Annotated in this window: 55 protein-coding genes and 1 tRNA gene (1 of these 56 running past the window's edge); 27 read left to right on the top strand and 29 right to left on the bottom strand. The window is 46.4% G+C overall.

From position 1 onward, the window contains the following. A protein-coding gene (locus EHO60_RS03585) for an HDOD domain-containing protein (protein ID WP_135766815.1) crosses the window boundary here: on the top strand, nucleotides 1-1500 show its 3' portion. The gene continues 24 nt to the left of window position 1, outside the view; the window shows 1500 of its 1524 coding nt (coding positions 25-1524); its start codon lies off the left edge, out of view; it ends in the stop codon at nucleotides 1498-1500. 48 nt (nucleotides 1501-1548) lie between these two features. Here the strand turns inward: EHO60_RS03585 and rsmA are convergent, their stop codons facing one another. The 8 genes from rsmA to EHO60_RS03545 all read right to left on the bottom strand — a co-directional run bounded on the left by rsmA (nucleotide 1549) and on the right by EHO60_RS03545 (nucleotide 10034). Then, nucleotides 1549-2421, bottom strand: a complete 873-nt coding sequence (gene rsmA / locus EHO60_RS03580) for a 16S rRNA (adenine(1518)-N(6)/adenine(1519)-N(6))-dimethyltransferase RsmA (RefSeq protein ID WP_135766814.1) — start codon at nucleotides 2419-2421, stop codon at nucleotides 1549-1551. Beyond that, nucleotides 2393-4294, bottom strand: a complete 1902-nt coding sequence (locus EHO60_RS03575) for a ComEC/Rec2 family competence protein (RefSeq protein ID WP_135766813.1) — start codon at nucleotides 4292-4294, stop codon at nucleotides 2393-2395. The genes rsmA and EHO60_RS03575 overlap by 29 nt, the downstream gene beginning before the upstream one ends. A 177-nt stretch (nucleotides 4295-4471) precedes the next feature. Further along, nucleotides 4472-5440 (bottom strand): tryptophan--tRNA ligase, encoded by a 969-nt coding sequence (gene trpS / locus EHO60_RS03570; protein WP_135766812.1) that lies wholly within the window; start codon nucleotides 5438-5440, stop codon nucleotides 4472-4474. Beyond that, the gene (locus tag EHO60_RS03565) at nucleotides 5437-7281 is read right to left on the bottom strand and encodes a hypothetical protein (protein WP_135766811.1); all 1845 of its coding nucleotides are present in this window, start codon (nucleotides 7279-7281) and stop codon (nucleotides 5437-5439) included. The genes trpS and EHO60_RS03565 overlap by 4 nt, the downstream gene beginning before the upstream one ends. Before the next feature lie 3 nt (nucleotides 7282-7284). Beyond that, complete coding sequence (locus tag EHO60_RS03560; RefSeq protein ID WP_135766810.1) at nucleotides 7285-7875, bottom strand: LolA family protein; 591 nt, start codon at nucleotides 7873-7875, stop codon at nucleotides 7285-7287. Nucleotides 7876-7907: 32 nt separating this feature from the next. Further along, nucleotides 7908-8867, bottom strand: a complete 960-nt coding sequence (locus tag EHO60_RS03555; protein ID WP_135766809.1) for an electron transfer flavoprotein subunit alpha/FixB family protein — start codon at nucleotides 8865-8867, stop codon at nucleotides 7908-7910. Nucleotides 8868-8878: 11 nt separating this feature from the next. After that, nucleotides 8879-9640, bottom strand: a complete 762-nt coding sequence (locus tag EHO60_RS03550) for an electron transfer flavoprotein subunit beta/FixA family protein (RefSeq protein ID WP_135766808.1) — start codon at nucleotides 9638-9640, stop codon at nucleotides 8879-8881. A 97-nt stretch (nucleotides 9641-9737) separates the two neighbouring features. Beyond that, nucleotides 9738-10034 carry an LIC10362 family protein gene (locus EHO60_RS03545; protein ID WP_135766807.1) on the bottom strand — a complete coding sequence of 99 codons (297 nt, stop codon included), beginning with the start codon at nucleotides 10032-10034 and terminating at the stop codon, nucleotides 9738-9740. Nucleotides 10035-10264: 230 nt separating this feature from the next. Between EHO60_RS03545 and EHO60_RS03540 the strand changes: the two genes are divergently transcribed. From EHO60_RS03540 to EHO60_RS03500, 9 genes are all read left to right on the top strand, one after another. Next, a complete protein-coding gene (locus tag EHO60_RS03540) occupies nucleotides 10265-11449 on the top strand; it encodes an acyl-CoA dehydrogenase family protein (RefSeq protein WP_135766806.1) in 1185 nt (394 codons plus the stop codon). 111 nt (nucleotides 11450-11560) lie between these two features. After that, on the top strand, nucleotides 11561-12649 hold the full coding sequence (locus EHO60_RS03535) for an LIC_10091 family lipoprotein (RefSeq protein WP_135766805.1): 1089 nt from the start codon (nucleotides 11561-11563) through the stop codon (nucleotides 12647-12649). Nucleotides 12650-12714: 65 nt separating this feature from the next. Beyond that, nucleotides 12715-13803 (top strand): CapA family protein, encoded by a 1089-nt coding sequence (locus EHO60_RS03530; RefSeq protein WP_246028228.1) that lies wholly within the window; start codon nucleotides 12715-12717, stop codon nucleotides 13801-13803. Between the two features lie 204 nt (nucleotides 13804-14007). Next, entirely contained in the window at nucleotides 14008-14847 is an 840-nt protein-coding gene (locus tag EHO60_RS03525) for an aldo/keto reductase (RefSeq protein WP_246028119.1), read from the top strand. Between the two features lie 84 nt (nucleotides 14848-14931). Beyond that, a complete protein-coding gene (locus tag EHO60_RS03520) occupies nucleotides 14932-15822 on the top strand; it encodes an alpha/beta fold hydrolase (protein ID WP_135766802.1) in 891 nt (296 codons plus the stop codon). 60 nt (nucleotides 15823-15882) lie between these two features. Further along, nucleotides 15883-16704, top strand: a complete 822-nt coding sequence (locus EHO60_RS03515; protein ID WP_135766801.1) for a histone deacetylase — start codon at nucleotides 15883-15885, stop codon at nucleotides 16702-16704. 110 nt (nucleotides 16705-16814) lie between these two features. Next, nucleotides 16815-17171: a PilZ domain-containing protein gene (locus EHO60_RS03510; protein ID WP_135766800.1), complete on the top strand. Its 357-nt coding sequence runs from the start codon at nucleotides 16815-16817 to the stop codon at nucleotides 17169-17171. Nucleotides 17172-17267: 96 nt separating this feature from the next. Continuing rightward, nucleotides 17268-18047: a GNAT family N-acetyltransferase gene (locus tag EHO60_RS03505; RefSeq protein ID WP_135766799.1), complete on the top strand. Its 780-nt coding sequence runs from the start codon at nucleotides 17268-17270 to the stop codon at nucleotides 18045-18047. Between the two features lie 229 nt (nucleotides 18048-18276). Beyond that, nucleotides 18277-19371, top strand: a complete 1095-nt coding sequence (locus EHO60_RS03500; protein ID WP_135766798.1) for a hypothetical protein — start codon at nucleotides 18277-18279, stop codon at nucleotides 19369-19371. Nucleotides 19372-19455: 84 nt separating this feature from the next. Here the strand turns inward: EHO60_RS03500 and EHO60_RS03495 are convergent, their stop codons facing one another. From EHO60_RS03495 to EHO60_RS03485, 3 genes are all read right to left on the bottom strand, one after another. Then, complete coding sequence (locus tag EHO60_RS03495) at nucleotides 19456-22803, bottom strand: efflux RND transporter permease subunit (protein ID WP_135766797.1); 3348 nt, start codon at nucleotides 22801-22803, stop codon at nucleotides 19456-19458. 185 nt (nucleotides 22804-22988) lie between these two features. Next, on the bottom strand, nucleotides 22989-24089 hold the full coding sequence (locus EHO60_RS03490) for a DegT/DnrJ/EryC1/StrS family aminotransferase (protein WP_135766796.1): 1101 nt from the start codon (nucleotides 24087-24089) through the stop codon (nucleotides 22989-22991). Nucleotides 24090-24265: 176 nt separating this feature from the next. Beyond that, a complete protein-coding gene (locus tag EHO60_RS03485; protein ID WP_135766795.1) occupies nucleotides 24266-24487 on the bottom strand; it encodes a hypothetical protein in 222 nt (73 codons plus the stop codon). 158 nt (nucleotides 24488-24645) lie between these two features. Between EHO60_RS03485 and EHO60_RS03480 the strand changes: the two genes are divergently transcribed. Then, nucleotides 24646-25677: a helix-turn-helix transcriptional regulator gene (locus tag EHO60_RS03480; protein WP_135766794.1), complete on the top strand. Its 1032-nt coding sequence runs from the start codon at nucleotides 24646-24648 to the stop codon at nucleotides 25675-25677. A gap of 9 nt (nucleotides 25678-25686) precedes the next feature. Here EHO60_RS03480 and EHO60_RS03475 read toward each other — a convergent pair whose 3' ends face one another. Next, the gene (locus EHO60_RS03475) at nucleotides 25687-26109 is read right to left on the bottom strand and encodes a VOC family protein (RefSeq protein ID WP_135766793.1); all 423 of its coding nucleotides are present in this window, start codon (nucleotides 26107-26109) and stop codon (nucleotides 25687-25689) included. Between the two features lie 517 nt (nucleotides 26110-26626). On the opposite strand from EHO60_RS03475, the gene EHO60_RS03470 reads away from it, so the two are divergent. Both EHO60_RS03470 and EHO60_RS03465 read left to right on the top strand, forming a co-directional pair. Then, a complete protein-coding gene (locus EHO60_RS03470; RefSeq protein WP_135766792.1) occupies nucleotides 26627-26962 on the top strand; it encodes an LIC10421/LIC12816 family protein in 336 nt (111 codons plus the stop codon). Nucleotides 26963-27156: 194 nt separating this feature from the next. Beyond that, nucleotides 27157-28737: an LA_3751/LA_3752 family putative glycosyltransferase gene (locus EHO60_RS03465; protein ID WP_135766791.1), complete on the top strand. Its 1581-nt coding sequence runs from the start codon at nucleotides 27157-27159 to the stop codon at nucleotides 28735-28737. Nucleotides 28738-28746: 9 nt separating this feature from the next. Here EHO60_RS03465 and EHO60_RS03460 read toward each other — a convergent pair whose 3' ends face one another. After that, nucleotides 28747-29673 (bottom strand): NAD-dependent epimerase/dehydratase family protein, encoded by a 927-nt coding sequence (locus tag EHO60_RS03460; RefSeq protein WP_246028118.1) that lies wholly within the window; start codon nucleotides 29671-29673, stop codon nucleotides 28747-28749. 172 nt (nucleotides 29674-29845) lie between these two features. Between EHO60_RS03460 and EHO60_RS03455 the strand changes: the two genes are divergently transcribed. The 10 genes from EHO60_RS03455 to EHO60_RS03410 all read left to right on the top strand — a co-directional run bounded on the left by EHO60_RS03455 (nucleotide 29846) and on the right by EHO60_RS03410 (nucleotide 39548). Then, the gene (locus EHO60_RS03455; RefSeq protein ID WP_135766790.1) at nucleotides 29846-30799 is read left to right on the top strand and encodes a helix-turn-helix transcriptional regulator; all 954 of its coding nucleotides are present in this window, start codon (nucleotides 29846-29848) and stop codon (nucleotides 30797-30799) included. A 60-nt stretch (nucleotides 30800-30859) separates the two neighbouring features. Next, nucleotides 30860-31753 carry a 4-(cytidine 5'-diphospho)-2-C-methyl-D-erythritol kinase gene (locus EHO60_RS03450; protein ID WP_135766789.1) on the top strand — a complete coding sequence of 298 codons (894 nt, stop codon included), beginning with the start codon at nucleotides 30860-30862 and terminating at the stop codon, nucleotides 31751-31753. Between the two features lie 10 nt (nucleotides 31754-31763). After that, nucleotides 31764-31839 (top strand) — tRNA-Gln (locus tag EHO60_RS03445). Nucleotides 31840-31864: 25 nt separating this feature from the next. Further along, entirely contained in the window at nucleotides 31865-32620 is a 756-nt protein-coding gene (locus EHO60_RS03440; protein WP_135766788.1) for a sugar phosphate nucleotidyltransferase, read from the top strand. Then, entirely contained in the window at nucleotides 32620-33555 is a 936-nt protein-coding gene (locus EHO60_RS03435) for a ribose-phosphate diphosphokinase (RefSeq protein ID WP_135766787.1), read from the top strand. The genes EHO60_RS03440 and EHO60_RS03435 overlap by 1 nt, the downstream gene beginning before the upstream one ends. A gap of 18 nt (nucleotides 33556-33573) precedes the next feature. Further along, nucleotides 33574-34209 (top strand): 50S ribosomal protein L25/general stress protein Ctc, encoded by a 636-nt coding sequence (locus tag EHO60_RS03430; protein ID WP_135766786.1) that lies wholly within the window; start codon nucleotides 33574-33576, stop codon nucleotides 34207-34209. Nucleotides 34210-34252: 43 nt separating this feature from the next. Further along, entirely contained in the window at nucleotides 34253-34816 is a 564-nt protein-coding gene (gene pth, locus EHO60_RS03425; protein WP_135766785.1) for an aminoacyl-tRNA hydrolase, read from the top strand. A gap of 242 nt (nucleotides 34817-35058) precedes the next feature. Next, nucleotides 35059-37026: an ATP-dependent zinc metalloprotease FtsH gene (ftsH, locus tag EHO60_RS03420; protein WP_135766784.1), complete on the top strand. Its 1968-nt coding sequence runs from the start codon at nucleotides 35059-35061 to the stop codon at nucleotides 37024-37026. Beyond that, a complete protein-coding gene (locus EHO60_RS03415; protein WP_135766783.1) occupies nucleotides 37023-37502 on the top strand; it encodes an EVE domain-containing protein in 480 nt (159 codons plus the stop codon). Before ftsH ends, EHO60_RS03415 begins: the two co-directional genes overlap by 4 nt. Nucleotides 37503-37511: 9 nt before the next feature. Then, complete coding sequence (locus tag EHO60_RS03410; RefSeq protein ID WP_135766782.1) at nucleotides 37512-39548, top strand: PP2C family protein-serine/threonine phosphatase; 2037 nt, start codon at nucleotides 37512-37514, stop codon at nucleotides 39546-39548. Here the strand turns inward: EHO60_RS03410 and EHO60_RS03405 are convergent. The 7 genes from EHO60_RS03405 to EHO60_RS03375 all read right to left on the bottom strand — a co-directional run bounded on the left by EHO60_RS03405 (nucleotide 39523) and on the right by EHO60_RS03375 (nucleotide 47220). After that, the gene (locus EHO60_RS03405) at nucleotides 39523-39909 is read right to left on the bottom strand and encodes a hypothetical protein (RefSeq protein ID WP_135766781.1); all 387 of its coding nucleotides are present in this window, start codon (nucleotides 39907-39909) and stop codon (nucleotides 39523-39525) included. The two genes, EHO60_RS03410 and EHO60_RS03405, sit on opposite strands and share 26 nt — an antisense overlap. A 90-nt stretch (nucleotides 39910-39999) precedes the next feature. Continuing rightward, a complete protein-coding gene (locus tag EHO60_RS03400) occupies nucleotides 40000-41499 on the bottom strand; it encodes a polyamine aminopropyltransferase (RefSeq protein WP_135766780.1) in 1500 nt (499 codons plus the stop codon). A gap of 1 nt (nucleotide 41500) precedes the next feature. Continuing rightward, nucleotides 41501-41698: a hypothetical protein gene (locus EHO60_RS03395; RefSeq protein ID WP_135766779.1), complete on the bottom strand. Its 198-nt coding sequence runs from the start codon at nucleotides 41696-41698 to the stop codon at nucleotides 41501-41503. 4 nt (nucleotides 41699-41702) lie between these two features. Further along, nucleotides 41703-43676, bottom strand: coding sequence for a DUF4178 domain-containing protein (locus EHO60_RS03390; protein WP_135766778.1), 1974 nt, complete (start codon nucleotides 43674-43676; stop codon nucleotides 41703-41705). Between the two features lie 76 nt (nucleotides 43677-43752). Further along, nucleotides 43753-44598, bottom strand: a complete 846-nt coding sequence (locus EHO60_RS03385) for an adhesin OmpL37 family surface protein (RefSeq protein ID WP_135766777.1) — start codon at nucleotides 44596-44598, stop codon at nucleotides 43753-43755. A gap of 122 nt (nucleotides 44599-44720) precedes the next feature. Next, on the bottom strand, nucleotides 44721-46979 hold the full coding sequence (locus EHO60_RS03380) for a heavy metal translocating P-type ATPase (protein WP_135766776.1): 2259 nt from the start codon (nucleotides 46977-46979) through the stop codon (nucleotides 44721-44723). Nucleotides 46980-47013: 34 nt separating this feature from the next. After that, nucleotides 47014-47220: a heavy-metal-associated domain-containing protein gene (locus EHO60_RS03375; RefSeq protein ID WP_135766775.1), complete on the bottom strand. Its 207-nt coding sequence runs from the start codon at nucleotides 47218-47220 to the stop codon at nucleotides 47014-47016. Between the two features lie 164 nt (nucleotides 47221-47384). Between EHO60_RS03375 and cueR the strand changes: the two genes are divergently transcribed. Next, a complete protein-coding gene (gene cueR, locus EHO60_RS03370; RefSeq protein ID WP_135766774.1) occupies nucleotides 47385-47780 on the top strand; it encodes a Cu(I)-responsive transcriptional regulator in 396 nt (131 codons plus the stop codon). 20 nt (nucleotides 47781-47800) lie between these two features. On the opposite strand, the gene EHO60_RS03365 is transcribed toward cueR, so the two are convergent. The 5 genes from EHO60_RS03365 to EHO60_RS03345 form a co-directional block, all read right to left on the bottom strand. Continuing rightward, nucleotides 47801-48184 (bottom strand): PilZ domain-containing protein, encoded by a 384-nt coding sequence (locus EHO60_RS03365; protein ID WP_135766773.1) that lies wholly within the window; start codon nucleotides 48182-48184, stop codon nucleotides 47801-47803. A gap of 7 nt (nucleotides 48185-48191) precedes the next feature. Next, on the bottom strand, nucleotides 48192-48938 hold the full coding sequence (locus tag EHO60_RS03360) for an NRDE family protein (protein WP_135766772.1): 747 nt from the start codon (nucleotides 48936-48938) through the stop codon (nucleotides 48192-48194). Nucleotide 48939: 1 nt separating this feature from the next. Beyond that, a complete protein-coding gene (gene lsa66 / locus EHO60_RS03355; protein WP_135766771.1) occupies nucleotides 48940-50703 on the bottom strand; it encodes a fibronectin-binding adhesin Lsa66 in 1764 nt (587 codons plus the stop codon). A gap of 91 nt (nucleotides 50704-50794) precedes the next feature. Next, on the bottom strand, nucleotides 50795-51349 hold the full coding sequence (locus EHO60_RS03350; protein WP_135766770.1) for an NUDIX hydrolase: 555 nt from the start codon (nucleotides 51347-51349) through the stop codon (nucleotides 50795-50797). Beyond that, nucleotides 51346-53196: a carbon starvation CstA family protein gene (locus EHO60_RS03345; RefSeq protein WP_135766769.1), complete on the bottom strand. Its 1851-nt coding sequence runs from the start codon at nucleotides 53194-53196 to the stop codon at nucleotides 51346-51348. Before EHO60_RS03345 ends, EHO60_RS03350 begins: the two co-directional genes overlap by 4 nt. Before the next feature lie 104 nt (nucleotides 53197-53300). Between EHO60_RS03345 and EHO60_RS03340 the strand changes: the two genes are divergently transcribed. Next, nucleotides 53301-54203 (top strand): J domain-containing protein, encoded by a 903-nt coding sequence (locus EHO60_RS03340; RefSeq protein WP_135766768.1) that lies wholly within the window; start codon nucleotides 53301-53303, stop codon nucleotides 54201-54203. A gap of 36 nt (nucleotides 54204-54239) precedes the next feature. On the opposite strand, the gene EHO60_RS03335 is transcribed toward EHO60_RS03340, so the two are convergent. From EHO60_RS03335 to EHO60_RS03320, 4 genes are all read right to left on the bottom strand, one after another. Continuing rightward, nucleotides 54240-54698, bottom strand: a complete 459-nt coding sequence (locus EHO60_RS03335; protein WP_135766767.1) for a YHS domain-containing (seleno)protein — start codon at nucleotides 54696-54698, stop codon at nucleotides 54240-54242. A 90-nt stretch (nucleotides 54699-54788) separates the two neighbouring features. Continuing rightward, complete coding sequence (locus EHO60_RS03330) at nucleotides 54789-55355, bottom strand: hypothetical protein (RefSeq protein WP_135766766.1); 567 nt, start codon at nucleotides 55353-55355, stop codon at nucleotides 54789-54791. Beyond that, on the bottom strand, nucleotides 55300-55806 hold the full coding sequence (locus EHO60_RS03325; protein ID WP_135766765.1) for a Panacea domain-containing protein: 507 nt from the start codon (nucleotides 55804-55806) through the stop codon (nucleotides 55300-55302). The genes EHO60_RS03330 and EHO60_RS03325 overlap by 56 nt, the downstream gene beginning before the upstream one ends. 56 nt (nucleotides 55807-55862) lie before the next feature. Then, nucleotides 55863-56783 carry an IS1595 family transposase gene (locus EHO60_RS03320; RefSeq protein WP_135766764.1) on the bottom strand — a complete coding sequence of 307 codons (921 nt, stop codon included), beginning with the start codon at nucleotides 56781-56783 and terminating at the stop codon, nucleotides 55863-55865. A gap of 40 nt (nucleotides 56784-56823) precedes the next feature. Here EHO60_RS03320 and EHO60_RS17080 point away from each other — a divergent pair, with 40 nt between their 5' ends. After that, nucleotides 56824-57000, top strand: a complete 177-nt coding sequence (locus EHO60_RS17080) for a hypothetical protein (RefSeq protein WP_167880147.1) — start codon at nucleotides 56824-56826, stop codon at nucleotides 56998-57000. Further along, nucleotides 56987-57343, top strand: a complete 357-nt coding sequence (locus EHO60_RS03315; protein WP_135766763.1) for a hypothetical protein — start codon at nucleotides 56987-56989, stop codon at nucleotides 57341-57343. Before EHO60_RS17080 ends, EHO60_RS03315 begins: the two co-directional genes overlap by 14 nt. Nucleotides 57344-57671 lie beyond the last annotated feature (328 nt).

Below are 57671 nucleotides of genomic sequence, written 5' to 3'. Positions count from 1 at the left end.
GAAAAAGAAGGATACTATCTAAGCGTCCGTAACGTCAACGAGCGGATTGAAAGGCTCAACCCTCTTTACGTCCGTATCACAACTCTGAACCGAAATGTGGACAAATTGTTAAACGTCCTATTGGACCGGTATTTGGTTTATTTGGACTCGATTTCCCTGAAGGAATCCGTATTTTCGATCCTGCGCGAAAGCGTAATGAACGCCATTAAGGCGAATTCCAAACGGATTTTCTTTTCCGATAATAATCTCAATATTTCCGATCCGTTGGATTATGCCAAGGGGATGGAGAATTTCAAAAAAGAAATGATCCGCGATAAGGACAGGTATGCCGAGCTGCTGGAAAAACTCAAATTCCACTGCTTGATCACGATGGCGTTCAATCGAACCAGTTTTTTGATGAGGGTTTCGAATAACGTTTCCATCATTCCCGAAGAGTTGAAACGGGTGGAGAACCGGATCGGCAAGAGCCGGGAATACAACGATTTAGGAGAGGTCTTTGCCGACCACGCGGACGATTCCGAAGGTGCTGGTTTGGGGTTGGCCATGTCCTTATTGATGTTGAAAAACGAAGGTATAGAAGGGGATTGTTATAAACTCAAGGCCGAGGGAGACATTACTTCGGCCTATATTAAGATTCCTCTGGATTTCAAACACAGAAACGTTTCCTACCAACGCACCGTCGAAATCATCGCAGAGATCGATAAGCTTCCCACTTTTCCGGAGAACCTGAATCAGATCATGAGTCTGATCAATAAACCGGATTCCTCCATCGGTCAGATTACCGAGTCGGTTTCGAGGGATGTTTCGCTTTCCACGAATATTCTAAAGCTCGCGAATTCGGCTTCCTTTGCATTGGGAAGAAAAGTGGAGACTCTGGAAGAGGCGATCAAACGGATCGGACTTTCGGAACTGAACAATATCCTCTTAAGTCTCGGAACGAAAAAAATTCTAGAGGAGCGATACAAAGAGTTCGAGCAGATTTGGGAAAGATCGAGTCTGTCCGCATATATATGTAAAAGACTAGGGGAGAAAATGGGTTGGAAAAAAACGTTTCTCACGAATTTAGTCTGCGCAGCTTTGTTGCACGATATAGGTCTGGTAATATTACTTTCTCTCGAACCTGAAATCGTGGCGAAATTGACCGAGTTGACCGGCAAGAACCTGATGGCTTCCAGCTTGGGCCTGGAGGAGGCGGCTTTGGGAGTGACTCACACCTCCCTAGGAGCGATGATATGCGAAAAATGGAATTTTTCGGATACGATCCGAGTCGCGGCGGAATATCATCACAGACCTCTGATGGCCAAAAAGGAATCGAGAGACGTGGTGTTTGCGGTGTATCTTTCCGACTGGATCATCGATTGCAACGAGGGAAAGGCGGATCCTGCGGCGATCCACTGGGAAGTCCTGCAACATTTCGGATTCAAAAAAGACGAAGAATGGAAGGAGTTCGGAGAAAAGGTGATCGGAGAATACAAAGCCTTTCAAAGACAGGCCCGTTAGGATTTTCCTAGATTCGAATGATATCGGACTTCCTTCGATACCTTCGTCTCATTCCATTTTAAAATTCTCCACAATCCGATAAAAATCTTCAGCAAGCATTTCTTCCGGCCTTTTTTCCAACGATAAGCCCGTATTCGAGATCGAATCCTTGAGCCTTTGGCGGAGAGTTTCTTCCGGGTAGGAAAGACCTGTCGGGTAAAACGAGTTCAGAGGTGCTTCTTTGATGGAAGATCCGATTTTCTTCCTTTTTCCCCAAAAAACCACGCGGCATAAAAATTCTAAAATGGGATATTTGTTTTTGTCTAGAAATCTGGGGTTACTCGTATAGGAAAGAATGCTCGAATCCACGTTCGGTCTAGGATAAAAGCTTCCCGATTTGACGGTTTTCTTTAGGAGAAATTTTCCGTACGCCCCCGCATAGATTCCCAAGGAGGAAATTTCGTTTGTCAAGCGCTGTGCGAATTCTTTCTGTACCAAGAAAACGGCGCCTTGCAGACGACTCAGTTTTTCTAAGGACGTTAGGATTAATTCCGAAGTGATATAATAGGGAAGGTTTCCGAAAAGAAAACAATCGGTACCTTCGTCCGTACCGAGAGTTTCCCGTGCGTCTCCCTGGATCACTTCTGCTTGCGGTAGGAATTTTTTCAGCCAGTCGGAATAGACCGGATCGATTTCATGCAATCTTAATTTTTTTCCCGTGCGCGCCAACAAATGGGTTAACGCGCCCAAGCCGGGACCGATTTCCAATAACAGGTCCGCGCGTTCCAAGGCGTTCCGGTCTGCGGAATCTAAAAGGGTCTGAACAGCCTTGGGATCGATGAGAAAATTCTGGCCCCATTTTTTTAAGGGTGCCGAGGATTTTTCGCTTAAAAAGTTCCGGAGCGCCGAAGTCTTATAAAACGGGTATTCCGGGAAGTTCATTGCCTCCAATAAACTTCCAACCGTCGGCGATTCCAAGTCGTTTTCGAAACCGATTCCAATCCTCCGGATCGTCCCGGCTCCCATATCTTGGCGCGAGTAAAATAATTCCGGATCCTTGCTTTGTTTTTTGCGATAAGTCGGCCAAGGAATCTTTGCCCGCTTCAAAACGGATCATTCTTAAGGAAGTAGAATCCACATTGAATTCCTTTCTCTTCGTCACGAAATCCCAGCCTTCCGGAGGTAAGGCTTTCCTTGTTCCGTTGCTTCCGTACTCGAATCGGAGGGGTTTCTTTTTCCGGACGCAAAGCGAAATCCAAAAGGTGCAGGACTCGTCTTCTACATAGGCTTTTTCCAAAGAGTAGGTTCCACAGACCAATACGCGGTATTTTCCGAAAGCCTCCTTCAACATCTTCTTGCTGTACTTGCATTTTCCTCCTAGGACCAGTTCCTTTCCGTTTCGCACTACGAATGTGAATCTGTCTCCGAAAAATACGGAAGGGAATTGCGTCCATTCCGGAATTCCTGCCAAAAGAAAATGAAACGATATGCAGATCGGCAGGGAGTAGATCCAAACGGGAATTCGAAACAGAAAGGATTCCTTAAGAGGTACTCGCGGATTTTCTTCGAACATTTTCCTATCTATCTTGTTCGATTCCTGTTTTCCTTTTTTGCAACAACGCAATCCGACTAGGAATACAAGAAATAGGGTCCAGAGTAAGATCGCTTTTTCCCTGGAATCGGCTAGATAAAATCTTTGGATGCTCCAATCCAAGTCCGCCCATGCAACGGTCAACTTTCCTAAAATTTCCAGCAGATAATTCACTAAAACCCAGGCGGTTTCTTTTAGAAACGGAACACGAAGAAATTCCAGGAATAAGACGGAATAGAGTAGGGGCAGGAGGATTCCGCAAAGGGGAACAACCAATAAATTCAATCCTAAAGAACCGAAGCTATAGGCTCCGAAATAGTGAACCAAAACGGGAAAGGTCCCGAATCCCGCAGCAAGAGAAACTGTCAGATTTTCCCGTAAGAAGAGTGCGATTTTTCCGATTCGGCTGTCCTCGGTTTGCGTTTCCGGAAGGCATAGATCCAGACTCGGTTTTAAAAGAAGGATGGATCCTACTGCTCCGAAAGATAAAAGAAAAGAGACTCCGAACGACCGAGAGGGATCCCAGAAATACAAGATTCCGATCGAGCCGAGGAGTAAATCCACGGATCTTTGTTTGCGGTACGCCAGGTTTTGGAGGAGTAGAACGGAGGAAAAGACCCAGGCTCTCGCTAAAGACATGGGAAATCCTAATGCGGCCAAGTACATCCAACCGATACAGACGGGAAATATACGGGGAAACGCAAAACCTAAGAACGGAATTCTTTTTAGGAAGGCGTAAATGGATGCTAATAGGATTCCGAGATGGAGTCCGGATGCGGCAAAAAGATGAAGGATTCCCCCTTCTTTCGCGTCTTGTTTGAATTCCTTATTTAACGCTCTCGAATCCCCGAGAACCAGTCCCAAGGAGATCTCCTTTGCCAATCCTTGGATCCCGCCCCGATCGAGTCGGGATTCCACGAATTTGGAGGATGTTTCCTTCCAAAGTTTAGATTCTTCTAATAAGGGAGCGGATCGTTTCGAAGGTCCGAAAGATAGCAGGAGGAAAAAGAATAGGATGCCCAGGCAAAAAGATAGAGTTTTGGAAGTGGATCTTTTTTGAGACCGCAGGAAAGGAATGGCAAATGTGCCGATTGCAGTCCAAGGAAGTAGAAGATCCGGTAAGAAAGATTCGAAGAATAGACCGGACAAAAGACCTAAGACGGCATAAGAAAAGCGGGAAGCGGGAATGAAATCCCGGTAATGTTCCTCTAAAAATCGACCCACTCCGATTACGGTTTGGAAAATCCGTCATTCGTCGGCGAATTTTAAAAAAAGATCATGATTCCGGGTCGAAAGAGTCTTAGTTTTAAGTATTGGAGATTATCGTGCTTACCCGAACGCTTTCATAAAACTGAAAATTTCTTTTTTGCATTTTTGAATCGTTAAATCCGTCGCCTTGTCCTATCCTCTTAGAATTCCGACTTTGCTCCGGACGGATTCCAGAACTTTGGAGGCAACGTTTCTCGCCTTGTCGGTTCCCTTGCGCATCACCGAGTTTACGTACGCGGGATCGGCAGCGATTCTTTCCCTTTCGGCACGGAAAGGGGAAAAATAATCCAGGATACGCTCCAAAAGCGCCTTTTTGAGATCGCCGTATCCGGTGCCCGGCACTTCGAATTTATTCCGTAGCTCCATCTTTTGGGATTCGTCCAGGAACAGGGAGTGAATCTGGTAAATTACGTTATTCTTATAATCCTTCGCCTCGTCCACTCCGGCAGAGTCGGTAACGATCCCCATTACGGATTTCTTGAGCTTCTTTTCCTCATCGAAGAAATTGATCGTATTGCCGTAGGATTTAGACATTTTGGAGCCATCGGTACCGGGTACAATTGCGGTCTCTTCGTCGATTTCCGGATCGGGTAATTTGAAAGTCTCTCCGTATTGGGAGTTGAACCTTTCCGCAATGTCTCGTGTGTATTCCAGGTGCTGTTTTTGGTCCTTTCCCACGGGGACGCGATCGGTTTCGAAAGCCAATATGTCCGCGGCCATCAAAACCGGATAAAAGAAGAGTCCCGCGCTCGGAGTAATCCCCTTCGCTACTTTATCCTTAAAAGAGTGCGCGAGCTGTAATTGAGGAACCGTGATGGACATGGATAGATACCACGCGAGTTCGGTCACTTCGGGAACGGAAGATTGGATCCAAAAGGAACACTTGTCGGGATCGATTCCTAACGCCAAAAAGTCGCAGACGGCGTCGTAAGTATTATCCTTTTGGTTTTTGGCGGAAGAAAACGTAGTAAGAGCGTGCAAATCCGCAACAAAGCAATATAAGTCCGAATCGTTTTGGTATTTTGCTAATTTTCGTATTACGGAAAAGTAATTTCCTAAGTGTAATTTGCCGGAAGGCTGTACTCCGGTTAATATCCTCATTGCGCCTCCGAGGATTCGGTATGCAAGGAACCGCCGCCGTCAAAAGGTTTGCCGGAGAGGCGTTCGTATTCGGCTCTGAGAGCTTTCAGTTCCGCGTCTATTTTGCGATGAACCGTAAGTTTATTCACCGTGAATTTGTCCTTATAAATGACCGCGTAATTGAACAGCAATTGGGCCATGTCGACGAAAACGTATTCCAGTGATTTATTGTTCAGACGATTTCCGGAAACTATGGTGGAATCGTAATAAGGAATGAATCTGTGGAGCACTTTGATCTCATCGATCACTTTTTCCTTTGATGCCAGTACCCGATCGTTCAGTTGGCTTTTGGCCTCGTAATCCTTCGCTAACAAGTGGTTTTCGACGATCGTGTTGATCTTTTCCGCGAATTTGCCCATAAAAGCGGAAGCCTCGCCCAGCAAGCGAAGAAGGTTTACGGTAATCTGATCTTCCACCGAACTTCCCGAGGTATTTTGGTTAAAGGTCGCGAACGTATATTGGAAACTCGGATATTTTTTGTTGAACGCGTCGAGTTGCCGGAGAAGGTTATTGATCTCCTCTATTTCTCCCTTGAAAAGACCGGTCTGTATGATGATCACGTCGCGGTTGTGATTTTTGGTTCCGATCTTTACGGTACCTTCCAAGATGGGAGAGTAGCAGGATTGAAAATCCCTTAGAAGTATATAAATGAGTTTGTGAGGCATCCCTTTAAAGGAGGACTTGAACGCCGAGGAGTTCATATTTTCCGGCATGTGATGGGAGAAGTAATCGTCCACGACGCCGTTCAGGAAATCGAAGGAGATCTTGCCGTTTTCGTCGATTTTAAAATATCTCTGCCTTAGGTTCTGGAGTTCCTCTTTTTTATTTCCTCTCGTCAGGATATCGTCGGATAATTTGATCAAAGTCGTGTCGACTTCCTTCGTGATGTCCGGAGAACCCTGGAATTTGGTCTCGTTGATCGGAGGCACGTTCAGAGAGTCGACGATTTCCTCCCAACTGATCACTTTACGGTTCGAGACGACGTAAAAAGCTCGTATCGCGTCGGTCAGTTTCGGCCTACCCGTTTCCAGATTCAAACCGTAGTTCAGGCCGGAAAGAATGGCCGGGAGTTTGATCGAAAGTTTCTCGTCTTTTTTTACCAATTCGGGGACGTTCGCGAGAATGATTTCCTTTGCGTCCTCTCTCGAAAGATGTCTCGCGTAGTACATCTGCATCTTTAAAGACCGGTTCAGAAAGATCTCCGGAGAGATTTCATCTATAAATAGGGAGTCGAGAGAAATGAAGTTGTTAAAGAATTTATTAAAGTTTAATACTATATTGTATACGAGCGGGCGCCAATGTCTCCATCCTTGGCTTTCCGCCAAACGTAACGCCTGTAATGTGGAGATGATCTGATCTTCCTTTAGCGCTTTAAAAAGACGTTCTACGGAAGGGGCGATCCTGGAGTTTCTACCCAAAAAACCGACTTCCACCGTGCCGGTTTCTTTGGCAAACTTGGTGATCGCGGCATTTCCTCCGAAGAGGTTTGCAAAAAAGCCGAGACCGACATTGCCGCTATCTGCTCTTCGAACCGGTTTCGGCGCTGTCTTGGATTGGGAACCGGAAGATGCCGCCCCCGTATTTTGTTTGGCGGCTTTTTCGTCCTCTTCCGTTCTTCGATTCTCTTCCCTCTTTTTTTGTTCGAACTCTTCGTCGACCTTCTTCATCAGGTCGATACGTATGAATATGTCGTTCGACTTTTGAATGACTTCGTCTATCTTCTGCTGTTGCTCCGGGGGACGGGCTTTACGGTAAAGATCCGCGAATATCTTATGTGCATCCGTTCTAGACGTGGCAGACAAGGCTTATTCCCTCTCGTTGAGCGGGTTCTCCACGATTTGCGCGTTTGCAGGAGCGCCGAAATTGAATAAGGAGGCTGCCAGTCCTACGTTCGTCTGTACGCCGGAAAACGAGATCGAAGTGTATTCCCCCGAACCCCGGTGTTTCATCCGTAAGGACCTTGGAGTATTATCAGAGCCTAAGGTTACCACAATTTCTTCGTAGGTTTTCGTCGGGGATTTTAAACGCAGAGAACCGCCGACAGGAGTTACCTCTTCGTAACCGGAAAGTAATCCCGCGATTCCACCGCTCAACCCTTTCAAATCCTGTTTTCCTACGATTCCTCTGGAAGGGGAGTAAAACCACAAAAAGCGACCGTTTGCTGCGATCACCCTTCCGTCTGAGAATTTGACGTGTAATTGATTGGGTTTCTTGTACGAAAGTGTTCCGGAAAGTTCGTTATTAACCGTAATGCTGGCCCGAAAACTGGAAATCTCGCTCATTTTTCCGATTAAGGCGTTTAAACGATCCTTACCCGGATCCGATAAAATAGAAGTGCCGCAGACCAAAAAGACTGCGGCACCGATAAAGGATAGATACCCCTTGGATGAAGCCATAATCGTTCTTACTATGGCTTCATTAGACGAATTTATCCAAGTACTTTTTTGAACTCGTCCGTAAGGGCTGGAACGACTTCGAACAGGTCTCCGACCACTCCATACGTGGCCACTTTAAAGATAGGAGCATCCCCGTCTTTATTGATAGCGACGATGTATTTGGAGGAACCCATTCCTGCCAAGTGCTGGATCGCTCCGGAAATCCCGCAAGCGATGTAACAATTCGGAGAAACGGTTTTTCCCGTTTGACCGACTTGGTGGCTGTGAGCAATCCAACCTGCATCCACGGCAGCACGGGAAGCTCCCAACGCCGCTCCTAATACGTCAGCTAGTCCTTGTAGGATCGGCCAGTTTTCCGGGCCTTTGATTCCGCGTCCACCGGACACGATGATGGAAGCTTCGGTCAATTGAACTTTGTTTCCACCGCTCAGGTCGGAAGACACGATTTTGACTTTCGCGTCTCCGGCTGCAGGAGAAGCGGTTTCTACCGCTCCGGCTCCGGCCTTTTGGACGACTTCCTGAGAGTTCGGACGGACGGTGAACATGGCGATTGGGCTGGTCACCTTAAAGTTTCCGTATGCCTTACCGGAATAGATCGGTTTTTTTGCCACGACCTTGCCTCCGTCAACGGAGAGACCGACGACGTCTGCGATGATTCCTGCGCCTACTTTTACCGCAACTCTGGGGGAATAATCCTTACCTTGAGAGGTGTGAGGGAGGAGAACTACGGAAGGATTCTTCTCTTTGATTACTGCCGCAATGAGGCTTGCCCAGGTTTCCGCGTTGAAATCGCCTGCATTTACGGTAACGATGGAATCCGCTCCGACTGCAGCCAAATCTCCGGCAAATTTATCCACTCCGGATCCTACTAGCACAGCGGTCACTTTGCCGCCGAGTGCGTCGGCGATCTTACGACCTGCGGATGTGATTTCTCTGGAGATTTTTTTGAGTTCTCCGTCTTTGAGTTCGCCTACGATTAATACGTTGCTCACGGGTATTCTCCTTAGATAACCTTAGCTTCTTCGCGAAGCGCTTTGACGAGCTGTTCGGCGTATCCCTTAGCGTCCGCAGCTTCCAGTTTACGGCCAGGAATGCGTGGGGGCGGGGGTTCCAATCCTACGATCTCGATCTTGCTTGCCGGATTGCCCAGGTCTGCGGGAGACTTGCTTTCGATCGGCTTTTTCTTTGCGGCCATTAAACCTTTCAGGTTCGGATAACGAGGTTCGTTCAATCCTTTTTGGGCGGTGATGGCGACCGGCAAGGATGTTTCCACGACTTGGGTTCCGCCTTCCACTTCTTTCGTAGATTTAACGTTGGTTCCGCTGATCTCTAAGCTTACGGCGAAAGCGACATGAGGAATTCCCAATGCTTCCGCGACCTGCACGACGACTTGGGAGCTGTCGGAGTCGATGGATTGACGGCCTCCGATAATGATGTCGGCATTTTCGGATTTTGCGAAGTTTGCGATCAACTCTGCAGCCAGGACGGTATCGAAAGGAACATAATTGTCTACTTTGATTTGAACGGCGCGATCCGCTCCCATTGCATAGGCTTGGCGAAGGGACTCTTGCACGCGATCCGGACCGAGGGAAATTGCGATGACTTCCCCGCCGTGTTTCTCGCGTAATCTGAGGCCTTCCTCGATTGCGAATTCATCGTAGGGAGAGATAATCCATTTAATTCCGGCTTCGTTGATGGACTTGTCCCCGACTTTGATATTCGTTTCGGTGTCAGGCACCTGCTTCACTAAAACGATGATCTTCATGAACCTAGGTTCTCCAATAAAAATAGGGCTATAAACACGAAATTTCCGAAAAGCTCGGATGCAAACTACTTTTTTAGCTTCTTTCGGGAAATCTACCTCATCGAAACAGAATGAGTGTTCTGCTCCAATAATAATCCCAGATCAAACCCAATATAATCACTAGTGCGTTCAGATCCGTTTTAATCAGAAACGTTAATCCCCAAAAATAGGGAAGCAGCAGCGTACAGATAAAAAAGAGAAACCAAAAAATCGATTTTAGGGCAAAAGGAGAAGAGAGAGATTCGGACAAAGCTTCTCTCAATCCGGTCAGGGATTTTTTCTTTAGGCCTCCGTTTATCGATCCTAAAAGGAAAGACAAGGCACAAATTGCGGTTAATACGACAGAATATTTCATTCGGATTTCATCCTTGTCCGGTATTTGTATTCGGGAAACGTCGCTAGCGTTTTGTTTTCCGAGCCGGAAAAAAGAAAATGCGGTTTTATAAACCGCTCTTACAATAGGATACCGCGGCTTATTGTCCAGTCCCTTTTAAAATCCGACGGTATCGTCGGGTCGGGGATTCTGAGAAAATAGTAAAACGATCCATTCGCGTTGGATCAGAAAGAATAGAGAGAGGTATAGTCATGAGAAATCTTTTAGAGAAGCGGCTCGATCTGTTTAACCCCACGGAAAATCATCTCGCCCTCCGAGAGAATGTGGCGGCGTTCGCAAAACAAAGTCTGGACGAGCAAGCGAAGGAACATGACGACGGTGAGATATTCAATTCCGCACTCTTTCGGAGACTCGGAACCGAATTGGGAATTTTCGGAATAACCGTCCCGGAAAAGGACGGGGGCATGGGTTTAGATCCCCTAGCGAGCGTGATCATCCATGAGGAATTTTCCGCATACGATCCGGGGTTTACTTTGTCCTATCTGGCTCACGAGGTCCTGTTCGTGAATAATTTCTATTACAGCTCGAACGACGTTCAAAAGAAAAAATACCTGCACAAGGTCTTGTCCGGGGAATGGATCGGAGGCATGGGTATGACGGAGCCGGGAGCGGGCACCGATGTACTTGGGATGAATACCGTAGCGGTTCGAAGAGGAGATAAGTATCTTCTGAACGGAACCAAGCAGTACATTACGAACGGAAACGTAGGCCAGGTCTTTTTGGTATACGCTAAGATGAGTAGAGAAGCGAGAAAAACGACCGCCTTTCTCGTAGAGAGTTCCTTTCCCGGTTTTGGCGTGGGAAAAAAAGAGGAAAAGATGGGAATGAGATCTTCTCCTACTACACAACTCGTCTTCGATAATACCGAGGTCCCCGCGGAAAATCTGATCGGTTCGGAAGACGGGGCCTTGGTCCACATGATGAGAAATCTGGAGATAGAGCGGGTTACTTTAGCTGCTCAGTCTCTGGGAATCGCAAAACGTTGTGTGGATGTGATGTGCGATTATACGATCCGTCACCGGGAGGCTTTCGGCAAAAAGCTGGTGGAATTCGGCCAGATCCAACGTTTGCTCGCCGAATCCTACGCGGACTACCAAGCAGCAAGAGCGCTTGTTTACGACGTGGCGTCAAAAATCCATCCTGAAAACAGGAATTCGTTGGGAGCCGCCTCCGCAAAATTGGTAGCAACCCAAATGGCGGAAAGGGTCTCCAGAAACGCGATTCAGGTTTTGGGCGGATACGGATACTGCAGGGAATACCCGGTGGAACGTCTCCATCGAGATGCTATCCTTCTTTCTATCGGAGGAGGAACGAACGAAGCCATGCAAAAGAATATCGCGGCAGACCTGAGAGCTATCTACAGTACTTCCGGCTAAACGAACAAGGCCGGAGGTTTTCATAAAAGTTCTTCCCGCGTAAGAGCACCCTAATAAGTTCTGTTTCGGAGCCGGATCATTTTGTCCGGCAGGAATCGATCGAGGAAAATAATGATCATCAGACTAGAAGCCGCAAATTCTTCGGGGGGGAAATTTTCCATCGGACTTTGCCTTACCCTGATTTGGGTAACCTTTTCTCTCCATACAAATTGCAGCTCCGTACCAGTTTCCGAAGCGGGATTTTTTCATTCCAAACTCGATCGGGATCGGCTGACCCTTGCCGACACGGACTCTCCTCCCGCGGACAGACATCTGCACGCCGATCATTATCCTGCCTCGAACGAAAGAAGATTGGACCTGTTCCGTTCCCGGATTGAAGGACTCGGCGGCGGTTATATTGGGGTTGGAACGGACCAGAATCTGACCTTAGTGGCATGGGCCAAGAGCGATTACGCATATCTCGCGGACTTTGATCCGGTCACGGTGGCGATCAATCGAATCCATTTGTACTTTTTGGAAATAGCTCCGAATTACCCCGAATTCGAAAAACTTTGGGACGTGAAAAATAAAAAGGAAACTTTAATTCTCCTCGAAAAGAAGTTCGCTTCCGACCCGGAATACAAGGTGATCCTGAGTGCGTATGAAATCTCTCTGAGAAAGGGGGGAGTCCCGCAGCGTTTGGGGGATTTAAAGAAGATCTCCTCGGTATATCCGTTCAAATCCTTTCACAACGATCCTGCGGATTATTCCTTTCTCAGAAATATGGTCTTGGAAGGCAGGATTCTCGCGATCGACGGAAATCTACTCGGAAATAAAACCTTCCGTTCCGTAGGAGAAAAGGCGGTTTCCGTACATATACCGATTCGAATTCTGTACACTTCCAATGCGGAGGAGTATTTCCGGTATCCGGAAGATATGAGAAGGAATTTCTTATCCTTGCCTACGGATGATAAAAGCTTGGTCGTTCGTACTTTAACGAAAGGAGCCAAGAGATTCGGCTTTCCGGACGGGGAAATGTTTCCGAAGGACTATCCCTTCCATTACAATATCCAGACGATGGAGAATTTCAAAGTCTGGCTGAAGCAACCGGGAGCCCTGTCCACGATCGGAATTTTATCCAAACGAAAAGAGATCGTAAAAGGCTTTTCCGTTGTGGAAGCTCTTCCGGACGAAGAACCGAAGAACACGGCACAAAAATAATCCCGAAAATGCTTGTTCTGTTTCGGATAACGCGAAGGATCCTTTTTCTTACCATCCTGTTCGGGATGTTTCTTTTGTGTTCGGCTGCCGGCGGACAGGTGCGCTCGGATTCCTCTCCGGACGGAGTCAGGATCGTAGCAGTGGGAGACATCATGTCTCACCAGACCCAAATCGATTCCGCCTATGAAAAATCCTGCGATTGCTGGGATTTTTCGGAAGTCTTTGAAGAAGTTCGGCAACAAATTTCGGAAGCGGATCTTGCGGTCGCGAATTTCGAAACCACTTTGCCCGGGGACCGCAAACACTATAGCGGTTATCCGCAATTCGGCGCTCCCGATTCCCTCGCAAAAGCGATCAAGGATACGGGTTTCGATCTGGTCTCTACCGCGAACAATCATTCCTGCGATAAGGGCAAGGAGGGGATCGTAAGAACGATCTCCGTTCTGGAAGATCTGGGATTAAAGCATCTGGGAACGTACCGAAGCAAAGAAGAGTTCGACAAAAATCGGATTTTAAAAGTAAGAGCGAGCGGTATTGAACTTGTATTCCTGAACTATACCTACGGAACGAACGGCTTAGAAATTCCGGCGGGAACCGTAGTAAATCTTATCGATACGGCCAGGATTGCCGAAGACATTGCCCTGGCAAAGAAAGAGGAGCCCGACGGAATCGTGGTCATGTACCATTTCGGAACGGAGTATCTTCACGAACCGGATCCCTTCCAAAAGGAAATCGTGGATTTTACTTTGGAAGCAGGTGCGGATATCGTGCTCGGCGGACACCCTCACAGTCTGCAAAGGTTCGGAAAGAAAAAAGTCAAGGATCGATTCGGTCAGGAAAAGGAACGTTTCTTCGTTTATTCATTGGGAAATTTCGTTTCGGGACAGGATCGTAGATATGTGGACGGTGGAATGATCCTGAATTTTTCGCTTTCGAAAGACTCCGGAAAATTATCGATTTATGATGTATATTACGAACCTATCTGGGTTTATATAGATCGTACCGGCGCCAAAGGTCCCAAATTTCGACTTTTACCCGTGCGAAAGTATCTGAAAAACGACCAATCTCGGAAACTTCCCGAACAAGCATTTCGGAGAATGCTGCAGTTTTATAAGGACACTTTGGAAATCCTCGGGCCAGCAGGAAGAAGATAGAACGGTTTTTTTCTTTTTACACTTGTTTTTCCTCCTTTTTTAAGTCTTCTTTTCCCGGCGTTATAGGGCGGCGGAAGAACGCGATTTTCCAGAAAAAAATTTTTGGGGCTGAGTGCGGCGACGGTTGCAGCTTACCTTTGTGGAAAACGTGATCTCCTGTATTCCTTGGACGCGGAATCGAAACAAGACGGAGGGAATTCCCTCATGCTACAACGAAAAATTCCGAGCACGGGGGAAGCGATCCCGGCCATCGGCTTGGGAACTTGGCAGACATTCGACGTTTCGGGAGATCCGAATTCCTTAGCTCCGTTAAGCGAAGTCTTTCGGGAATTTCTTTCCACTGGCGGACGACTCGTGGATTCGTCTCCTATGTACGGAAGAGCGGAAGAAACGGTCGGTCTTCTCTCCGAAATACTATCTTCGGCGGAGCGAAAAAAGATCTTCTTCGCCACAAAGGTCTGGGTTCGGGGAGAAGCTGCAGGCAAATCCCAAATTCAGGCTTCCTTTAAGAAGATGCGTACGGACAGAGTCGATCTATTCCAAATACATAATCTTTTGGATACGGAGACTCATCTTAAAACTCTCCGTTCCTTAAAGGAAGAAGGAAAGGTAAGATATGTCGGCTTGACGCATTTTACGCCTTCCTCCTTTTCGGAAATGGAAAGAATCGCATCACGGGAGAAAGTGGACTTCCTGCAAATCCCGTATTCCGTCGTGACTCGATCCGCGGAAAATCGGATCCTACCGTTTGCGCAGGAGAACCGGATCGGAATTCTGGTCAATCGGCCGTTCGAGGAAGGGGGTTTGTTCCGCAAAACGAAAGGAAAAATTCTCCCGGAATACTTTCGGGAATGGGGCTGCGAATCCTTTGCCCAAGCGTTTTTAAAGTACATTCTCTCTCATCCCGGAGTGACCTGTGTGATCCCAGCTACGGCGAAGCTATCCCATTTACAGGACAATCTGAAAGCCGGTTTGGGAAATTTTCCCGACCAGAAAGAACGAAAGAGATTTTTGTCCAATTTGTTGGACTCTTTGGAATCTTGATTCCGGTACTCATTTTTCGTTTCTAAATTTTCCTCTTTTCAATTTCCGGCGGATCCTCTAGAATAATTCGCCTGGAGAAAGGGAATGACCGAGAACTTATGGAAAACGCATGCGCTCGCTTGGAAAGCTGCCGGCTCTTTTTTTGAATGGAAGCGAAGGAAGATCTTTTACAGAACGGGCGGAGAAGGGGAAAATCTTTTGCTTCTCCACGGATTTCCCACCTCTTCCTGGGATTGGAAGGATCTGTGGACGGATTTGACCTCCCGCTATCGGGTTGTCGCTTTGGATTATTTGGGTTTCGGCTTTTCGGACAAACCCAAGAGCGGACATTATTCCGTCTTTCAATATGCCGACCAAGCGGAGGATCTCCTCCAGGAATTGAAGATCCAAAAAACTCATGTGCTTGCGCACGATCTCGGGGATACCGTGGCGCAAGAGTTGCTCGCTCGTTTTCGGGAAAAGATTTCGGGGCAAAGGATCGGAGGTCCCGATCTTCAATCCGTGTTTTTATTGAACGGAGGGATTTTTCCGGAAACCCATAGACCCAGGGCCGTACAGAAATTACTCAACAGTCCTTTCGGGTTTTTCTTTTCCAAATTATTGAACAAGACCTCCTTTGAGCGGAATCTCTCGGAAGTATTCGGAGAAGGAACGAAACCGAGTAAGGAGGAACTAGAAGGGTTTTGGGAGTGCGCGAGTAACGGAGGAGGAAAAGCGATCTATCACAAATTGATTCGTTACATACGGGAACGAAAACTGTTCCGGGAAAGATGGGTGGGAGCGATCCTGGATTGTCCCGTTCCGTTCGCATTCGCCGACGGGCTTGCGGATCCTGTCAGCGGTGCTCACGTAGTACAACGACTGAGACAATTCAGACCGGACGCAAGAGTCTATGAATTTCCACACATTGGACACTATCCTCAGACGGAATCCCCTAGGGAGGTTTTGAACGCGTACGCTAAGTTTCGTTCTTAATATTTCCTTGAAAAAAAGGAAAATCCTGTAAGAATGAAACGAAAGTGAAAGAAATGTCTGATGCCGAAAATCGCCTATAATAATCCGCGCTTTTTCGACTTTCTATACGACGATTTCCTCTGTGCGGCGGTGGATTCCCAAGCGGCGAGTTCGGGAATTTTGTTTCATTCTCTGACTAAGGAAAATGTCTGGGAACTGTTCGAGATCACCGGAGTCCTTTCCGAGCTGAGAAAAAAAGGATATTCTTCCCCGAAACTGGAGTTGTCCGGCACCGACGATTTGTATCAAAGAGTCGTCTTAATTGAAGAAGGCGAGATATTGATCCACCTGCGTTTGAGCATCCAGGAATATAGGATCAGAATCAACGACTACTTCTTCAAAGAGAATTATCTTGTCATCAACTGGTTGCAGACGCGTCATCCGAAACACAAGGATCGGAAAAATATCAGACTTTATCCTGGACAAGACACTCCCGGTCTAGGCATCTTCCCCGAGATGGCCGATTTTATCGGCTTTTTGATTATCTCCCTAAGACTGAATGGCACCGTAGTTCGTCCGGAGTATTTTCACGACGCGGTTCTTTTTTCCCGCAAGTTCCAGTTTCTGGAAGCGGAATCGAAAGCGTTGTTCAAGGTTTTAAAGTCCACGTTTCCTAAACATTCCATCCGTGCGATCTCCACTCTGCTGTATCATGGAAAAGTAATAGATTCGAAAAAAGGAGTCATAGAGTGGAAACCTACGGAAATGATTTTCTTTTTGGAAAAGACCTTATCTCATTTCGTCTTTAATCGTAAGTTCGAAAAAAAAGTCTCTAAAATCACGGAGAATTTCAACCTTGCTCTCACGGAAGGTGCCGAAGAAGAACTAGGCCTAAAGGTATAGGTCTATATTCGAACATTTGTTTTGAAAATTTTTTTATTTCGGATACAATACCGTCCGCTCGTCTTATGAATTTGGCTCGGACCGGGCATTCGTATTTCCGGAGGAACTTGATGGAGAAGAGAAAGCACATACGCGTGGTTCCGTTCCCGAACCAGCCGGTTCAGATCCAATTAATGGGAAACGGATTTCTTGACATTTTAATCGCGCAGGACGTGAGTCAAGGCGGGATGGCAATTCTGGTTCCCCATCATTTCGACGGATGTGATATCCACTCTGCGGTGGAAATCGTCGTATCCTTGCCCGGCTTCAAACCGTTTAAGGCGATCGGTTTGATCAAACACCTTTCTCCCGGTAAGGCCGCGGATGGTCTTTTCGGTCTCAAATTCACGCAAATCGACGCGAAAGGAAAAGGTTTTCTGGACGCTTTCGTCAAAAAACTGATTTCTCAACGCAGAATGGCAGGTTAAGGGGGGCCAGTCACCGGAATTTCTCGGGTGCGTAATCCGAATGTAACGAAAAGGACGGATACAGAGAACATCCTACTAAAAGGAAGAAGGACAAAAATGGGATCAGGATCTGTCCAAAATAAGCTAAAAACAGAACGCAAATTAGAAGTAAGAATCGCGGAGAACCAACTTGAAATCGAAAGAACGCTAGCGCTGCGTTATGACGTATTCAATTTGGAATTGGGAGAAGGACTGCCCCAATCCGCCGCGACCCGCAAAGACCGGGACGAATACGATCTTTTTTGCGACCACCTCATCGTAGTCGATAAGAATCGCGACGACATGATCGTGGGAACCTACCGAATCTTGAGAAGAAGCGTAGCGAAAGCGAACCTAGGCTTTTATTCCGACAACGAATTCGACATCACGAAAATCTATGAATTAGAGCGCGAGCCTGCCGAAATCGGACGCAGTTGCGTTCATCCGGAATATAGAGATGGTTCGGTGATTTCTCTTCTTTGGGCAGGATTGGGCCAATACATGAAGAAGCACCAAATCGGTTATCTTTTCGGATGCGGATCCGTTCACAGTGTGGATGCTCAAACCGCAAACGACGTGTATGCGTTTTTGAAGGATAAAAAAGCGTTGGCGGGCGCGGAATTCGACGTGAAACCTCTTTCCGGTTTCGAGATGACCGGTTTCGACCCGAATTTCGCTCCAGAAGATATCAAGGTAGTTTCAAAAAGAATTCCCGCGTTGATCAAAGGATATATCCGCGCAGGATCGCTTATCTGCGGAACTCCCGCTTTGGATAGCGTATTCAAAACTACTGACTTCTTTATTCTTTTCGATATTAAGGATATCGAAGCAAGATATAGCAAGCATTACCTGGAATAGGTAAAAGGCCTTTTTTCGGGAAACGTCGGAATTTCTTTTTCGAAGGATCCGTTCCGTCGAAACGAGCGATTTCCGAATTCGGTCCATTTTCCCGTCATCTCGGGGATGATCGCCCTTGACCGGCAATTCATCCCCGATTTCCTTTACAATTAAAGTCTAAGACTTTTCGGCGTTCTGCCGGAGCTTTACGAACTCGATCCTTTTTTCGGGTTTCTTACGAACTTATAGCATGAATCAAATCGACTTTCAGCATCCGAGTTTTCGAGATCAGCTCAGATTTTATTCCTTCGTATTCCTTGCCGCGGCCCTGATGATATCCGGTTATCTTTCCGGAGTTCCCGCTTATTACCTAGGTTGGTTCGCTTTTTCGATTTCGGCATTTTCCGTCGCCGGAAACGACGCCGTCCAGACTTTGGGAACGTTTATAGAAAGCAAAAAGGCGGTTCATTGGTTTTATAAATTCGCGGCATTGTCCGGATTTTTGACTTTGGTTTTCGCGTACGGCTGGCTTACGGATTCAGGTCAGGTTCATTTCGACCGACTGGAGGAATTCCCGCCTGTTTCCAAATTCAATCTGCTTCAATTGATCGCCCCTTTTATTTTGGTCGTGATCACCAGAATGAGATCTCCGATCTCTACGACGTTTCTGATTTTGGGACTATTCGGCGGACAAAACATAGAGAAGATGCTCACGAAATCCTTTATGGGTTACATGATCGCATTCGGGACGGCCGTATTTGTCTGGGGAATTCTCGTAAAAATCGATCCTAGGGAATATACGGAAGATCATATTCCCGACCCGAATACGGAACGACGTTGGTCCGTACTACAATGGTTTTCCACTCTGTTTCTTTGGGGGACTTGGTTGGCCCAGGATGCCGCGAATATCGTCGTATACATTCCGAGACAGTTGAGTCTTGCGGAATTATCGGCGGCGGTCCTCATCCTATGCGCCGCTTTGGGAACCATCCTCTACATCAACGGCGGAACCATCCAAGAAATCGTAACGGAAAAATCGGATATTCAATGGTCAAAGGCGGCCACTATCATCGATCTAGTTTACGGTTGTATCCTTTTGTTCTTCCAAAGATGGAGCGATATGCCCATGTCGACGACTTGGGTCTTTTTAGGGATGCTTGCGGGTCGGGAAATCATCCTAAATTTTATGACCTATCGGGATTCTCCCTACTTGGAAACGTTTCGAAAGGTGGGTAAGGACGTTTTACTCGCAGCCATCGGGATCGCGATCAGCATTTTCGTATTCATTCTTTCTTCCAAAATCTATCCGGAAGGGAACGGCTATCTGCCAAAGTTCCTACGTTGAGCGGAAAGCCTTTCCGATACTTCGATAGGACGAAGAAATCGGGAAGCCTCTCCTTTTTTCGGAAGGGCTTCCCTGAATCTTTCCTTATTTCTTCTTTTTCGAAGCCGTACTTTTTTTAGGCGGCTCTTCCGTTACTGCCTTTGCCCAATCGGAAAGATCCGCGGTGTGACGGTGGTTGTTTTCCCCGGCTGCTGCCGTATGAGAAACGGTCGCGCTCATGTCGGGGCGGAATTTGGTCTCTATCCACTCCCGGAATCTGTCGATCCCTCCGAAAATGGAAGGAACTACGATCAGAGTGACCAAAGTAGAAAGGATCAATCCTCCGATAATCGCTATCCCCATTGCGGTTCTGGATTTTGCCGCTTCTCCCAATCCTAAAGCGATCGGAACCGTTCCCATAATCATGGCGAGAGAGGTCATCAAAATCGGCCTCAACCGTACTAGGCCGGCTTCGTAAATCGCCTCATTTCTGGAAATCCCTCTATCCCGGATGGCCTGCATCGCATAATCGACTAAGAGAATCGAGTTTTTCGCCACGAGACCCATTAATAGGATGAGACCGATCATGGAGAATAGGTTGAGCATTTCCCCCGTTACGAACAACGCGAAGAATGCTCCCGAAATCGCCGGGGGGATCGCGAATAAAATCGTCACCGGCGTGATGAAGGATTCGTAGAGAGAAGAAAGAACCAGATAGATGAACACTAATGCCAGTCCGAATGCGACTAAAATGTTCACGATCAATTCTTTAAAGTCCTCGGACTGTCCTTGGAAGTTGAACCGAACTCCGGGAGGCGGTTTGATTTCCGTGGACATGATTTTAGTGGCTTCCTCCGTCGCGCTTTGGATTGCGCCTCCTGGGGCAAGATTCGCATTAATCACGATGGTTCTGGCCCGATCGATCCGGTTGATCCTTGCGGGCCCCACCGTTTCCTTGCCGGAACCGATAGCCGCTAGAGGGATCAGCTTATTGGCGATATTCGGAACCTTAGTTTGCCCGTACGCCACCCTCAAATTCCGTTGGTCCGGATGGAGTCTCATACGAACATCGTATTCAATCCCCTTGTCGTAGAATTTGCTGACTGTGTCCCCCGCGATTTGGTATCTCAATTCAGATCCGGCCACTCCGGGAAGAACCCCCACCAGTTGCATACGCGAGTTATCCAGAGTGATCTGGTACTCCGGTTTTCCGGCACGATAATCCGTATCTATATCCGCGAGATCGACGACGGATTTTAACCGATCCAGAACTTTCTTAGAATACGCCTCCATTTCCGCGAGGTTATCCCCCTTGATGACGAGCTGGAAGGGATACTGAACCCCTCCACCTACCGCGGAATAATCGGAAACTGCAGGTCTCGCATAGGCGTAACTTTTTAGAACATCGCGGATCGCGTCTTTGATCGCTACCGTGGTCTTTTTTCTCTTTTTGGAAGAGACTAGAGCTACGGCTAGAGTCGCCGTATTCGGCTCTCCCCCATCCGGTTTTCCGATCGTGATCGCGATTTTGTCCATCTCCGGAAATTTCTGAAGTTCGAGCAAGACCTTGTCCGCGACTTCCTTCGTTCCTTGGAGACTCGTTCCTGGGGGAAGATCCAGCGTGACCAGGAATTCTCCTTGGTCGTTGGCTGGTAAGAAGGTCTTTTTGACGAAGCGACAGCTCACTAAAGAAAGTACGAAGATCAGAAACGTTAAAAGAATGATTTTTCCCGGATGCGCCAAAGCAAACTTCATCGCGATTCCGTAAATCTTTTCCAGCCAAGTTTGGAATTTGTCGAAGGCTTCCACGGCTTTATTCCGTTTGCTATGATCCAATTTTCCCGCAAAATAAGCGGAAAGCATCGGTGCGACAAAAAGACCGTCAAAGAGGGAAATGATCATCGCAAAGACCACGGTCAGACCGAACTGTTTGAAAAATTGTCCGACAATTCCGGACAAAAATCCTACGGGGAAAAACACGGCGATCACGGTGAGAGATGTACCTACGACCGCAAGAGCCACTTCCATCGTTCCTTTTTCGGAGGCTTCTAGAACGTTATGCCCTTCTTCCAATTTTCGGAAAATATTTTCGCGCACTACGATCGCGTCATCCACCAGTAGCCCTACGGCTAAAGAAAGGGCCAAGAGGGTCATTACGTTGATCGTAAATCCCATGATCCACATCAAAATGAATGCCCCTAACATGGAGTTTGGAAGGGCCAAGCCGGTGATCACGGTAGACCTGAAGTTTCCTAAGAAAAAATAGACCGTAATGACCGCCAATAGAACCCCGAGTACGATGGCCTCAGTGACGTCCTCCACGTTGTAGCGAATCCAGCGGGATCCGTCCCGGATGAGACGGATCTTGGGGTTCCCGGCGAGGGGTTTGAGATCCGCGTTCAATTTATCGATCCGTTTCAAAACCTCGTCCGCTACGGCGACCGTGTTTCCCCCCGATTGCTTGTACACGTCGATAAAAAGCGCAGGTTTTAATTCCTTTTCTTCGACTTCGGTTTTTTTGGAGGAGAACAAGGCTTTGATCTTCCGAGCGCTTTGACCGATCCAGATAAACGGATGAGCAAAGAATCCCACGTCTTCCTCTTCCACGACGTCGCTCTTCGAAGCCCAAAGGTATCCTAATGTTTCTTCGTCTTCCGTTCCATCGCGGACCGTTCCAAGTTCCTTGATAAGAACGGAATTTCCCACGTCACCGCCGAAAGAGACGATGGTATTTTCGATTTGTCTGAGACTTTCGTAGCGTCCTAAAGTTCTATAGGAAGTTTCCCTGGTGCCCGATTCGAATTTACCCACCGGCACGTTTAAGCCGGCGGATTTCAAGCGGTTGGCGATCACCACCATCGGCATCTGGTACGAGATGAGCTTGTTTCGATCCAATTCGATTTGGATTTCTCTTCTCGTTCCTCCCACCAACTTGACGGAACCGACCCCGTTGATCTGTTCCAGCTTTGCCTTTACCGTTTCCTTGGCGAGATCATAGAGTTGTGCCTGTCCTAAATCGGCGAATACCGCCAAACGAACGATAGGCTGGTCGGCTGGATCGAAGCGGACGACTTTCGGTTCCTTGATTCCGTCCGGCAATTTAGGACGAACCAATCCGACTTTGTCTCTGAACTGCTGCTCCGCGTACTTGATATCGGTGGAAAGCGTAAATTCTCCTGAGACGACGGAGACTCCTTCCTGGTTTCGGGAAACGATTTTCTTCAAGCCCGAAATGGAGGAAAGTTCCTCCTCCAAAGGCTTGGAAATCAATTCCTCGATTTCTTCGGGGCCGGCACCGGGATAAATCGTAGTTACCGAGACTACCGGAATATTTACGTCGGGGAAAAGATCCACCCCCATACGTGATAGAGAAACCAATCCTGTCAGAAGCATTAGGATTACTAAGCTCGTAATAAAAATCGGACGTTTTATGGAAAGAAGCGCGATGTTCAAGAGGCCTCCTCGGCTGAATGTCTTTCCTCGGATTTGGGGAAGAGAGAAGTTCGAGCGACTTTAAAGGTCTATTTCGACGTGTTCTATTTTTTCGGAAAGAATTTATCGCGACGCGAAAAATAGAAATTTAGAATTCTTTTTTCGGGGTCTGGCGGACTTTTGAAGGAAAAGATTTTTGGTCCGAACTAATAAATCCGGCGGATTGCCTGTGCAATTCTCTGGATATTATCCTTGGTCAGGTTGGGATAAATCGGAACGCAATGGCCTCTTTGGTAAAGTCGTTCTCCGTTCGGAAAATCCGCGTTTCCCAATTCTAAAATGTGATGGATGGGTTCGTCGGCGGTGCGTCTCGTTCCGATTTGCAGAGAGCGGAAATATCTCTCCGCTTGGTCGTAGTTTCCGGGCGCTAAGATTACGAATCGATTGAATGTATCCGTGGTCGGATCGTTGTAATGTGTGGAAACCTGAGAACCTTGTATGGATTGTAGATACACCTGAGCGATTTTCCTTTTTCGCTCCAGGATGACCCCCAAATTGGACAATTGTTCGATTCCGAGAGCGGCTTGGTAATCGATCATATCGTAATCCAATCTCGGTTGTCCGTCTTTTCTCGGATAGGGATCTTGTCCGTTTTTTCTTGCCCTGATTTTTTTTGCCAAGGAATCGTCTTCGGTGCAGACCAAGGCTCCATTCCCTGTCGTGATCAGGTATTCCACGGACAGGCCGCAAATAGAGAGCTTTCCTTGTTTTCCGGGAGTGAAGGTTTCCGTTCTCGCTCCGACCGCTTCGGAAAAATCCTCGATCGTGGGAATTCCACGGAAATCGTATTGGGAAAAATCCACTAGAGATCCGAAAGTGTGATCGAGTATGATCGCTTTTACGCTCGGGTCTTCCAGGGAAGCAGTCAATCCGGATCGATTGAGGTGGAAGGAATGCCGGTCGAGGTCCAAAACGGAAGGTTTTGCTTGGAGTAGAAAAATCGCATCCAGAGCGGCCAAAGGGGCGAAGGTGGACAGGACCACTTTATCTCCGGGCTGGATCTCTAGAGAGAGTAAGGCCAGATGGTATGCGGCAGTCAGGCTATTGGTGGAAATTACGTTTTTCGTACGGAAAGTGGACGAAAAGGCTTTCTCAAAGCGGGAAGTGATAGATCCGGTGGAAAGGTGGTCTTCGACGAGAGCCTCTAGTACCGTTTTTAAATCCTCTCTGGAGAGGGTGGGCTTGCTGTACTCGATCTCGGTTTTCTTTCGGCCGGTTTTTTCTATTACTTCTGTTTCCGCGCTCATTGAACGTCTCAGGTTCCAGTCTCTATATTATGTCGCATTGTAATGCATGTACATTGCTCGTAAAGATTTTTTTCAAATCTACCCGAGAGAACGAATCTTTCTCTAACTCCAAAAATCCGAGAGTAGAGAAAGATTGTCTAGACTTTTTACCTTAAGAAATCGAGACGGTGATTCGTCTAGGACTTTTCTCCGAAGAGTTTGTTTCTGATTCCGATCCAAATTTCCGGCAGGTACGCCCCCACGATGATTAGTCCTAATCCGGTATAAGTCCATTTGTTAAAGTAGGATTCTCCTGCGAATCGAAGGGTGGCGACGTTGATGATCGTGGTCCACCAACCTAATAGGATCAGCGCCAATCCTGCAAGATTCGGGATGATATAACTGAAAATTTTCACCATGATACGGTTCCAGGCCCGAGATTTCTTTTGAGGGCATCCGGAGTTTTTCCCGGCTTTCGGGTACTTCAAGCGGTTTTTTCTCCTGCGGGCGAATCTTAAGAATCCGAGATTTCCTGGTTGCCTCCGTCCTACCGATTCCCGATTCTCTGCTTGTGTCCATGGAACAACAGGAAGAATTCGAGTCCGATCCCGAACTGGGAATCGAGCCGAGGGAAATGAATCCGACGGAATCCCGTCTTCTCACACTGCTCTTTAATTTCTTTCAGTTTCCGGAAGGACTGACCCTTTCCGGATTAAAGGACATTATGGGAGAATTCTATGATAACGAGAACAAGGACTCGGATCGAAGAAAACTTTCCCGAGACATCCAGGAATTGGAATCCTTAGGTTTTCGAATTCGGTACTATCCTCAAAAGCACGACAAAGATTTTGTTTATGTTTTGGAAACCGATCCTTGGGCAAAATCTCTGCGATTCGATCCGAATGAGCTGAGAGAAATCTCCGCTGTCCTCTTGGAAGCGTATTCCGAGTCTCCCAGATACGAACTCTATACGGCGGCGCAGAAGATATTCGCGGGAGAATTGGGTTTTTTTCCGGAATTGAAAGAAGAGCCTCGGGAGATTTCCGACGAATCCGGACAGATCGCTTTTTCCGTTTTGGAGGCGCTAAAAAACCGAAGCCCTCTCCGGCTGAAATATTTTAAGACCTTTCCCGAGGATTCGTATTTTATAGAAGTCGATCCTGTCCGTTTGCTCAGAAGAGGAGGAGAGGATTATTATCTTTTGGCCTACGATCGCTCCGAAAAGATCAAGAAAAGGTTGATCCTAACCAAGATTTTGGAAGCGGAAATCCTGGAAGGCGACTTCATTTATCAAAAGAGGGGAGCTAAGGCCGAGACCTGGGAAGACCAGATCGTCCACGCGGCCCTCTTTCCCGTACACGAACCCAGGAAGGTCTCTTTGCTTTGCAAGAGTGAAGCCTTGGTAAAAGCCAAACAGTTCTTGTCCGGAATTCCTCTGACTCAGGAAGGAAATATGATCCGCTTCGAATGCACCAATCTGGAAGGATTGCTTCCTTTTTTATGGAAAGAAGGTAGTGCTCTGGAAAAGATAGAACCGGAAGAATTAAAGAAGAGGCTTAAGGATTCCCTTTCGTTTCTCGCGGAAAGTTACGGTTCCGATTTTTCTTAAGAAAAAAGCCTACCACTCTCCGGTATTCTGCATGCTTTTCCAAGGTTCGGCAGGCGCCAGCGACTTTCCTTTTTGCAACAATTCCACCGAGATCGAATCGGGAGAGCGAACAAAAGCCATTCTTCCGTCGCGAGGCGGTCTGTTGATCGTAATCCCTTTGGATACCAGACGTTCACACGTTTCGTAAATGTTTTCCACTTCGAAGGCAAGGTGTCCGAAGTTTCTGCCCGATGTGTATCTGTCCTTTTGTTCCCAGTTATAAGTTAGTTCGATCTCGGGTGCGTTAGACGATCCATCAGAGAGAAATACCAGGGTAAATTTTCCTTCCGGATGTTCGCTCTGTCTCGTTTGGACCAAGCCGAGTTTGTCGCAAAAGAAATCCAATGCGGAATCTAGATCAAAGACTCGAATCATAGCGTGCAAATAGCGCATAAATATCCTGTTTTAAAAACGATGATTTTGGACTAGTCTTCCGGCTTTTCTCGAGTTGAAAAGCGATCCATTGAAAAAATCCCATTTTGGGAAATTCCGCAAAAAAGGGGATTTTCGGCCCTTTTTTGCATATCCAACAGGCATATTGCTTAAAAATTGTGCCTAAAAAATAGGCATTTTTTGATTTTCGAATTTCTATTTTTCTTGAAAAACTCGATCTTCTATACGAAAATTGTATTAGAAACGTGCATGTCTCGTTTTCGATATGGAAAGTCGCCTGTTTTATTTGCGGATCGCATGATTTACGGCATGCGTTGAAGGTTTTTTATAAAATTATACAAATCTAATACATGATAATATGAAGTGCTTTTCTCTGCCTCTTCGCTTAACGATGGATTTTCTTTTTTTTATCCTTTTTTAATTTTTTTATTCCAATTGAAAACATGTATCAGTCTTATGGATATAAGCGATAACGAGAATTAAAAATATAAATAACTCATTGAGAGGTTTCAAGTCCATGAAAGTTAACAAAACGATTTCTCTTCTTCTAATCGCTGGTTTCTTAGCTAGTTCTTCCGTATTTGCAGTTTCGCAAGATACTGAAGATCGTTTGCTTGAGCAAGCCCTAGTTTCTGCAGCAGTCACCAAGGAACAAAAAGTTGCCGTTGGGACCTACTTAAAAGCTCTTGCTCAACAAAAGATGGAGCGTGTGGAAGAGTTGAGAGCTCTTGCAAGACGTTCTACTGGTGGTAAATTTCTGGCTAGCAATGCTCAATCGGAAAAATTTCTGAAACAAGCCGCTGCTTTGGAAAGAGAAGCTCAGAGAACTCAAGAATTTTTGAACAACCTTTAACAGTCTTAAATTCTTCGAAGTCCACTTCGATAGAGGGCGCTTTCGGGCGCCTTTTTTTATTTATAAAGCAAGCGGGAACGGTAGGACTGAATCATTTAGCAGTAGATTGGTCCTAGGAAAGGGTCTTATCTTCCCAAAAAGCTGCCACTAAAAAAAGATTGTCTCCTCCTTCTTCGGGTTTAGCTTAGCGAACCGTGTCCCCTTTTTTAGACTCGGGTCGCTTTCGGACTCTTTCCTTCTTCCTTCTGGTTTTGTCTCCCTTATTGTTTCTGTTTTTATTGAAACCGGTGGAGCAGTTATATTCGGATCACTTGGCTAAATTCGTTTTGGGGGAATCCATCTCTAGAAGCGGTTTTGTGTCCGGCGAGCTGGAGTTGCCTTCCTCGAAATTGGATCCGGAATCGGAATTTTGCCCGACCGAATGCATTCGCATCAGAGGCAAGATCGTAAGTCCCTTTCCGGTGGCCTTAGGTTTCGTGTATGCACTGATTTTACCCTGGGGCGGAATCACCGGGGTTTATGTAGTGAATGCGATTCTTGTTTCCACTACGATTTTTATTCTTTCCATGCTATGGAGAAGGAATCTTCTTTTTCTATTCATACTGGTCTTCGGCTCCCCGTTCGTGGTAAACGGTTATTTTTTTCCGGATGTGGGGCTTGCTTGCTTGCTATTTTTCTCAGGCGTCGCCCTCGTTCTAAAAAATCGAACTCGAGGAAGCTCTTTACCGTTTTTGTTTGCGGGATTCTTATCGGCTTCTTCCGGATGGTTTCGAATCGAATCCATCGGATTCTGCCTTTCCTTTACGGCATTTCTAATTTTCGATGCCGTGCGAGGATCCAGAGATCGGATTTCCGTTTTAGGATTTTCTATCGGGATTTTGCTCGGTCTTTCGTTTTTGATCGGGATGCAAACCTTCTTCTACGGACTCCCTCTCGGCCCTAGATTTTCTTTTAATCAACCGACGATGTTCCTTTCTCCTTTGGCAAAGCTGGAAATTTATCGTGGGCTTCTTTTTTTCAGTTTTAATCGGTTGGGCTTTTTTGCCTACATGCCTTTGTTCTTCTTTTTATTTTGGTTTTCCCTGTATTTTCTCTTTTCCTCTCGAGGTTTTTTGCGCTCTCAAGAGGAAGCGGTCGATTCGACGAAAGGCGGGAATCTTTTGATCCAGTCCGGAATTGCGGGTTTTATCGGCCTTGTGGCGGCGGCTCCGAACGATGGGATTATTGATTTCGGCACTAGATACTTGCATTTGACGATTCCTTGTTTTGCCGGATTTGTTCTTACCTTCCTGGACAAGTTAAAATCCAAGCCTAGGTGGGAAAAGGCGGGAAAGATTCTCGTTTTTTGTTGTATTCTTTTTTCCTCATATATTACCGTGAAGTACACTTCCATACTTGCGAAATACGGCAAACGCACAACAGTCCTGCATAAGATTTACACCGAGCAGAAACCGGACCTGATTGCGGTTCAGATCCGTACGTATTCCCAGATCTTGGGGGAGAATTTTTTCGAAGTTCCTTGCGTGACTCTTTTTGACGGAACATCTTTGGATAAGTTTTTCCTGAGGAACGACCCCGGGAAATTCGATAAGATTTTGTTCGTCCAAGCCAAGGTATTGATGGACCCTGCGACTCTTTCGGAGGCTCCTTTCGTGAAGAACCCCTACTTCAATTCCGTAGTTTCCCGTTTGGGAAATGATTTCGAGCCGTCTCTAGTAGGGAATCTGCCGGACGTCATCATCTTTTCTATGCAAAGAAAAAGGATCCGGCAGTAGGAAAGGTCATCAAGCCATGCTCTGGAACGTATGTTTTAGACCGGAACGATAATCCGGATATTCGGGTTTCCAGCCTAGGCCTTTTAATTTGGTATTGGAACTGCGGGCCGACCTGGTCGCAGCGCGAACCGGATCCTTCCCTCTCAGTAGGTTTGCCAGAAAGATCGGAGCGTGCCCTATTTTACGTTTTCCTAAATAGCTTCCCGCTTCGTTGAAAAAGTCCTCCATCAAAACCGGAGTGTCGTCAGCGATATGATAGATTTCCCCCGCTTTGCCGGAATGAAGCGCTTTGACAAAGGCTGCCGCGACGTCGTCCACATGTACCACGTCCCAATAGTTTTTGCCCGATCCGGGGATTCGAAACAATCCGATCTTCATATCTTTTATCAAATCCGCGAACCATCCTCCGGGTCCGTAGATATGAGAGGGTCTGAGGATCACTGCGGGAAAGGATTCAGTTTGGTAGGCCTTTAAGAGCATCGCTTCCGAGGCCTGTTTGGTTTTGCCGTATTCCGTTTCGACATTCAGCGGTTTTTCCTCCGAAAGCAGTTCTCCTCCCGCTTCTCCTACGACTACCGTGCTCGCAAAAAGGAAGCGCTTTAAGCCGAGACCTTTCGCAGCCTCGTAGAGGTTTTTGGTTCCTTCATGATTGACCTGCCACAATAATTTCGTATTTCTCTGTGTTGCGATTTCGGCGGCTAAATGGAGAATCGCGTTCGGAGAGAGTTCCTCCAGGGATTTTTTCAGAACCACAGGTTCTCCTAAATCGCCATAAACGACTTTGATCCCCATCTTCTCGATATTCTTTGCGGATTTTTGATTTCTTGCGAGAGCATAGATTTCATTTCCGCCCTCCTTTTTGAGTAGGTATACGATCCTTTGGCCTAAAAATCCGGTCGCGCCGGTGATCAATATTTTCATTTTGCGTTCTCTCATTTCTTTCCGAATTCTGGAAAGATCAGATTCCATTCTATATCCTACGGAATCTTTCCACTTGAACGAACCTGTCTCAATCAAAAAATTCGATTCGAATCGCTTTCTTACCGTATTCCTCCTCATCGTTTTTCCGATTGAAACGTAGGATTTTTTTCGAGAGTCTGACTTTCGGATGAATCCTACGACGAGGAAATTACAGACAAAATTGGCGTTGATCGGTCTTTTGCGGGAAAATCGTCGGATGACTTTGGAGGATCTTTCCAAATATTCCGGTGTAAAGGAAATCTCGGATCTGAAAAAGGAATTGGGAAAACTCTACATGGTCGGTTCCTATCCTTATACTCCGGACCAGCTCGTGGAAATCGATTATGACGGAGAGACCATCGGAATTCGGTTGCCGAATCGGATGCAGGAAGGCTTGACCATGAGTGTCCGCGAATGGTCAGGAATTCGTAGCTTGTTATTGGAAGAGGAACAGAAAGAAGTCGATCCGGAACGCAGACAAATCCTTCTTTCCTCTTTGCGGAAGATCCATACCGTCCTACCTTCCTCGGGAATTTTGGATTCGGGAGAATTGAAATCGCAATTAACGGAAGCGATCGAAAGACAAAAATCCGTTCTTTTGGAGTACCAAGCTCAGGGTGAAACTTCTCCCGTAAAACGGAAGGTGGATCCTTGGGGGCTATTGAGTTATAAGGAAGAGTATCTGATCGGATTTTGTCATACTCGCAATGCACCTAGGTCTTTTCGCTTGGATTCGATTTTGACCTTCGAAAGGACGGAAGAAAAATCGATTCAGGTTCCCGACCAGGAAAGGAAAAAGGCGATCTCTAGGTTGAAGCAATTTCTGAGATCCTCGGGAAAGGAAGGTGCGGTCGCCGAGATTTTCCATACTGCGGAAGTTTATTTCAACCTTCACCGTCGTTTCGGTTTGGAAAGAACGAAAGAGTCCGTCCGGATTCGGGGAACGGTGTTTTATCTTTCTCGAACGAATATCCGAAATGAAGACTGGTTTTTATCCACGTTAAAAGGGTTCGGGAACAGCGTGATTCTAAAAAGCCCGACGAGTTTGAAGCAAAGATTGCAGGCGTATTGGAAGGAGCAACTCGGTGAAATAGAAACCTGAGTTCGAAGATGAATCGATAGTGATTGACATGGATTTTTATTTCTTCAAACAAGAATTACATTGTTATCCCCCGCAAAGATAAATCTCGGATTGGAAATTCCGTTTAAGAGAATCGACGGTTACCATGAGATTCGGAGCGTCTTTCTTCGGATCGATTGGGGAGACGATATTCGAATCGAGCCTTTGGATCCAGGTAGATTCGAGTTGGTTTCGGAAAACGAAATCATTTTGGAAAAGCGTCGGCTCTACGACGAGGTCTCCGAAAAAGGGGACCAAACAAAAAACATCCTATTTAAAACCTTTCAGAAAATCCGTTCCAGATACAGAGAACTCCCCGGAGTGCGGATCCATCTGAGCAAAAGAATTCCACCTGCCGCCGGATTGGGAGGCGGATCCAGTAATGCAGCGTCTCTTTTGTCGTTTTTTTTCGGGCTGACTTCCGAGTTTAGTTCCGACGGATTGAACGACCTGGCGGCCGCAGTGGGCGCCGACGTTCCTTTTTTCTTAAGCGAGGGGCATGCTTTGGTTTCAGGAAAAGGGGAGATCCTCCAAGAGATAGAAATTCATTCCGGACAGGGAGTTCTTGCCTTAACGCCCCAGGTTCTATCCACAGCTGAAATGTACGCCGGACTCAAAAAACCTTTACAAGCCGACCTGCCCTCGAAAAACTGGACTTCTCTAGCCAAAGACGTCGGATTTGCTCTAAAAGAGGGGAATTGGGCGGATTTGGAGGGAAAGCTCGTAAACGACTTCGAGCCGTTAGCCTTCCAAACCTTTCCGGAACTCGGGAGATTGAAGGAGCGCTTTTTGGCAAACGGAGCCAGCTACTCTTCCTTGACCGGTTCCGGATCTTGCATCTACGGATTGGTTCAAGGATTGGAGATTCGGGACGAACTGCTTGCGAAAATGCGGGCGGAATTTCCTGATCTTACGTTTGTTAGCTTTAATTATTAAAGATAGAAACTGGGCCGTCGCCAAGTGGTAAGGCAGCGGTTTTTGGTACCGCCATTTCCTAGGTTCGAATCCTAGCGGCCCAGCCACTGTTCTAATTTCACCGGATTACGAATGAATATCTCAAAGGAAGCTGTTGCCGTGGTTCTCGCTGCCGGCAAGGGAACCCGCATGAAAACCGACCAACCCAAGGTCGCGGTTTCCTTGAACGGTAAACCTCTCTTGAATCATGTACTCGACCACTTGCGGGAAGCGGGGGTCGCAGATATCGTCGTAGTCGTAGGTTATAAAAAAGAAGACGTTCAAGCTCTTTGTAACGGAATTGAGGGAATCAAATTCGCGGAGCAAAAAGAGCAACTCGGGACCGCCCACGCGGTATTGAGTGCGGAATCCGCAGTAAATGGGCATAGAGGTCCGATTTTGGTCGCTTGCGGAGACGTTCCGATGATTTCGGGAGAAACGTTCCGCGCATTGGTCCAAACCCACGTTGAAAACGGTTTTGCGGCCACCCTACTATCTGCAAAGGTGGACCAACCCAAGGGATACGGTCGTATCGTAAGAAACGGTTCCGGAGAAGTCGTCGCGATCGTGGAAGAGAAGGACGCTACGGACGAGCAGAGGAAAATAGAGGAAATCAATACCGGGACGTACGTTTTCAGTTCCGATTCCCTATTCGAATCCCTCAAAAAAATCGGAAATAGCAATGCGCAGGGAGAATACTATCTCCCGGATCTAGTGGCTTTATACAAAAAGGAAGGCAAGAAGTTGGGCGCGGTAGTGCTGAAAGATAGCGGCGAAAGTCAGGGGGTCAACTCACCTCAGGACCTGGAGGCTCTGGCGGAAATCCTAAACGGAGGAGCTCGAGCATAATGAACGAAATAGCGGTCTTTTCCGGCTCCTCCAACCGTTCGATAGCGGAAGAAATTTGTAGCGAACTCAAAATCGCTCCAGGTAAAATCAATCTTCGAAAATTTTCCGACGGTGAGATTGCGGTCAAAATCGAGGAGAACGTGCGTGGAAGGGACATATTCCTGATCCAGTCCACTTCCGCTCCTGCAAACGACCATTTGATGGAACTTCTTCTCATCATGGACGCTCTAAGAAGAGCCTCCGCAAACAGTATTTCCGTAGTGATGCCATACTACGGATACGGCCGCCAGGATAGAAAGGTGGAGCCTAGGGTTCCGATTTCTGCCAGAGTGGTTGCCGATCTGATCGAGGTGATGGGGCCGACCCGAATGATTACCATGGATCTGCACGCGGATCAAATCCAGGGATTCTTCAAAGTTCCCGTGGATAACCTCCATTTCAACCCGGTATTGGTGGAGTATTTTAGGAACAAGAATATCGAGGATTTGGTGATCGTGTCCCCGGATTCCGGCGGAGCGGAGCGCGCAAGGTCCTTCGGCAAAAAGGTGAATGCTACGTTAGCGATCATTGATAAGCGAAGACCTAAGGCCAACGTCTCCGAAGTAATGCATGTGATCGGGGAAATCGAGGGCAAAAACTGTATTCTTTTGGATGATATGATCGATACGGCCGGAACGATCTGTAAAGCCGCGGATGCTCTCCTGAAAAACGGAGCAAAGAGCGTATATTGCGCCGCGAGTCACGGAGTTCTTTCGGGGGAGGCAGTGGACAGATTGAATTCCACTCCTTTCGTAGAAGTCGTATTGTCCAATTCCATCGAAATTCCGGAATCCAAAAAGATTTCGAAATTAAAGACTCTTTCGGTCGCTCCGCTTTTTTCGGCGGCGATCCAGAGAATATCGACCAACCAATCGGTCAGCGATCTATTTATTTAGGAAACAAGGGTAGGAACCATGAGCCACAAAATCACCGTTAAAAAAAGAACGGAAACAGGCAAGAACGTCAATAATCGTCTTCGTGCGACCGGAATGGTGCCCATAAACATCATTGGGAGCGGAAAGGCTTCTTCCGGTTCGGTAAACGAAAAAGAGCTGGATAAGTTGGTGCATTCCGGCATCCGTCAATCCACTCTGATCGATCTGGAGATCGAAGGAGAAGGAACCCACAAGGTCTACGTCAAGGAGATCCAAAGGTTTCCGGAACTGGATCGGATTCGTCATGTCGACTTCTATAAGGTCGAGCCGGGCAAGAAGATCGTCACTAAGATCGGAGTTCGTACGGAAGGAACCGCAAAGGGCTCCAAGATGGGCGGACAATTCGACCATTTGATCCACGAGATCCGCGTAAAGACTATCCCCGAGGACCTGCTGGAAAGCCTTGTCGTGGACGTATCCGACTTGGACGTGGGCCAATCCATTAAGGTGAGCGAGCTGAAGGTTCCCGCTAGCTGGGAAATCTTAGTGAACGGAGATCCCATCGTTGCCGCAGTTCTGAAAACCAAGGCGCTTTTGGCTCAAGAACGTGCCGACGCTAAGGAAGCTGCCGGAGACGCTAAGGGCAAAGGCGGCGCTAAGAAGGGCGGAAAATAATTAGGAACTTGCTCGGGTCTAAGAATTCGGAAAACGGTAATCTATGAAGCTAATCGTCGGACTGGGAAATCCCGGGGACAAATATAATAATAACCGAGCGAATATCGGCTTCAAGATTCTCGACGTTATTGCGAATAACATCAACGTCGAGATCAAGACGAAGAAAAAAAAGTCCCTGATCGGAAGAGGGGACTTCGAGGGAGAAGAAGTCGTACTTCTGAAACCTCAGACTTTCAGCGATCTGTCCGGAGAATCCGTTCTTTACATAGCGTCCTTTTTAAAAATCCAAGTCCAGGATATCCTGGTCATCCACGAGGATTGGACCCTACCCTTGGGTAAGATCGTGGTAGATAAGGGCGTTAACGACACGGAGAACGCAGGAGTCAAATCCATTGTGCAGTCTTTGCGTTCTCCGAACTTTATCAGAATCCGTATCGGTATCGGAAACGATGTCTTTGACGGTTCCGGGCTGGAAATTTTTTTGAAAGAGGATTTTCAACCTTTGGAAAACCTGAGTCTGATTCAGATCATCAACGACGCCGAAGCTGCGATTCGATCGATTAGTCTTGGAGACATCGAAGACGTCATAGAAAAATACAGATTTTAAAGACGGCGGGGATTTGTTCGGGTTCGTTTTTTCCCACCTTCTTCTCTGTAGGATTCCATTTTTTCTCCCCGTATTCTCCTTTACTTTTCGGGAAAAAACCGGATTCTGAATTGCGGGAACTTTTTCTTCGAAAGCGGTTTCCAAGCTATATCTATCCGAAACGGATTTCCTGACTTTTGACAGATTTTTCGGAGTCTAAGAAGGAACATGGCGACTGAAAGTCGCGGGGGTTTAAGAGGAATATGAATAACAATAATAAAGGCCTCAGATTACTGATTCTATTCATCGTGGGGATAGTAATCGTCGCTTATTACGGACCCCAGATCAAAAATTACGTGGACCGGAGTCCTAAATCGATTCCGTTTTCCCAATTCATGAATATGCTGGAACCGGACGGTTCCAAACCCATAGGTAAGCTCGTTAAGAACGCAAAGATTCCGGGCTGCGAAAAACTGATCATGGAAAGGGATGTGGTGGAAGGTTGCTATGAACCTTCGGATTCGGCTTCCAAAGAACCCGTCCGTTTCCGTACTACGATCGCTCCCGTAGATAAGGAATTACTCACTTCTCTCCGTCGCTCCAACATGGATTTCGAGTTTGTTTCGGCCGAGGACGGTCGCGGTTTCGGAATGCTGAGTTCCTTTTTGTTGTTGGGGATCGTCGCCATATTCGTATTTTATTTTTTCATTATGCGTCAGGTCCAGTCTACGGGCAATAAGGCGTTTTCTTTCGGAAAATCCAAGGCTAAGATGACCGTGGATCCCAAGGTCAAGGTAAGTTTTGCGGACGTGGCAGGCTGTGAAGAAGCAAAAACCGAGCTGGTAGAAATCATCGAATTTTTGAAAGATCCGAAAAAATTCCAGGCGATGGGTGCGAGAATTCCCACCGGAGTTCTATTGATCGGACCTCCAGGTACCGGAAAGACCTTGCTTGCAAGAGCGGTGGCCGGTGAAGCGGGAGTTCCCTTTTTCAGCATCTCCGGTTCCGATTTCGTAGAAATGTTCGTAGGAGTGGGAGCTTCCAGGGTGAGAGATCTCTTCGACCAAGGAAAGAAGAATTCCCCCTGTATCATCTTCATCGACGAGATAGACGCGGTCGGTAGGCTCAGAGGAGCCGGATGGGGCGGCGGTCATGATGAAAGGGAGCAGACCCTGAACCAGATGCTTGTGGAAATGGACGGCTTTGAAAAGAACGAAGGAGTAATCGTCATGGCCGCTACGAACCGGGCGGACGTATTGGATCCTGCATTGCTGAGACCGGGACGTTTCGATCGTCAAGTAATGGTTGATCTTCCGGATCTGAACGGTCGGGAACAGATCCTAAAAGTACATTCCAGAAAAGTACCTTTGACCAGCGATATTTCCTTGAATTCTATCGCGAGAGGAACCCCGGGGTTTACCGGTGCGGATCTTTCCAACCTGATTAACGAAGCCGCTCTATTGGCTGCCCGCAAGAATAAGAAAAGAGTCACCCAAGACGAGCTGGAAGAAGCGCGGGATAAGGTGATGATGGGGCCGGAAAGACGTTCCTTCTTTATTTCGGAAAAGGAAAAAGAAGTCATCGCGTATCACGAAGCCGGTCATGCGATTTTAGGGACCTTGCTCGCTTATTCGGAACCGGTACATAAGGTCACGATTATTCCGAGGGGCAGGGCTCTGGGGTTAACCCAATCACTTCCGACGGAAGACAAGCATATCCATACCAAAGCGTATTGGTTGGATCAGATCGTGGTTTGTATGGGCGGCTTTATCGCCGAGGAAAACAAGTTTAAGATGACTTCCACAGGTTCCAGCAATGATATACAGCAGGCGACTAATATCGCACGTCGTATGGTTTGCGATTGGGGAATGTCCGAAAAACTCGGAACCATCAATTACGGTAGCGGCCACGAAAGTCCGTTTTTGGGTAGGGACATGGGCCAGGGAAATAAGGCCTATAGCGAGGAATTCGCCGCAATGATCGATAAGGAAATTCGGGATATCGTACAGACCTGCCTGAACAAAGGCAGGGAACTCGTGCGCAAGAATTCCACCAAGTTCGAAAATCTGGCTAAGGCGCTTTTGGCGAAAGAAACTGTGACCCACGAGGAATTGATGGCGATCGTTCACCCGGCCAACGAAGAACCGAAGAAAAAGGCGGAAAAAACGACCAAGAAAGAAAAGACGGCAGGGATTCCCGCAAAACCCGCATATTCTACTGGCGTAGAATGAATTATTGGTTGTTTAAGACAGAACCGGACGCTTTTTCCATAGACGATTTGAAGGGTTCTCCTAAAAAAATCGCTCCTTGGGAAGGGGTTCGGAACTACCAGGCAAGAAATTATCTCAGGGATCAGGTGAAAAAAAAAGACCTGGTCCTTTTTTATCATAGCAGTTGCAAACCGACTGCAGTGGTCGGTCTGGCGGAAGTCGTAAAGGACGGTTATCCCGATCATTTCGCTTTCGACCCCAAACACAAATACCATGATCCAAAAAGCAAGCCGGAATCCCCCGCTTGGTACATGGTCGATTTGAAATTTAAAGAAAAATTTTCTCGCCCAATTTCGCTAGAGGAATTAAAATCCCACGGGAAACTGAAGGGCATGGTTCTCCTGCAAAAAGGGGGGCGGCTTTCGATCCAGCCGGTCAGTCCAGAACACTTTTTCTATATATGTAATTTAGCCGGGGCCAAGACAGTCTCCGGTTGAGGGGGATTCTTGGTCGATTTCTTCCGGAAAATCCGGAGTACGGCTTTTATTTGCTTTCTGCTTTTGGGGTTTAGCGCTCTAAACGCGGACGAGGTCAGGGTTCTATCCTTCCCCCTTTCCGGCATGATGAAGGGCGTTCCGTTGAATCAATTCATGTCGATCGCCGCCTTTGCGCCGAATTCCCCCCAAGCGGCAGAAAAAGATCCGAATCGACTTTTGTCGGAGGATTCCGTACGGAAGCCTATGGAGAAGGATAGTCTCTCCTTTAGTTTTACGGATGAAGTGTTTTGGTTGAAACTCAGGATTTCTTCCGGAGAAGACCAGGATTGGTTTTTGGTTTTGAACAATCCCGGAATGGAAGAGTTCGCGATATATCGAAAGGAGAATTCCGGCGAAAAAGATTCTTGGAAAGAGATAGATTCGAACAAACGAATCTCTTATGTACACGCGGCGTACCGGATGCACGCTCCTGCGAATTCTTCGGAAGAATTCCTGATTCGAGCGGCAAGTAGAAGGTCCGTCGTTTTTAATTTCCAAGCTTGGTCGCCGAAGGAATTCGCTTCGCATATCCAGTCGGAAAATCTTTTCCTTGGGGTCTTCTTCGGCGCGATCGGAATCATGCTGATTTACAACGGATTCCTGGCATTCGTGGTGAAGGATTCCAGCTATTTCTTTTACGTCTTTTATCTTTTGTTCTACGCATTATGGCAGTTTGCGGTCTCCGGTGTCGGAGCTCGGTATTTGGTACAGACCTCGCCGATTGCTTGGAACGATTATCTGGTCGGATTCGCTTTTCTTTCGGTGGCTTTTTCCCTTTTATTCACCCGCTCTTTTTTACACATGGAACGGGAAACAGGTTGGAAGGATCGGGTTTTTCTAATTCTCGCTGCGTTCGCAGTTTTAGGATTTTTCGTCTCCTTGATTCCTTCGGCTTACGAACTCATGATGAAAGCCGTTTCCTGGTATCCTTTTCTCGCCGCCGGCTTGGTAGTATATTCCGGTTTTTTAAGGTTGAGGAGAGGTTATAAACCCGCGAGGTATTTTTTACTCGCGTGGTCCGTGCTGATCGTTTCCGTTCTCGTTACCGCATTGCGAAATCTTTCCTGGATTCCCGATTCTTTTTTGGTTCATTGGTCGGCGCAGTTCGGTTCCGTGATCGAAATGACTCTTCTCTCTTTTGCACTCGCTCATCGGATCAAAACGCTAGAGAAGGATTCTTTACAGGCAAGGTTGGAAAATTATGAAAGCCAACTGAAATTGACGGAGATCGAACAGGAACTTAAGATCGCCAGAGAATTGCAGGAGTCCATTCTTCCGGATCACCTTCCAAAAATGCCGAATCTGCAATTGTCCGTCCGGAACGAATTCGCCAGTTCGGTAGGAGGAGATTTCTACGATTTTCATTACGTAGGTCCGAACAAACTCGGAATCTTTCTTTCCGACGTTTCCGGGCACGGAATTCCGGCCGCGATCATCGCTTCCATGGTCAAGTTGGCGTTTTCCATCGAAGCTAGAAATCACGAGGATCCGGCCGAAGTATTAAGGAATATCAATCGTTCTTTGAGCGGAAAATACGGAAAACATTATATCACTGCAGCGTACCTTTTAGTGGACGGTACGTCGGGGAAAGTGACTTATTCCAACGCGGGACATCCTCCGTTAGTTGCAATTGCGAGAAGTTCGGGAACAGCAAAAGAGATTTTCTTGCCGGGTTGGATCATGGGTATGGATCCTAGCTTAAAGAACTCCGTCGCCGAATTCCAGCTCGAACCGGGAGATCGTTTGATCATTTATACCGACGGAATCACCGAAGCGAGAAATCAAAAAGGGGAAATCTTCGGCTTCCAAAGATTTTATAAATTATTGGGAGAAAATATCGGACTGTCGGGAGAATCGATGGCCGAGGTTTTATTCAAGACAGTGCGCGAATTTACCGGAAACCGGAAGCATTTCGAGGACGATCTCACTTTGATCGTTCTGGATTTTCAACCGGCTTCCGAGAAGAAAAGTTTGTCGGAAATTACTTCGACCCTTTCAAGAAACTGATCAGCTCGTTCGGAACCTGTATCGGTCTCTTGCGGTAATTCTTCTTGTATTCTTTCTTGAATTCTTTGTGACAACTTTTGCAGGAACCTTCCAGGTCTCCGCTGGCCAAGGCAGAGTCCGTGATCTCTTTCCATTTTCCTTTTTGCTCGTCCAAAGCAAAGTTCGGGACCTCTTTCAGAATTCTTTCCAACGCGGCTTTGTCGCCTTTCTTGGCTTTTTTGGAAGCTGGTTTCGTATAATCTTCCATAAAATCGTGCAAAGTGGTCTCCGTCGTTCCGCTTTGTGCGGACAAGGAAACAAGGCTCCAAGCAAGAAGCGCAATTGCGACGAATAGGCATGTATAGAAACGATTTTGGTTCATTCTGACCTCGGTCTATGCGGTTTTGGTTACCTTGATTCGTTTCGAAGGTGTTGAAAAGTAATTTCCCGTATCGGAATAGGAATCGCGGACTTAATCCAGCAATCGATTCCATTCTTGATCGTAATAGCGGACCAGTACCTGATTGTCCAATCTATTCGGTTCCACAGAGACTCTCGACATGTCCACAGGGAACTCGGAAAGGGAGTCGAGTTCTATTTCGTTCAAAAATCTAAGTCCAGGAGGTAGATCCGGCCTATACTCGGGGAGCTTTCTCGTTCCGGCTAGGACGAAACCCCACTCTCCGAAGGAGGGGACGTACACGTGAAGGGGTCTAGTCTCGAAGCCGGATTCTTGTAAGGTTTTTTCCACACACCAAAAGGACATCCTCGCGAATAAAGGGGAAGTGGATTGTATTTCCACGATCGAAAGAGGATTCAGACGACGCTTTAGGCTTTTGTAAAATGCGGTCGTATACAATTTTCCGATCGAGAAATTGCTCGGATCCGGAAAATCGATCAGAACCACATCGAACGTTTCGTCGGCTTTTTCCAGCCAAAGGAAGGCGTCCGCATTCTCGATCCGAACCTTCGGATTTCTGAGACTGGATCCGTTGATTTGGGTCAGAAGGGATTGCTCCGAAAAGAGCCTCGTCATTTCAGGATCCAAGTCCACCAAGGTTACGCGCTGGACCGAAGGATATTTTAGAATTTCCCTTACCGCCAAGCCGTCCCCTCCGCCGAGAACGAGTATGTTTCTGGGATTCGGATGCGATAATAAAGCCGGATGTGCAAGAGTTTCGTGATATCTATATTCGTCCCTAGAACTGAATTGCAAATGTCCGTTTAAAAAGAGTCTCAGTTCGCTTTTGTAACGGGTCACGGTGATTCTCTGGAATTTTGTCTGCTTGGTGTATACGATCTCGTCTGTATAAAGATTTTCCTCGCTATAAGCGGTGATTGCGTCGGCAAACGTTAATCCGAGAGCGAGAAGAGTGAGCACGATCGCGGCCTTCGTCCGAAGATTCCTCTTCTCTTTTTCCTGCAAAGGCAACATCCAGGTTCCCCAGAGAGCGGTTCCCGCATTCAGGATTCCGAAGAGAAATGAGGTTCGGACCATTCCTAATTTCGGTGCAAAAAAGACGGGAAAGGTCAGAGATGCCAAAAGGGCTCCGGCATAATCCAAACTGAGGACCTTGGAGACCAGATCCCGGAAACCTAATTTTCTTCTGAGTATTCTTAGGAGAAGGGGGATCTCCATTCCGACCAAAATCCCCACGATTACTACAAGGCTGAACAAAGGGATTTGGAAGATCCTCGTGCGTCCGAAACTGAGAAAGAGTAAAGCGGCGCTCGATCCGCCTAATAATCCTAAGGCGAGTTCCACTTCCAGAAATTTAGGAACCAAGTCCTTTAACAAATATCTGGAAAACCAACTTCCGATCCCCATGGAAAACAGATACACACCTATCACTAAGGAAAACTGGGTTACCGTTTCCCCCAAGAGGTAGCTGGCGACTGTCCCCGCTAGTAATTCGTATACGAGTCCACAGGAAGAAAGAATCAGCACGGAAACTAAAAGTGCCCGCTGCAGATTATTTTCCTCCGGTATATGTGGAGTACCAGTTATAATGAGATCGATAGATTCCCGGGTTCTGTCTTACCGTTTTGGGAACTTTCGTGACTTCTTCGAATTCGCTGGTGATTCCACCCACCCGGTACTGCGAATAAAAACCGAACGCCATGGCCGTCGCGAAGAAAGGATAAATCAGTCCTTTTAAAAGATCCAACATAACGCTAAGTTCTCCTGCTATCGAAATAATAACTTTTAAAGAAAGTGTAGATCAAGGGAAGCCATAAGAGAATTCCGAATAGGAAAAAGGGAGCCGGGCTCATCACGTCCCTGAGGACCTGCACATTGTATTTTGCCCCTGCGCCGGGACGGAAATCGGATTGGGTTTCCAGCCTAAGATAATAATGTCCCGGCGGGATTTCGGCCATATCTTTCGAACCGCTTTTGGACCCTTCCGACCAGGATTCTCCGTCGTCGACTCCGTGGTAATAGCTGGTTTCGATGGCGGTATCGTAAGCAATATCCGTATCCGCATTTATAAGGGCTACGGAGAAATACATGTACTTGTTATCAAGATTCGGAGAGTCTATCTTAATCTCCACGTTATCCGTCGCTTCGCCTTTGATTTCGAAGATATCGGTCACGAAAGAATTATCGTGAAAATTAAAGGTTCCTATGTCGGTTCCGGACGGGGAAGTCTGCACATACGCAAAGTTACCTTGGTAGACCACCTCTTCCTTGGCTTTTATACATCCGTACATTTCAACAAAAAAGAATATTGCGGTAAGAACCACTGCGATCCGAAAATTCCGTTTCAATCGGATCTTATATGGATTCGGTTCGCAAGCTCCTATGTCCTCGGGTTTTTGTAATTTGGAGGCGACTTCCAGCGGAAGAGCCCCTTTCATCGTTTGGAACGGGACAAAAGTTCCCTTGGACCAGAAAATCTCCCTTTCGGTCCTTTCGGAGGAAAGCATATTGGGCGGCGAGACGTAGTCCTCGATCTCCGCTTTTTCTCCGGACTTGACTTTCCAGTAGAATTCTCCCAGGGCTAGGTCGGTGTTCGATTCCGATTTGGCATACCAGTCGTATTTTTCTTTTCCATAGATTCGCTTGAGTCCGGAGGCCCATTTTGGAACGCCTAATAGAGGTTCGAAGTAGGTCCAATTATTTCCGTTTTCGTTGAGCCAGGCGTACCCTCCAGGATAGTGTAAAAGATAGTCCGTCCATCGGAAAGTTTCGCCGTCCTCTTCCGAGGATTTTTTCAGAATACCGAGCACTTGTGATTCCGGGCGCCCGGGCAACTTGACCTGAGTTCCGAGCGGAAGATAAATTCCTTCTTTGGATACTTCTTCGAACTTCGCGATCACCTTTAGATCCTGTTGTTCCGTGTCCATTACGGTTCCGCAATATTCACAGGCGATAGACTTGGAAAAATCCGGTCTCAATTGGTTCAAGGAGGCGCCGCAACCGACGCATTGTATGGAGCGGGCTTGCACAAGTCCGGCTCCGAACGCTACCGCGTTCTCCTTCAGATTTCGTAATTGCAGTTCCTGAAATGTGGCGGCGTGGCCTACGAATAGAAGAGGAGGCTCATCGGAATAATCTATGGTGCCGAAGTTGTCCTCGCCATCGGCGATATCCAAGAGAACTGCTCTGTAGCCGGTTTCGAAATTGAGAGGTAATTCTCCTTCCCCTCCTACGCATTCCGCAACGCTGATTTCTTTCAAGGTCCAGTCTCGACCCAGAGTGAATGTGTCACCCGGAGAAAGTCTGTCTTTTTTTCCGTGACCCGCTTCGTAGATTTTCGGGTATTCGGATGTCGGTTCGGGAACACGCGGAAATTGATCGGCCGGGAGGCTCGTGTCGAGACGAGTATAAAAATAAATTCCTTGCGCTTCCCCTAACCAGGCAGTGCTGCCGTCCTCTTCGGAAACATACCATTCATTCCAGTATCCTAGGTCGAATTTTAATTGGATCCTTCCTAGCACTTTGAAATTCTTTTTTCGGAACGTTCCTTCAGTCCCGATTCGGATCACTGTATTGTCGTCGGCGAGTTCCCCCGACTCTCCGATTTTTTCCAGTTGGACGTCTTTTTTCAACGAAAGGGTGCGGCAATTCGGGCAGACCGCATATACTGAGGCCTTATTGATAAAGGGGACGGGGGCTCCGCAATTGGGGCAACTTAGTTCCGACACAAAGGAAGGGAATATCCCCGCGGAGACGCGCTGTCAATCCTGGTTTTGGTTTCGATAAAGAAATTTCTTTCGGAATCTAGGGGGTTAGGCTCCTTTTGGCCTGGCGGCGTTTTCGGTCCAACCCGGGATCAATGTCGCCGAAGGATTTCTCCAATTCGTCAAGAGCAGGGTTTTCCCACGTGGATTCGTATTGGTTTTCCGCGTTAAAGATCATAAAATTATTATCGAAATGAATTCTGGCATACTGATCCGCCTTCGTAAACATGGCCCGGTTGATTTCGTTGTAAATTTCTTCGAATTCGAAGGATTGTAGATCCGGCTGGAAGTCGGAAAGAAATTTAAGGGAAAGTAATACCGAGTATTTTCGGGATTGCTTCAGTAGCTTCAGTGATTCGTACAGATATTGGGTCTTGATTCCTGGTAAGTACGGTCGCGTATTTTCCGCGATGGTTTTTTTCGCGATTGCCGCGCCTAGCTCTCTATATCCCATTTCCAAGTGGTGTCTTGCTTCGGCGTCCGAGGTTCGGAGAGCATACTTCGATAGGATATCCAATTCCTGGCGCACTCTGAGCCTGAAATTTTCCACGGTTCCAGAATACAATCGGACGAGGAGTCGTTGCGTCTGTCTCATTTCGTCATAGGAATGAGGTAGATCGAATTGAAGATACAGGGTGAACGTCTCTATGTGGTGTTGGATACAGCGTTTGTAAAAGGCTTTCTCCTCCTGAGTTCCGTAGTTCGAAATCGAGCTATTGATCGCTTTTAGGTGAAATTCGTTTTCCTTCAGGCCGTGCTCTATCCTAAGCAGTGCGGTGGCACGGTTGCTGTCTAAATCCGCGTGAATTTCCTTTTCCGGTAGGAGGAAGAGAAGCGGAAGTAGCACTAGGATCGTCTTGAATTTTCCGGTAAGCATTCCATCCATACATTGATTTTCGGATCGACCCTAGTGCCGAATTGAACGGAGAGAGAGATAAGAATCAGTTCGCCAATCTTGTTCTTATGTCCGATCCGAGGAAAACGGAGAATACTTTTCCGGATTTTCGATCATTTTCCCCTCAGTCGTAATGCGTTGGCGACGACGGATACGGAACTGAAAGCCATCGCGGCGCCTGCGATCCAAGGAGCCAAATATCCCGCTGCGGCAATCGGGATGCCGAGTCCGTTGTATGCAAGGGCCCAAAATAAGTTTTCCTTTATATTTAAAACGGTCGCCCGACTGATCTTAATGGCATCCGCTAAACGGCGCAGGTCTCCTTTTACTAAAACGACTCCTGCCGTTTCCATGGCGATATCCGTTCCATTTCCCATCGCGAAACCTACATCCGCCTTCGCCAAGGCAGGTGCGTCGTTGATTCCATCCCCTGCCATTCCTACCTTTATACCGGAAGATTGCAATGAAGCGACGGCATCCGATTTGTCCTTGGGAAGCAGAGAAGCCTTGATTTCGTTGATTCCGATCCGAGAGGCGATGTTTTCCGCCGTACGTTTGTGATCTCCCGTCAGAAGTACCAGTCGTAGTCCAAGGTTTTTCAAATCGTCTACGGCTTCTGCGGTCGTTTCCTTTAATTCGTCTTCTAAGGCGAAGATCGCCCATGAGGTGGGGCTTCCTTCTACTCTTCCCCAGACCACGCTTTTTCCTTGGGATTCCCATTCTCCGCTTTTGGCGATTAGGGTAGAGGGAAGATCTCCGGATTCGGAGGAAAGAAACTCCGCATTTCCGACCGTAACCTTGAGTCCGTCAATATTTGCTCGGATTCCTCCGCCGGGTTGGGCTTGAAAGTTTTGAGGAGACTCGATTCCGATCCTACGCCCCTTTCCGAATTCGACGATCGCTTTTGCCAGGGGATGTTCCGAGACGGATTCCGCGGAAGCGACCCTTCGTAAGATTTCCGATTCGGAATTTCCTTCCGACAAAAAGCCGGTTACGGAGGGTTTTCCCTTCGTCAAGGTTCCGGTTTTGTCGAAGGCTAGAATTCCAAGAGAGGCCGCAGACTCCAATGCCTCTGCGTTCCGAAAGAGGATCCCGCGGCTTGCCGCTTTTCCGGTACCGACTAGTAGGGATACGGGCGTGGCCAATCCTAAGGCGCAGGGACAAGCGATCACCAAAACCGCGATGGATTTTTCCAATGCGGAGGAGAGGTTGCCCGGTTCCAGAAAAAAATACCAGAGTAGAAAATCGGCTGCAGCAATGAGAACTACGGAGGGCACGAAAACCGCGGAGATTCGATCCGCTATTCTTTGGATCGGAGCCCGGGACGCTTGCGCTTCTTCTACGGTTTTTACGATGGAAGAGAGTAATGTTTCACTGCCGATCTTTTCGGCACGAACGATCAAGGATCCATTTCCGTTTACCGTTCCGCCGATCACTTTGGATCCGACTTTTTTTTCCACGGGCAGACTTTCTCCGGTCAACATGGATTCGTCTAGAGCGCTGGTTCCTTCCTCCACTTCCCCGTCGGTGGGAATTTTTTCTCCGGGGCGGATCCGGATCTTATCGCCCGGTTTTAGGAATTCGGAAGGGACTTCGATCCATTCTTCTCCTTTTTTGATTCTTGCCGTTTCCGGTTTTAGGGAAAGAAGAGTACGTATCGCTTGGGAACTTCTTCCTTTTGCTAAAGCCTCCATCCATTTTCCTCCCAAAAGAAAGGATAGCAATACGGCGGAGGTCTCATAATAAAGAGGAGGGTAGGCTCCGTGCTGTGTCTCCGTTAGAAATAACAAATCTTCCCGCACGAATCCTATGCTTAGACTGTTCGCAAAGCTATACCCGAATGCCGCGGTGGTGCCTAACGCGACCAATACGTCCATATTCGCAGTTCCGTTTTTCAAAGCTCTGTAGGCCCCTTTGTAGAACGGAAATCCGATCCAAAATTGAGCAGGAGCCGCAAACAGGAATTGGATCCATGGATGCATGAGAAAAGAAGGCATAGGTAGAAAAGAAAGGATTCCAAAGTGAGAAACCATCGTATAGAAGAGTGGCGCGGAAAATAGTACGGAGAACCAAAAACGGGTCCGCAACTTTTCGATTTCCCGTTCGTGGGCTCTGTTCGTTTCAGCCAGGTTTTGTTCGGAATGTTCCGTAGCCGTATAACCTAAGGATTCCACTTTCGATAACAGGTCGGACGGCTTAGTTCCGTTTCCGAATCTGATAAAGGCGGTTTCTCTCGCAAAATTGACTCTGGCTTCCGAAACGCCGGGAACCTTGGACAATCCTTTCTCGATTCGGAGGGCGCAGTTCGCGCAGGTCATACCGAACAGGTCCATGGTCATCTCTTTCGATTTTTCGGTTTCTTGTATGTTCATCTTCCCTTTCCGTTTCCAGCGTGAGATCCGTCTTTCAAACTTCCCGAACGGAGGTCAAAACGTACCCTTCCTCCTCTATTGCGGCCGCTAAGGACGAGTCGTCTATCTCGCTTTCCAATTTTGCCGACCCGGTGTTTAGATCGATTTCGATCTTTGCGTTCCGATCCAGGGACTGTACCGCCGATTTGATTGCCGATACACAGTGGCCGCATGTCATTCCTTCTATCTTAAGTTCCCGCATCCGATATTCCTCCTAGCTCGTATTTTAAGTGTAAAGCTTCCCATAATGGGAAGGTCAATACCTAGTTCCCGAAAAAAAACGGATAAAAATCAAAAAGTTCGCATCCTCTACGGCCTCCGATTGCGAGAATGTCTGCGGAGTTCGTGTCCGAGAGGTCGAGAAAAATGAATATCGGAGAATTATCCAAACGAAGCGGCGTGAGTCCTAAGCTCGTAAGACATTATGAATCCTTAGGACTGGTATCAAAGGCTCAGCGGAATCGATCCGGATATAGGATCTACGGCGAAAACGACGTCCATACTTTGAAGTTTATCAAAAGAGCAAGAGGGTTAGGTTTTTCTCTGCCCGAGATCAAACAACTCCTGGGTTTGTGGAAGAATAAATCCAGAGCGAGTTCTCAAGTAAAAGCGCTGGCTCTAACCCATGTCCGCGAAATGGAGGAAAAGATCCTCGAATTGGGAAAGATGTGTTCTACACTGAAGCATCTGGCGAAGCATTGTCACGGAGATCAGAGACCGGATTGTCCGATTTTGGACGAGCTAGAAGGAGGACGAAAATAAGTCCCGGTGCCGAAAAGATTTCAGGAGAGGGGTTTTTTGTCCTTATCGAAAAACTTCTTATGGATCAGGTCTTGGATCAAGTCCTTATCTTCGTCAGGAAGATTTACGAATATGATGTTCGCTTTTTTTCCGGAAACTCGAATCACTTCCGATTCCAATTCCATATTCTTTCCGTTAATCGCCGCGAATAAAACGATCCTGTCCCCTTCGAATACGGAAGTTCTAGTCTCCATTCCGGCTCCGCCGGTACCTATATCCACGACATGGACGGGAAATCTTTGGGTTTTACCTTTGACGCAAAACTCCCCTTCGATGGTGATTTTAACGCGGGCATTCTTTCTCTTCTGCTGAGAAGGATCCCGGTATTCGTATTTATCATCAAAAAGGGAATGAGTGCCCGCCATAGGACAATCATACGAACGTTCGAAAATCAGTCAAAGTGAAATTGAACTCTTCCTCAGGGCCTTCTTCGCACGGTTGGTTGGGCTTATAAAACAAATCGACTTTTCCGTTTTCTACAACAAAAATCGTACGAGAAACGGAAGTCGCGTCCCTGCGGTGCATGCAGGGAGACAAGGCTCCTTTTTCGGGAAGATGTGAGACCAAAAAATTCTTAGTAAGAAGAATGAAGTCTTTCGCGTTCGGATTCGTTTTCGGTCGGAACTCTTTTTCGAAAACCTCCCTTCTGGATACCTGTGCCTTCGGTCCTTGAGTGAAAGAACTTCCGTATACGGTAAAACTTTCGGTGTTCTCTTCTGTGGAAAAAACCTTTCCGTCCCAGATGTAGATTCTCGTTTTTTCGCTATCGATACAGAAAAGTTTGAACGGATAATAATTATCCAATTCGGAAACTTGCCAGGATTCCGGAGCACGTTCCTTCAACAGAACCGAGCGGACCAAAAGTCCCCGACTCACCGGATTTCTCAGAAGCTTTAAAGCCGCCTCGTAATAGTTCAAAAGACAGACGATTTCTCCGTCCTGCGAGATTCCGATCCAAGTTCCTCCTGCGTCTCCATCTATGGGAGCGATGGCCTTCCCTGTCGGTGATTCCATCAGGCGGGGAGAAAGGGACGGTTTTCTTTTTACGGATTCGTCTCGATTGAAACCCAAGCCGTAAAGATGATCGGTTCGATTTCTATATATGAAAGCTGTGCACATTCTATTTTCCTACGCTCAGAAAGAAATCGATCCGTTGGTTCCGATCCGTTTCGTAAGCTCCGTTTCCGTGAATGAGAGGTTCGGTTTCGCCGTATCCGCGGAATTTGTACCTTCCGAATTCGTAGTCTTTTCCGAAAAAAGACTGAAAGGTTTTCCTGGCTTTTTCCTCCGAAAGTTTGAGATTGTACTCGTCGTCTCCCAGATGAGAAGTGTGGTATTGGAGTTCCACCTTATAGCCGGGGAGTTTTCCCAAAAGGGATTTTAAAGCCGAGGGGACTGTCCACCAACGGGTCTCGTACAATCTTTCCGGAACGGAGATCCTGTATCCGTCCCTTTCCTTTACGACGAGGATTCCCGAGCTTACGTTTCCTAATATCTCTTCCCCCTCTCGACCGAACATGTCCTTATAACTCAGCACGACTTTGATCGGCGTCAAGGAACCGATTCTCCTTCCCAGTTCGTCTTTTCCCGACCAAACCAATCTAGAAGGGGGACTTCCCGTTCCAGTCCAGGTTCTCGCGATTCTTTCTGAGTCTCCAAAGGATTCCAAAATCGTAATTTTCCAACCGGAAAGATGAAGTTCTTTGGATCGGATTCGGACCTCGAGAAAATCTTTACGCCAATTCCCATCCGGACTGAATCCGCTCGGGAAAACGTCCGAGGAAAATTTCGCACGATCTTCGGTTAATACGAATTTTTTGGGAAAACTGGAGTATCTATCATACCTACTAAATATCGTTATGCGAACGAAATATGTTCCGGGACTTAAGGGGCGGTTTTCCTTATCCTTAGGTTCCCATGTCCACTCCGCAGGAGGTTCCCCCAAACCTTTTCCGACGTATATTTGCGAATCCACTTCTCCTTTCCGTTTGAAGATTTCCCACTCATAGGAGTCGGACTTGAGTTTGGAAGAAAGAAAGGAGGAAAACCTGATCTTACTGAGCGGGACGGAGGAATCCGTGGAATAAGATTCGGCATCGGAGTTTATATCGGCTCCGACCGATTCGTTTTGCAGGGAAATGTTTTCCTGCTTGGACACGCTTTCGTTGCCCGCAGGATCGCGAGCGATCAACCGATAGCTGTACAGTCCCGGAACGAGATTCTTTCCGTTGGAGTCCGTTCCGTCCCAGCTTAACACGGCAGGCAAGTCCTTGGTTCTCCAAGTATAGGATTTGATCAACTTACCGTTCGAGTCCAAAAATTCTCCTGTGAACAGATCCGCCGAATCTCCGCTTCCTTTTTGCTGGATTTGGATCCTGGCATGGTTTCTATCTTCGAAAAGTAAAAGGCGATTCCTGATTCCGGTTTCCGCTTTCGGGGGATGGGAGTCCAGATAGACGGTCGCTTCCTCGGAGAGGATTTTTTCCTGGTTTGCGGTTAATAACAGTAATTGATAAGTGTAGTACCCGTCAGGTACTGTGTTCCCGTTTTCGTCCTCTCCGTTCCATTCCAGAACTTCCGGGATCGAGACTTCTTCCGGGGCGAATTCGTTTTCATCCCAAAACAGGGAAAAGTCCTTTTTCTTAAGTCTATTGGCCTCGTATTTTTTTACGGTTTCGCCCGAGGCGTTCCGTATGGTCAGTTCCCAATCCTGTAGCTTCGGAAGAGTCGAGGAGCGGATCTTGAATTTCAAAAAGTCGACGGAACCGTCCCAGTTCGGGGAGAAGGTGGTCGTCTCCGTGCCGATCAAAGAATTCGCTTTCAGACCGGAGAAAGTCGAAACGAAACCTAAAACTAGAAAGACTCGGATCATTCCGACGGGCATGCTCCAAAAAAAAACTAGTCCCGAAAAATTGCACCGGTTTTTCAGAACGGTCTCTCCCGGGTCGATTTGCGAAAGCGGGCGCAGGAGAGGTTTAGTCTTCGTTTTTCTTTTTTCTATCTCCGGAGAGAGATCCTAGGTGAACGCCGCTTTCGGGGATTTCGTCCTCTTTCGTATATTTTTTCAGAGCATATGTGACCGAGGCGAAAGCGAGTTCTTCCCAGGGAATTTCGTTCGGAAAAAATAACCGAACTTCTTCGGATTCGGGACTGACATCGAATTTACCGTCGGTCAATTCCGCGAGAAAAAACATATAAACTTGGCTGATGTGGGGAATGCTATAAACCGTATGCAGCCTAAGGATACGGATCTGTGCGTTCGCTTCCTCCAAGGTTTCTCGGGAGGCACCTTCCTCTACCGTTTCGCGATTTTCCAAAAAACCGGCCGGTAGGGTCCAGTATCCTTTTCGTGGTTCGATGGCTCGTTTGCACAAAAGGATCTTCCCTTCCCATATCGGTATACTTCCGACGATCACCTTAGGATTCTGATAATGTATGGTTCCGCAGTTTTCGCAAACGTAACGGTGCAGGCTATCGCCTTCGGGGATGCGATAGGAAACCTGAGAACCGCACGTGCTGCAGAATTTCATGTTCTCGAAAACCTTCTCCAGGCAAGGACCGCTTCCACCAGCAACCATACCGCTAAGAGGATCAAAGTTCCTCCTACTCCGGCCAACAGATAGCTCGGCGATTTGTCAAAAAGGAATTCGCGGAAATTGACGACCATTGCCCAAAGAGTCGCGGCGAGTACGAACACCATAGGGAGGAAGGAAATCCAGGTCCGGCGTTTGGAATAAAGAAGGTAAATCGTAACCACTAACAACGCCAACCCCGCTAAGAGTTGGTTCGTGGTCCCGAAGAGTTTCCAAAGGGCCAATCCTGCCGCCTTCTTTTTCCCACCTTGCTCGATTTCCAAAAACGCGAAAAATGCGATCGCTAAACAGGCAATGGTGCTAGAAATATAACGATTTCCTAATATTTTCTTCACCCAATCGATTCCTATGCTATCCGCGATCTCCTCCACGTTGTATCTGAGGAGTCGAGTCGCGGAATCGAGGGAAGTCAATGCGAAGCTGACCACGATAAGGGCTATGAACCCTTGGGCAAACCCGTTATCGAATCCCAATTGGGAGATGAATCTTCCGGTTCCGTAGATATAAGCGCCGACTTGGGGCGCCAATCCTTGGATCCCCGCCCAGGATTTGTAAAACGAAGACCATTCCGTTGCGGAAGAGAATCCGATCGTACAGGCGACCACCGAGGTAAGTCCTAACAGGGATTCTCCGATCATTCCTCCGTAACCGATGGGCCTAGCGTCCACTTCTCGATTCAGTTGTTTGGCGGTAGTTCCTGAGCTGACCAGCGCATGAAAACCCGAAACCGCCCCGCAAGCGATCGTGATAAAAACGAAAGGAACCATATCCAGGCCGATGTGTTCGGAACGGACCGCTTCCGCGTTGAAGTTCGAGAATTCGCCGAAGACGCTTCCCTTAAAGAATCCAAGGTAGATCGCCGCAATTCCGATGTACAAAAGAAAGGAATTGATATAGTCCCGACTTTGCAAGAGCAGCCAGATCGGAGTGACGGATGCCAGGAACGCATAAAGCAGGAGAAGAATTTTCCAAGTAGGAATCCCGGGAGAGCGATCTGGATCGCTGAGTCCCGTCCAGGACAGAACCGATTCATTCATGCCCAGAACCATGATCCCTAGTGTTAAGATCACGGAGAGAACGGTCAATGGAGCCAGCTTGGCCCCTTTTTTAAAATGTAACCAACCTACAATCAGGGCTAAAATCATTAAGCCCACCGTCGGAATCACCGCTTCAGGGAAATGACTCCTGAGTTGGATGGAAGAGGAGGGGGCTTCTATCCTTATTTCGGTGGGATGAGAATGAAGTTCCGGTTTTGTTTCCTCCTGAACCGAGACTTGAGGGGTCTGTGGGACAGGCGGGATTTTTTTTCCCGCGGAAAACATTTCGGCCAAAACGATCACGAACACGCCCATTGCGAGTGCGACTAAAAAGAAAATGATCGCATGGAATAGGCTTCTTGCTCTCGGACCTAAAAGGTCCTGAGCGACCTGTCCGATGGATTTTCCCTGGTTTCTCACCGAAACGACCAGAGCGCCGAAATCGTGAACGCATCCGATAAAAATCGCTCCGAAAACGACCCAAAGCATAGCGGGGAGCCAGCCCCAAATCACCGCAACGGCAGGTCCTAGAATCGGAGCGAGTCCTGCGATGGACGCATAATGGTGTCCGAATAGAATCGCAGGTTTCGTGGGCAAATAATCCACGCCGTCGTTGAATTTATGGGCGGGAGTATCGCCTTCCGTATCTTTGAGTTGAAAAACGGACCTGGAGAGATAGCCGGAGTAGATTTTATATCCTAAAAAATATACAAGGAAGCATCCGAAGACGGTCAAAAGGGGGAGCATGGGGGAAAGTTCTTCGTTTCCCCAGCCCTGATCAAACCTTTTTTGGCGGGAAAAGGGTTGGACATTCGAACCGTAAAAGGCAAGGTCTAATTTAGGGATCCAAGGTGACCACGAAAAGTTTCGATCAAGTAAAGTCCTCCATAGAGGATATCCTATTTGAAATCCAGTCCGCCAGTACGGATTGCGAGTGGTATATTTCTGCGGACAAATTGATCGAAATCCTAGCGATCCGAAGGGAAGACTATTACAAAATCTTATATAGCCTGAGAGGCGACTCCGTATATTCCGCCAAGGGAGCTCAGGGTTTTCGGGAATCCAGGGCGGACGTTTTGATTCTTCTCTTAGGAAAAATTCTGAAGATAGAAGGACTGGAGCACGAGTTTGCCCGGGCCGGGGTTTATTTCGACGGTATTTACCTGGACGAACTCCGGAGCCATCTGAAGGAGATCGTGCTGAGCAAACTTGAAAAGCACGAGCTGGACAAGGAACTGCTCCTCCTACTGATCTCTTCGACAAAACGTTTCGAAGACGCGTTCGACTCCTATTTCGACGACAAATTCGATTTGAGTCGTTTAGTGGATAATGGGATCGCGGAATTTCTGGAAAGAAAGTCCATCCCCTCCGATTACGGCGCCGACGCGTTTTTGAGGAAGTACTTCTACCGGGTTTTGAATACCAAAGTCTTTCCTCTCCGGGAAATCACTTCCGAGTATAGGGATAGAGCCTACTACGAAATCTTCGGGCGTTTCCGTAAGGATGAACAGAAAAAGAAGAAAGCAAAATCCCAGTTCCGAAGACCGAGAACAAGCATTTTCGGCGAGGACGAAGAAACTCGCCAGCACCGGGAGTTTCTTGGATTGCCCGAGGATTATGACGACGGGGATCTGCGGAAGAAATATAAGGAATTGATCAAGAAATACCATCCCGACGTAAACAAAAACGGTTTGGAGATGACACAGAAGATCGTAGCTTCCTATAATTATCTCATCATGAAAGGGCGAACTTAGAATTTCATCGCGCTTTTTCTCTCGTTGCGCACGAAGTCAGGGCGCCTGAATCTTCTTGGGCAATTTGGACCATTGCTCGTCCGCTTTTTTGATATTGCCCGGGATGTCGCGACTCCAGAATCCGTTCACTTTTTCATTATAATTCAGATAGAGTTTTCCGTTCACGATCTTCCACGCATTGGGATCGATCTCGTAGGTCTCTCCGTCGCGCATCGCATACGCACAGTAACCTCCGTACTGGGGAGCATAGTTCTCCGGATTCTTTCGGAAAGCGTCAAGATTCTTACGGGAAGAAAATTTCCACTGCGCGCCGTTCCAGGAAGTTTGGAACTTCTCTTCTCCCTCCACGGGTTTGTTTTCCGTAAAATACGATACCGGATCGTACCCCTTGATTGCGGTTCGGCCGTCCGCTTTATAGACCGGATCGGCCACCTGAACCGAACCGCAGCAGGATAAGAGAAGAAGAAACGGAAAAAGAAAATACGACTTGTTCATGTAACCGATTTCGTCCGAAATCGAAAAAGGTTACAGCCGTGGGATATTTCCCTTCCCAATCATCCCTTTAAGTAAAGTAGGTTGAGAAGATTAATCTTTTATTGGATAAATTTTATGTTCGGGATCATGCCAAACTACTAAAAAAGTATCTCCACAAGTAAATCCATACAATCTGAATTTTCCAGTCAATCTAAATCTAAAAATTTCATGGAAGTCATCTAAAGCTATTTCTAATAATCTTTTCTGCGCTTCAAAGCAAATTTTCTTTACACTATAATGGATATGTTTTCGACGAGAAGGTTTATTTTGAGAATTATATTTTTCTGAATAAATATCTTTCCAATATTTATTTATATAATTACGTTTAAAATTGGAAATTATTTCCGAGGATTGTTTATTATTATTCCAATTTCGCTCAACACCCCAAGACCATTCACCTTCGTGATCCACTTTATCCTCTAATAATTTCATCGGACAATCATATACAGGATTGGTATTTAGATTATTTTTATCTAATTCTTTTTTGATTGAATTTAAATCATGGACTAGAATAATCCTTACTTCTTTTGTATTTTTTAATGAAGCTTGAATTTCAATTTTTTTAAGAGTTTCTTTTGTGGGAGGTTGTATTTTTATCTTTTTTTGAAAGTTGCTCATGATATAATGCGGAATAATATTCAACCATAGAATCTAAAGTGATTATTCTTTCACCGCGTTCTCCAGCAGATAATCCTTCTCTCGCTATTGACCAAGGTCTTTCATTATGAGTTAATTGACTTAATTGTTGTCCTGAAAGATTACCATATGCATTCAAAACAGCATCAATTGTTAATTTTTGTTCTTTAGATAAATTTCTTAAATTTCCATGAGCATATCTAAATCTTTTAGAATTTATACTGAAATTACCTTTATGATAATCATATAATTCTCTAATAACTGGACCATTAGCCCACGCTAAAATTTTTTCATTAAATAATGACTCATCATCCCAAACTAATGACCAAGCTTGAGAATAGTAACAAAGTTTTTGAAGTTTAAAAGTACTTATATCTTTTCCTTCAAAATATTCTAAGATATATTTAGCTACATCAAAAACAGATACTACCATAAATTCAACAACTACATACTAGTTTAGTAACAAAAATTTTACTACTAAAATTTACGTCAACGATTTTTTATTATTAAACTTTGCTCCAAAACCTTATCCAAAATTCCATTTAAATCACTTCTATTGGAAAACCTAAAAGCCTCTTCCCCGCAATAATAAGTCATATATTTAGGGCTAATTTTGTGATAAGTACCATAGTGCATTCTCTTTAAAAGACTCCAAAAAGCTTCAATATTATTAGTATGAGTTCCATCAGCAGCGACATATTCTTTGCTATGGTCTACTGTGAAATGTTTTCTTTTAAGTTTATCTAATATCCAATATCCTCTAAACTCATCGGTATATATTTTAGCTTTTTTAGCAACTTTCGAATCTATTAATTGGAGTAGTTGTTTTCCTTTTAAATTTTGTCCTTCTTTTCGGAAAATAGGTTGGGCGAAAACCTTTTCCGTTTTTCTATCGTAAATTCCAACAACAGCTATTTTGTTAGTACCACGACCTCTTTTACTTTTTGTATCGGATCCTTTTTTTGGCTTACCGCCAAGATAGGTTTCATCAATTTCTACGATAGATTGAAATAATTCAAAGTTTTTATCATTCGTCATAGCAATTCGAATTTGCTTCAACATTCTCCAGTTAGTTTTATAAGTTAAACCAATCGAACGTTGAAGTTGATAAGCCGAAATCCCTTTTTTAGCAACTACCGAGACTTGATAGATAGCAAAGATCCACTTTTGTAGATCGACTCTAGTTCTTTCGAAAATTGTTCCTTTAAAGATAGAGAAAGAGTTATTGCAATATCCACATTGAAAAAACTTCGGTCTTCCTTTTAAAGGGTAGATTTTCTTTCCTCTATTGCAATGATTACATTTAATCTTTCTTCCGTAACGAGATTTGATAAAATAATCTATAACCGATTGTTGAGTAGGGAATCTCTTTAAAATATCAAAAAAAGTCATTGTTTTTACAGTCGCCATAATGACTTAATTATACCAAGCCCTCGGACGAATTTTACTTATGACCGAACAAAAACTTACAAAAACTCAAAAAAAGAAGATTCAAAATATATTATATAGATTAGAAAATGATCCCAACTTAATTCTATGGATAGAAATGGCTTTTATAGAATATGATAAGGCTATTAAACAAAAGAAAAAATCTAAATTGAAAGGAGAATCAAGTGTCAAATTTTAAAAAAGCAAGCTTATCTGATGGAGAGTCTGATAATGAAAGAATATCTGAAATAATGCATTTGCTTAATCATCCTAATACCTTAAAATACGGAATTATAAAAATAAAACTTTCGAATAATACAGAAATTTTAGGATTTTTAAAGGATATTATTAGTGAATCTCTTGGACCTTTCAGAAACAATAGAAAAAGAGGGGAATTTGAAATTGTGGATATATATAATAAGAGTATTTTTATAGATTGCCTTGATGTAGAAGAAATTGATATTATTGATGATGTTAAAATAATATCCGAATTTAAAGAAAAAGGTTTAGGAACTGTTATTATCCCTCGGAAATCAAATTAAATTGAAGAGAATAAAGTATTATGCACTACTTTTACTAAATCACAATATTCTTCAACAGGATTAATGTCTTTTGGAAGATATATAATAATTCGTACACCTCTTGTATCGGAACGATAAGACACTACCTCGACCGCAAGCTCATTATTTCTTAATATATCTAAAAATTTTTCTTTTATTATTGTAGATTGTATTATTTTATCATGATTTGCAAAAGTAAATCCTCGATTTTTTAGTTCATCTATATAATTTCCATCATTAAAAAATTATGATAACAATATTTGTTTTTATTCTAAACTAAATTCTTTCCATATTTTTTAAATTTCATTTT

The organism is Leptospira fletcheri (genome assembly GCF_004769195.1).
GTDB classification, from domain to species: Bacteria; Spirochaetota; Leptospiria; order Leptospirales; family Leptospiraceae; genus Leptospira_B; species Leptospira_B fletcheri.
The sequence above is the reverse complement of the archived record's forward strand: the minus strand, read 5'-3'. Positions and strand labels throughout refer to the sequence as shown.

Bases quoted from the DNA above. Each gene is read 5' to 3' on its own strand.
- trpS (WP_135766812.1), bottom strand. From the start codon at position 5,440: ATGAGGATATTAACCGGAGTACAGCCTTCCGGCAAATTACACTTAGGA.
- EHO60_RS03385 (WP_135766777.1), bottom strand. From the start codon at position 44,598: ATGGATGGAATGCTTACCGGAAAATTCAAGACGATCCTAGTGCTACTT.
- EHO60_RS03510 (WP_135766800.1), top strand. From the start codon at position 16,815: ATGGAGAAGAGAAAGCACATACGCGTGGTTCCGTTCCCGAACCAGCCG.
- EHO60_RS03320 (WP_135766764.1), bottom strand. From the start codon at position 56,783: ATGGCGACTGTAAAAACAATGACTTTTTTTGATATTTTAAAGAGATTC.
- EHO60_RS03485 (WP_135766795.1), bottom strand. From the start codon at position 24,487: ATGGTGAAAATTTTCAGTTATATCATCCCGAATCTTGCAGGATTGGCG.
- EHO60_RS03535 (WP_135766805.1), top strand. From the start codon at position 11,561: ATGATCATCAGACTAGAAGCCGCAAATTCTTCGGGGGGGAAATTTTCC.
- EHO60_RS03520 (WP_135766802.1), top strand. From the start codon at position 14,932: ATGACCGAGAACTTATGGAAAACGCATGCGCTCGCTTGGAAAGCTGCC.
- EHO60_RS03435 (WP_135766787.1), top strand. From the start codon at position 32,620: ATGAACGAAATAGCGGTCTTTTCCGGCTCCTCCAACCGTTCGATAGCG.
- EHO60_RS03330 (WP_135766766.1), bottom strand. From the start codon at position 55,355: ATGAGCAACTTTCAAAAAAAGATAAAAATACAACCTCCCACAAAAGAA.
- EHO60_RS03525 (WP_246028119.1), top strand. From the start codon at position 14,008: ATGCTACAACGAAAAATTCCGAGCACGGGGGAAGCGATCCCGGCCATC.
- EHO60_RS03515 (WP_135766801.1), top strand. From the start codon at position 15,883: ATGCCGAAAATCGCCTATAATAATCCGCGCTTTTTCGACTTTCTATAC.
- ftsH (WP_135766784.1), top strand. From the start codon at position 35,059: ATGAATAACAATAATAAAGGCCTCAGATTACTGATTCTATTCATCGTG.
- EHO60_RS03550 (WP_135766808.1), bottom strand. From the start codon at position 9,640: ATGAAGATCATCGTTTTAGTGAAGCAGGTGCCTGACACCGAAACGAAT.
- rsmA (WP_135766814.1), bottom strand. From the start codon at position 2,421: ATGAACTTCCCGGAATACCCGTTTTATAAGACTTCGGCGCTCCGGAAC.
- EHO60_RS03460 (WP_246028118.1), bottom strand. From the start codon at position 29,673: ATGAGAGAACGCAAAATGAAAATATTGATCACCGGCGCGACCGGATTT.
- cueR (WP_135766774.1), top strand. From the start codon at position 47,385: ATGAATATCGGAGAATTATCCAAACGAAGCGGCGTGAGTCCTAAGCTC.
- EHO60_RS03415 (WP_135766783.1), top strand. From the start codon at position 37,023: ATGAATTATTGGTTGTTTAAGACAGAACCGGACGCTTTTTCCATAGAC.
- EHO60_RS03505 (WP_135766799.1), top strand. From the start codon at position 17,268: ATGGGATCAGGATCTGTCCAAAATAAGCTAAAAACAGAACGCAAATTA.
- EHO60_RS03360 (WP_135766772.1), bottom strand. From the start codon at position 48,938: ATGTGCACAGCTTTCATATATAGAAATCGAACCGATCATCTTTACGGC.
- EHO60_RS03380 (WP_135766776.1), bottom strand. From the start codon at position 46,979: ATGAACATACAAGAAACCGAAAAATCGAAAGAGATGACCATGGACCTG.
- EHO60_RS03440 (WP_135766788.1), top strand. From the start codon at position 31,865: ATGAATATCTCAAAGGAAGCTGTTGCCGTGGTTCTCGCTGCCGGCAAG.
- EHO60_RS03455 (WP_135766790.1), top strand. From the start codon at position 29,846: ATGAATCCTACGACGAGGAAATTACAGACAAAATTGGCGTTGATCGGT.
- EHO60_RS03475 (WP_135766793.1), bottom strand. From the start codon at position 26,109: ATGCGCTATTTGCACGCTATGATTCGAGTCTTTGATCTAGATTCCGCA.
- EHO60_RS03430 (WP_135766786.1), top strand. From the start codon at position 33,574: ATGAGCCACAAAATCACCGTTAAAAAAAGAACGGAAACAGGCAAGAAC.
- EHO60_RS03480 (WP_135766794.1), top strand. From the start codon at position 24,646: ATGGAACAACAGGAAGAATTCGAGTCCGATCCCGAACTGGGAATCGAG.
- EHO60_RS03490 (WP_135766796.1), bottom strand. From the start codon at position 24,089: ATGAGCGCGGAAACAGAAGTAATAGAAAAAACCGGCCGAAAGAAAACC.
- EHO60_RS03500 (WP_135766798.1), top strand. From the start codon at position 18,277: ATGAATCAAATCGACTTTCAGCATCCGAGTTTTCGAGATCAGCTCAGA.
- EHO60_RS03540 (WP_135766806.1), top strand. From the start codon at position 10,265: ATGAGAAATCTTTTAGAGAAGCGGCTCGATCTGTTTAACCCCACGGAA.
- EHO60_RS03560 (WP_135766810.1), bottom strand. From the start codon at position 7,875: ATGGCTTCATCCAAGGGGTATCTATCCTTTATCGGTGCCGCAGTCTTT.
- EHO60_RS03365 (WP_135766773.1), bottom strand. From the start codon at position 48,184: ATGGCGGGCACTCATTCCCTTTTTGATGATAAATACGAATACCGGGAT.
- EHO60_RS03345 (WP_135766769.1), bottom strand. From the start codon at position 53,196: ATGCTCCCCCTTTTGACCGTCTTCGGATGCTTCCTTGTATATTTTTTA.
- EHO60_RS03325 (WP_135766765.1), bottom strand. From the start codon at position 55,806: ATGGTAGTATCTGTTTTTGATGTAGCTAAATATATCTTAGAATATTTT.
- EHO60_RS03375 (WP_135766775.1), bottom strand. From the start codon at position 47,220: ATGCGGGAACTTAAGATAGAAGGAATGACATGCGGCCACTGTGTATCG.
- EHO60_RS03395 (WP_135766779.1), bottom strand. From the start codon at position 41,698: ATGTTGGATCTTTTAAAAGGACTGATTTATCCTTTCTTCGCGACGGCC.
- EHO60_RS03470 (WP_135766792.1), top strand. From the start codon at position 26,627: ATGAAAGTTAACAAAACGATTTCTCTTCTTCTAATCGCTGGTTTCTTA.
- EHO60_RS03405 (WP_135766781.1), bottom strand. From the start codon at position 39,909: ATGAACCAAAATCGTTTCTATACATGCCTATTCGTCGCAATTGCGCTT.
- lsa66 (WP_135766771.1), bottom strand. From the start codon at position 50,703: ATGCCCGTCGGAATGATCCGAGTCTTTCTAGTTTTAGGTTTCGTTTCG.
- EHO60_RS03335 (WP_135766767.1), bottom strand. From the start codon at position 54,698: ATGAACAAGTCGTATTTTCTTTTTCCGTTTCTTCTTCTCTTATCCTGC.
- EHO60_RS03530 (WP_246028228.1), top strand. From the start codon at position 12,715: ATGTTTCTTTTGTGTTCGGCTGCCGGCGGACAGGTGCGCTCGGATTCC.
- EHO60_RS03545 (WP_135766807.1), bottom strand. From the start codon at position 10,034: ATGAAATATTCTGTCGTATTAACCGCAATTTGTGCCTTGTCTTTCCTT.
- EHO60_RS17080 (WP_167880147.1), top strand. From the start codon at position 56,824: ATGACCGAACAAAAACTTACAAAAACTCAAAAAAAGAAGATTCAAAAT.
- pth (WP_135766785.1), top strand. From the start codon at position 34,253: ATGAAGCTAATCGTCGGACTGGGAAATCCCGGGGACAAATATAATAAT.
- EHO60_RS03350 (WP_135766770.1), bottom strand. From the start codon at position 51,349: ATGAAATTCTGCAGCACGTGCGGTTCTCAGGTTTCCTATCGCATCCCC.